Origin of the sequence: Chromobacterium fluminis (assembly GCF_011602385.1) — a bacterium.
Lineage (GTDB): Bacteria > Pseudomonadota > Gammaproteobacteria > Burkholderiales > Chromobacteriaceae > Chromobacterium > Chromobacterium fluminis.
On sequence record NZ_JAAOMA010000012.1, the window covers coordinates 1 to 57671 of the forward strand.

The 57671-nt window shown below is 66.4% G+C and carries 41 protein-coding genes (1 of these 41 running past the window's edge); 11 read left to right on the forward strand and 30 right to left on the reverse strand.

The window, feature by feature from the left end:
- Both HA052_RS10135 and HA052_RS10140 read left to right on the forward strand, forming a co-directional pair.
- On the forward strand, positions 1–1050 hold a 1050-nt coding region (locus HA052_RS10135; RefSeq protein ID WP_166451847.1), incomplete at its 5' end, for a DUF1615 domain-containing protein.
- A 102-nt stretch (positions 1051–1152) separates the two neighbouring features.
- Positions 1153–2187: a DUF475 domain-containing protein gene (locus tag HA052_RS10140; RefSeq protein WP_081547366.1), complete on the forward strand. Its 1035-nt coding sequence runs from the start codon at positions 1153–1155 to the stop codon at positions 2185–2187.
- Positions 2188–2251: 64 nt separating this feature from the next.
- On the opposite strand, the gene coq7 is transcribed toward HA052_RS10140, so the two are convergent.
- On the reverse strand, positions 2252–2872 hold the full coding sequence (gene coq7 / locus HA052_RS10145; protein ID WP_166451848.1) for a 2-polyprenyl-3-methyl-6-methoxy-1,4-benzoquinone monooxygenase: 621 nt from the start codon (positions 2870–2872) through the stop codon (positions 2252–2254).
- 131 nt (positions 2873–3003) lie between these two features.
- On the opposite strand from coq7, the gene ppa reads away from it, so the two are divergent.
- Both ppa and HA052_RS10155 read left to right on the forward strand, forming a co-directional pair.
- Positions 3004–3531: an inorganic diphosphatase gene (gene ppa / locus HA052_RS10150; protein ID WP_081547362.1), complete on the forward strand. Its 528-nt coding sequence runs from the start codon at positions 3004–3006 to the stop codon at positions 3529–3531.
- Between the two features lie 340 nt (positions 3532–3871).
- A complete protein-coding gene (locus tag HA052_RS10155) occupies positions 3872–4600 on the forward strand; it encodes a hypothetical protein (RefSeq protein WP_166451849.1) in 729 nt (242 codons plus the stop codon).
- A 44-nt stretch (positions 4601–4644) separates the two neighbouring features.
- Here the strand turns inward: HA052_RS10155 and HA052_RS10160 are convergent, their stop codons facing one another.
- The gene (locus HA052_RS10160; RefSeq protein ID WP_081547358.1) at positions 4645–5211 is read right to left on the reverse strand and encodes a phasin family protein; all 567 of its coding nucleotides are present in this window, start codon (positions 5209–5211) and stop codon (positions 4645–4647) included.
- 8 nt (positions 5212–5219) lie between these two features.
- On the reverse strand, positions 5220–5561 hold the full coding sequence (locus tag HA052_RS10165) for a hypothetical protein (RefSeq protein ID WP_141111220.1): 342 nt from the start codon (positions 5559–5561) through the stop codon (positions 5220–5222).
- Between the two features lie 17 nt (positions 5562–5578).
- Between HA052_RS10165 and minC the strand changes: the two genes are divergently transcribed.
- The 5 genes from minC to HA052_RS10190 all read left to right on the forward strand — a co-directional run bounded on the left by minC (position 5579) and on the right by HA052_RS10190 (position 8816).
- Entirely contained in the window at positions 5579–6322 is a 744-nt protein-coding gene (gene minC, locus HA052_RS10170) for a septum site-determining protein MinC (protein WP_240937330.1), read from the forward strand.
- A gap of 26 nt (positions 6323–6348) precedes the next feature.
- The gene (gene minD, locus HA052_RS10175) at positions 6349–7161 is read left to right on the forward strand and encodes a septum site-determining protein MinD (RefSeq protein WP_019104115.1); all 813 of its coding nucleotides are present in this window, start codon (positions 6349–6351) and stop codon (positions 7159–7161) included.
- 3 nt (positions 7162–7164) lie between these two features.
- A complete protein-coding gene (minE, locus tag HA052_RS10180) occupies positions 7165–7422 on the forward strand; it encodes a cell division topological specificity factor MinE (protein WP_019104116.1) in 258 nt (85 codons plus the stop codon).
- Between the two features lie 3 nt (positions 7423–7425).
- Positions 7426–8364: a LysR substrate-binding domain-containing protein gene (locus HA052_RS10185; protein ID WP_166451850.1), complete on the forward strand. Its 939-nt coding sequence runs from the start codon at positions 7426–7428 to the stop codon at positions 8362–8364.
- Between the two features lie 86 nt (positions 8365–8450).
- Positions 8451–8816: a VOC family protein gene (locus HA052_RS10190; protein ID WP_166451851.1), complete on the forward strand. Its 366-nt coding sequence runs from the start codon at positions 8451–8453 to the stop codon at positions 8814–8816.
- Between the two features lie 19 nt (positions 8817–8835).
- On the opposite strand, the gene HA052_RS10195 is transcribed toward HA052_RS10190, so the two are convergent.
- The 11 genes from HA052_RS10195 to HA052_RS10245 all read right to left on the reverse strand — a co-directional run bounded on the left by HA052_RS10195 (position 8836) and on the right by HA052_RS10245 (position 39613).
- Positions 8836–9600 carry a thioesterase II family protein gene (locus tag HA052_RS10195; protein ID WP_166451852.1) on the reverse strand — a complete coding sequence of 255 codons (765 nt, stop codon included), beginning with the start codon at positions 9598–9600 and terminating at the stop codon, positions 8836–8838.
- Positions 9597–10511 carry an alpha/beta hydrolase gene (locus HA052_RS10200; RefSeq protein WP_166451853.1) on the reverse strand — a complete coding sequence of 305 codons (915 nt, stop codon included), beginning with the start codon at positions 10509–10511 and terminating at the stop codon, positions 9597–9599. Before HA052_RS10200 ends, HA052_RS10195 begins: the two co-directional genes overlap by 4 nt.
- 55 nt (positions 10512–10566) lie before the next feature.
- Positions 10567–11472, reverse strand: coding sequence for an NAD(P)/FAD-dependent oxidoreductase (locus HA052_RS10205; protein ID WP_166451854.1), 906 nt, complete (start codon positions 11470–11472; stop codon positions 10567–10569).
- Between the two features lie 50 nt (positions 11473–11522).
- Positions 11523–12488 carry a phosphotransferase family protein gene (locus tag HA052_RS10210; RefSeq protein ID WP_166451855.1) on the reverse strand — a complete coding sequence of 322 codons (966 nt, stop codon included), beginning with the start codon at positions 12486–12488 and terminating at the stop codon, positions 11523–11525.
- Entirely contained in the window at positions 12485–13657 is a 1173-nt protein-coding gene (locus HA052_RS10215) for an acyl-CoA dehydrogenase family protein (protein ID WP_166451856.1), read from the reverse strand. The genes HA052_RS10210 and HA052_RS10215 overlap by 4 nt, the downstream gene beginning before the upstream one ends.
- Positions 13654–19374 carry a non-ribosomal peptide synthetase gene (locus tag HA052_RS10220; RefSeq protein ID WP_206118857.1) on the reverse strand — a complete coding sequence of 1907 codons (5721 nt, stop codon included), beginning with the start codon at positions 19372–19374 and terminating at the stop codon, positions 13654–13656. Before HA052_RS10220 ends, HA052_RS10215 begins: the two co-directional genes overlap by 4 nt.
- Positions 19371–24038, reverse strand: coding sequence for a non-ribosomal peptide synthetase (locus HA052_RS10225; protein ID WP_166451857.1), 4668 nt, complete (start codon positions 24036–24038; stop codon positions 19371–19373). The genes HA052_RS10220 and HA052_RS10225 overlap by 4 nt, the downstream gene beginning before the upstream one ends.
- Positions 24039–24052: 14 nt before the next feature.
- Positions 24053–27604 carry a type I polyketide synthase gene (locus HA052_RS10230; RefSeq protein ID WP_166451858.1) on the reverse strand — a complete coding sequence of 1184 codons (3552 nt, stop codon included), beginning with the start codon at positions 27602–27604 and terminating at the stop codon, positions 24053–24055.
- Positions 27601–32262: an SDR family NAD(P)-dependent oxidoreductase gene (locus HA052_RS10235; protein WP_166451859.1), complete on the reverse strand. Its 4662-nt coding sequence runs from the start codon at positions 32260–32262 to the stop codon at positions 27601–27603. Before HA052_RS10235 ends, HA052_RS10230 begins: the two co-directional genes overlap by 4 nt.
- On the reverse strand, positions 32262–37268 hold the full coding sequence (locus HA052_RS10240) for an amino acid adenylation domain-containing protein (RefSeq protein WP_206118858.1): 5007 nt from the start codon (positions 37266–37268) through the stop codon (positions 32262–32264). Before HA052_RS10240 ends, HA052_RS10235 begins: the two co-directional genes overlap by 1 nt.
- 1175 nt (positions 37269–38443) lie before the next feature.
- On the reverse strand, positions 38444–39613 hold the full coding sequence (locus HA052_RS10245; protein WP_240937331.1) for an aminotransferase-like domain-containing protein: 1170 nt from the start codon (positions 39611–39613) through the stop codon (positions 38444–38446).
- A 74-nt stretch (positions 39614–39687) separates the two neighbouring features.
- On the opposite strand from HA052_RS10245, the gene HA052_RS10250 reads away from it, so the two are divergent.
- Entirely contained in the window at positions 39688–40155 is a 468-nt protein-coding gene (locus HA052_RS10250) for a MarR family winged helix-turn-helix transcriptional regulator (RefSeq protein ID WP_206118859.1), read from the forward strand.
- A 97-nt stretch (positions 40156–40252) separates the two neighbouring features.
- Positions 40253–40510: a TFIIB-type zinc ribbon-containing protein gene (locus tag HA052_RS10255; protein ID WP_166451861.1), complete on the forward strand. Its 258-nt coding sequence runs from the start codon at positions 40253–40255 to the stop codon at positions 40508–40510.
- A 72-nt stretch (positions 40511–40582) separates the two neighbouring features.
- On the opposite strand, the gene greB is transcribed toward HA052_RS10255, so the two are convergent.
- The 16 genes from greB to HA052_RS10335 all read right to left on the reverse strand — a co-directional run.
- On the reverse strand, positions 40583–41137 hold the full coding sequence (gene greB / locus HA052_RS10260) for a transcription elongation factor GreB (protein WP_107798531.1): 555 nt from the start codon (positions 41135–41137) through the stop codon (positions 40583–40585).
- A 32-nt stretch (positions 41138–41169) separates the two neighbouring features.
- Positions 41170–41661 (reverse strand): NUDIX domain-containing protein, encoded by a 492-nt coding sequence (locus HA052_RS10265; RefSeq protein ID WP_240937334.1) that lies wholly within the window; start codon positions 41659–41661, stop codon positions 41170–41172.
- 11 nt (positions 41662–41672) lie between these two features.
- Positions 41673–43073 (reverse strand): pseudouridine synthase, encoded by a 1401-nt coding sequence (locus HA052_RS10270; RefSeq protein WP_166451863.1) that lies wholly within the window; start codon positions 43071–43073, stop codon positions 41673–41675.
- A gap of 45 nt (positions 43074–43118) precedes the next feature.
- Positions 43119–43751 carry an SMC-Scp complex subunit ScpB gene (gene scpB / locus HA052_RS10275; protein ID WP_081547324.1) on the reverse strand — a complete coding sequence of 211 codons (633 nt, stop codon included), beginning with the start codon at positions 43749–43751 and terminating at the stop codon, positions 43119–43121.
- A gap of 67 nt (positions 43752–43818) precedes the next feature.
- Complete coding sequence (locus HA052_RS10280; protein WP_081547322.1) at positions 43819–44352, reverse strand: GNAT family N-acetyltransferase; 534 nt, start codon at positions 44350–44352, stop codon at positions 43819–43821.
- Between the two features lie 78 nt (positions 44353–44430).
- On the reverse strand, positions 44431–45279 hold the full coding sequence (locus tag HA052_RS10285) for a segregation and condensation protein A (RefSeq protein WP_166451864.1): 849 nt from the start codon (positions 45277–45279) through the stop codon (positions 44431–44433).
- A 64-nt stretch (positions 45280–45343) separates the two neighbouring features.
- Positions 45344–46846, reverse strand: coding sequence for a cyclic-di-GMP receptor FimW-related protein (locus HA052_RS10290; protein ID WP_166451865.1), 1503 nt, complete (start codon positions 46844–46846; stop codon positions 45344–45346).
- A 127-nt stretch (positions 46847–46973) separates the two neighbouring features.
- The gene (htpG, locus tag HA052_RS10295) at positions 46974–48875 is read right to left on the reverse strand and encodes a molecular chaperone HtpG (protein ID WP_166451866.1); all 1902 of its coding nucleotides are present in this window, start codon (positions 48873–48875) and stop codon (positions 46974–46976) included.
- A 162-nt stretch (positions 48876–49037) separates the two neighbouring features.
- Positions 49038–49979 (reverse strand): 4-hydroxy-3-methylbut-2-enyl diphosphate reductase, encoded by a 942-nt coding sequence (ispH, locus tag HA052_RS10300; RefSeq protein ID WP_166451867.1) that lies wholly within the window; start codon positions 49977–49979, stop codon positions 49038–49040.
- Positions 49980–50006: 27 nt separating this feature from the next.
- Entirely contained in the window at positions 50007–50495 is a 489-nt protein-coding gene (lspA, locus tag HA052_RS10305; protein WP_439823237.1) for a signal peptidase II, read from the reverse strand.
- A 129-nt stretch (positions 50496–50624) separates the two neighbouring features.
- Positions 50625–53402: an isoleucine--tRNA ligase gene (gene ileS / locus HA052_RS10310; RefSeq protein ID WP_166451869.1), complete on the reverse strand. Its 2778-nt coding sequence runs from the start codon at positions 53400–53402 to the stop codon at positions 50625–50627.
- Positions 53399–54334, reverse strand: coding sequence for a bifunctional riboflavin kinase/FAD synthetase (locus tag HA052_RS10315; RefSeq protein ID WP_166451870.1), 936 nt, complete (start codon positions 54332–54334; stop codon positions 53399–53401). Before HA052_RS10315 ends, ileS begins: the two co-directional genes overlap by 4 nt.
- Positions 54335–54507: 173 nt before the next feature.
- A complete protein-coding gene (locus HA052_RS10320; protein WP_081547306.1) occupies positions 54508–55182 on the reverse strand; it encodes an OmpA family protein in 675 nt (224 codons plus the stop codon).
- Between the two features lie 238 nt (positions 55183–55420).
- A complete protein-coding gene (locus tag HA052_RS10325) occupies positions 55421–55933 on the reverse strand; it encodes a DUF934 domain-containing protein (RefSeq protein ID WP_166451871.1) in 513 nt (170 codons plus the stop codon).
- A complete protein-coding gene (locus tag HA052_RS10330) occupies positions 55917–57575 on the reverse strand; it encodes a nitrite/sulfite reductase (protein WP_081547302.1) in 1659 nt (552 codons plus the stop codon). The genes HA052_RS10325 and HA052_RS10330 overlap by 17 nt, the downstream gene beginning before the upstream one ends.
- Positions 57576–57594: 19 nt before the next feature.
- Positions 57595–57671, reverse strand: the final stretch of a protein-coding gene (locus HA052_RS10335) for a phosphoadenylyl-sulfate reductase (protein WP_166451872.1). It continues 628 nt past the right edge of the window; the window shows 77 of its 705 coding nt (coding positions 629–705); the start codon falls outside the window, past its right edge — the gene reads right to left on this strand; it ends in the stop codon at positions 57595–57597.

Genomic DNA, 57671 nt, shown 5'->3' on the forward strand with positions numbered 1-57671 from the left:
CCCGTGACCGCGCCGCCGCTCAGGCCCGCCTACAACGACCCTCAAGCCGGCCGCCTGCTGCTCAATCGCCTGCTGCCGGCCAAGATCCGCGACCGCCAGGGCTGGAGCAACGACATGCTCGCGGCCTTCGCTCATCTGAAGATCCCGTATACCGCGGAGAATTTCTGCGCGCTGGCGGCGGTAATCGAACAAGAATCCAGCTGGCAGGCGGACCCCACCGTGCCCAATCTGCCCGCCATCGTCTGGGACAAAATCGCCGAGCGAGCTCACGGCTACCTGATCCCGCTGCCGGTGGTCAAAGCCGGATTGATGAAGACATCTCCCAACGGAAAAAGCTATAAGGCGCGAATCGATAGCCTGCGCACCGAACGGGAAATGAACGATCTGTTCGAAGACATGGCGCGCGAAGCCAGCAAGCTGGGCCTGCCGATGAGCATGAAGAACCCGATACGCACCGGCGGGCCGATGCAAGTCAGCGTCGAATTCGCCGAAGGGCACGTCAAAGTCTGGCCCTACCCCTACCCGCGCAGCGGCAGCATCCGCCAAGAAGTGTTCACCCGCCGCGGCGGCGTCTACTTCGGCGCGGCCATCCTTCTGCAATACCCTGCGCCATACAGCCAGATGCTGTACCGCTTCGCCGACTTCAACGCCGGCCGCTACAGCAGCCGCAACGCGGCCTTCCAAGCCGTCATGGAAAAACTCAGCGGCAAGGATCTGACGCTGGACGGCGACCTGCTCAGCTACAAGGACGGCAAGGCTTACGCCAGCACCACCCAAAGCGCGGTCGTCAGCCAGGGCGGCAAACTGGGCATGGGCCAGGGCGAGATTCTGCGTGACCTGAAACTGGAGAAAAGCGCGGCCTTCAGCCAAAGCGAGCTCTACCGCAAAACTTACGCGTTGGCGGACCAGCGCTTCGGCAAACCCGCCGCGCGCGAGCGGCTGCCGCAAATCGACCTGAAAAGCCCCAAGATCACCCGCAAGCTAACCACCGAATGGTTCGCCAAGCGCGTCGACGGCCGCTATCAGAGTTGCCTGGCCCGCGCGCGTTGATCTAAAAACCGTCGCGATTATCATCTCGCGTCATCACCCGCCGGCGCCGCTCCCGACGCCGGGCGGATCTGGCTCGTCCGGCACAACAAGGCAAATTCATTCATGCGCACCACGCTCTCCTACTTCACCGGCTCGCTGCTGTTCAGCGTCGTCGTGCTGGCCGCCACCGGCTGGTACGGCTTCCAGCTGGGCGGCCCCGCCATGGCCAGCTCCTTTCTGGTCACCGCCCTGGTACTGGCGATTCTGGAAACCAGCGTGTCCTTCGACAACGCGGTCGTCAACGCCAGCGTGCTACAGGCGATGAGCTCGCTGTGGCGCAAGCTCTTCATGACGGTGGGCATCGCCGTCGCGGTGTTCGGCATGCGCATTCTCTTCCCGCTGCTCATCGTCGCCGTCGCCGGCGACACGCCCCTGCTCGAGGCTTTCGCTATCGCCACCCGCGAACCGTTGCGCTACCAGCAGATCATGCATGACTCCCACCTGATGATCATGGGCTTCGGGGCTACCTTCCTGCTGATGGTGGTGGTGGAATACTTCGTTAAAAAGGAAAAGGACGAACACTGGTTGCCGGCCGTCGAACCGCTGCTGGCGCGGCTGGGCTCGGTTGAAAACGCTCAGTCGCTGATCGCCATTCTGCTGATCGCTCTAGTGGCTGCCGCCATTCCCGCAGGTCAAAAGGTGGAGTTTCTCAGCAGTTGCTTCTGGGGATACGTGGTGTTCATGGCGCTGCACGTGTTCAAGCAGCTGTTCGGCGGCATGGACATTCAAACCGCCGCGGCCAAGAACGGCCTGATCGGTTTCGTCTATCTGGAAACACTGGACGCCAGTTTCTCCATGGACGGCGTGATCGCCGCCTTCGCCATCACCAACAATTTTTGGCTGATCGCCGCCGGGCTCGGCATCGGCGCGATGTTCGTGCGCTCCATGACCATCCTGCTGGTGGAGCGCAACATCATCGGTCAATTCAAATACCTGGAAACGTCGGCTTTCTGGGCCATCGCCGCCCTGGTGGCCATCATGTTCGCCGCCGCGCTCCACGTCGAACTCGGCGAAGTGCTCACCGGCCTGATCAGCGTCGCCATCATCGGCTTGGGCATCGTCACCAGCTTGCCGGGGCGCAAGCGCCGGCGCGACTGAGACGCCCGCGCCGCAATGCGAACAGGCCTGAAATCCAGGCCTGTTCTTTGTAAAGACCGCTCAATCAAAACCGGTAGCTGGCGCCCGTCATCAACTTGGCGGACAACTTCATCGCCCCCTTCACCGGGGCCGGCAATGAGGCGGCGCCCAGATCATGGGCCATGTCCGCATGCTTCAACTCGTCATCGCGCATCTGCTCGACAATCGCGCGGCTCTTGACGTCCGCTGCCGGCAAACGGCTCAGATGGCTGTCCAGATGCGCTCCCACCTGCTGCTCGGTTTCCTCCAGAAAGCCCAGATTCCACTTGTCGCCCAACACCCCCGCGGCCACGCCTATCGCCAGCGAGCCGGTGTACCACAGCGGGTTGAACACGCTGGGCCGGCCGCCCAATTCGCGGATGCGCCTCTCGGTCCAGGCCAGATGCTCCACCTCTTCTTGCGCCGCCTGGCGCAAGGCTTCGCGCGCCTGAGGCTTGCGCGCCGTCAGCGCCTGCCCCTGGTACAAAGCCTGGGCGCACACCTCGCCGCAGTGGTTCACCCTCATCAGCCCCAGCGCGTGTTTCTTTTCCTCCGCCGCCAGCTCCGCCTCGTCCAGCGCAGCATCCGGATGCGGCCTCAGGCTTTGCGCGGAAGCAAACAGGGTGCGTAGCCCCTTGTCGAACTCGACGATCCATTTGTCCAGCATCAATCCATTCTTTCTAGCGCTAATACAATCGTCGGCGATTATACCCGCCCGATACGCAGCACGGCAGCTACTGCTATAATTGCGCGGTTTATCGAAACATTGTGTTCAACACGCTCAACAAGGATTCCCTGATGGATCTCGCTAGCATCGGCCCGGGCAAAGACATGCCGGGCGACTTCAACGTCGTCATCGAAATCTCCGCCAACGCCGCCCCGATCAAGTACGAATTCGACAAAGACTGGAACGCGCTGGTGGTTGACCGCTTCATGGGCACTTCCATGATGTATCCGGCCAACTACGGTTTCGTGCCGCAAACCCTGGCTGGCGACGGCGACCCGGTTGACGTGCTGGTGGTGACGCCGTTCCCGCTGCCGCCGGGCGTGGTGGTGCGCTGTCGCGCGCTGGGCCTGATCAAGATGGAAGACGAATCCGGCGTTGACGCCAAGCTGGTGGCCGTGCCGGTGGAAAAACTGTGCCCGATGTACAAGTCCATCCAAAAGCTGGAAGACCTGCCGGAACTGCTGCGCGGCCAGATGGTTCACTTCTTCGAACACTACAAAGATCTGGAAAAAGGCAAGTGGGTCAAGATTCAAGGCTGGGGCACCCTGGACGACGCCAAGGCCGAACTGGTTGACGGCATCGCCCGCTTCGAAAAATAAGCGCACGGCGCTTGCCCTGACAGACAACCGGCGCGGGTCGCCGGTTTTTTCATGCCCGTCCGTCCCGTCTGCGCACATTCGCCAGCGCTGATATTGCAACGCAATATGCCATCATTATTTGCTACAATCGCTCTTGCTTGGACGCCTTCGCCGCATCCGCTTAGTAAAGCAAGTGATTGTTACTAAATACCATAAATAATTCTTTCACCCGTCGCCGCATTGCAGGTATCGTTCAATAAAGAGCGTCGGGGCGCGCCCAAGACGGCGATGCCTCGCTCGCTCGCCAAATGCCCCGCCGCCCGCAGCCGCCATGGCGTCGGGCAGCCCAACCGGAATCATAGTGACCTATATCGCCCAAGGCTCAGCACCGCAACTCCACTGGCTCCAGCAGCGCCTGGCCAGCCGGGGGTTGTCCGCGTCCGCGGGCGCAAGCGGACTGCCGTCTTGGCTGCCTCGCGACTGGCAAGGGTTTTACCTGTCCTCCTGCTGCTGGATCAATATCGATCCCCTGCATCAAGCCTCCTTGTCGTCCCGGCTGCGGCTCTGTCACGAACAAGGCATCCCCTTTCTGGAGCTGGACGGCGCCTGGCAGCCTCTGGGCACGGACTTCGGCTTCATGCTTTTGCTGGGCGCCGAACCCGCGCCGCCTCCCACCGCCGTGGCCTTGCTGGACGCGCTGGCGCCGCTGCCGGCCGCCTGGCTGCGCTGCGGCCCGGCCGGCAGCGCGCGCTATACCCGCCAGGTCTGGGAGGCCCTGCTGTTCATGCTGAGACGACACGCTCCGCCCAGCCCGGCCACACAGATCACGCCTGACTGGAAAACCGCGCTGCGCGAGCAATGGCAGCTATGGGAACAGCTGGTGCGGCTGTCCCAACGCTATCTGACGGAACGGAACCTGACCGCGGACAGCGCGACGGCGCGTCAGGACTTCGCCGAGCCTCCCCGGCTGCAAGACCACTACGCCGCCAGCCTTGCCAGGCTGATTCTGCAGGCGAACGGCTGCCAGCAAGCCTGGGGGCAGCTGTGGAGCGATTTTGCAACCCAGTCGCCTCTGGGGCCCAAAAACTAAAAAGCCCGCACGAATGCGGGCTTTTTTCACGACAAGAACCGGAATCAGACGGCGCTGGTCGCTTTCTTGCCTCGGGCTACAGCGGCGCTGGCGGCCTTGGCGGAGTTGGTGGCGGCTTCCACGCTGGCTTCGGCGATTTCCGCGCTGACTTTCTTGGCGGTCTTGGACACGCTTTCGAAAGCGGCGTTGGAGGTGTTCACCAAGCTTTTCAGAGCGGACACCGCTGCATCAGAGCCCGCCGGCGCGTTCTTGGACAAACGATCCAGATTGCTCAGCAGGGTCTGGTTGCCTTCGGCGATCTGCTCTTCGACAAAAGCGGTCAGCTCGTTCTGAGTGGCCAGCGCGGCGTCGTACACATTGCGCGCCACGGAGAAAGCCTGGTCGATGGACGGCTGGGCCAGGCTGCTCTGCACTTCGGCGAAAGCCTTGGGATCCTTGACTTCGCTCAGCGCCTTGATTGCCTGCGCATTATCGGCCAGCAGCTTGCGCGACAGATCCAGTTGCAGCGCGGCCAGACGCTCAGCGCCGGCCAGCATGATGGAGGAGAAACGCACGGCCTTGTCAAACTGCGACTGGCCGAGAGCGGAGAATTCTTGAGTAGTGGTAAACATGACGACTCCTAAAAAATATCCAAAATTGACAGCTCAGCAACGACAGCGAACTTAACCTGCGCTCTTGATGTTGCATCGCAACAATTGCCATTGTGGCTGGTCGGCTTTCTCGAGTCAAGAAAATGTTGCAATGCACAAGTCGCTAAATCACTATTTTTCATGGATTTTTGCAATACAAACATTCCAAAGACATTACAAAAAGGCCTTTCCCTTCCTCTTCGCTCAACGATTCCCGCAATTGCAACACTTGCCCGCGCCCAAGTCCTTTGCGCCTGCCGATTTCGGCCTTTTGGCCCCAAGCCGAGCAACGCCATTGAAAGCCCGTCAGCAACCCAGTACACTCGCCCCATAGAATAAATCTATCTACATGAAGCCAAGTACAATGAGCCCTGCGGCCAACGCATTCGACATAAAATCCGCCAGCCTGGATCTGCTGGCGCTCTTGCTGCGCACCGACAACCTGGATGAACTGAGCCAGGCGCTGGATGCGCGCTTCGGCACCGGCCACGACGCGCCGGTAGAAGCTTTCGTCCTCGACGTGGAAGCCTTGCCCGCCCCGGCCGAACTGGATTACGGCCGGCTGCTGCCCATGCTCAGCCGACGCGGCATCCGCGCAGTGGCCCTGCGCCACCCCAGCACCGCGCTGGCCGGCGTCGCCAGCCAGTTCGGCCTCGCTTACACCAGCAGCGCCACCCCGCCGCGCTCAGCGCAGAACACGCCGGAACCCGCCGACAAACCCGCCGCGCCGGAACCGGCCCCGGCCCCGGCCCCGGCCACCGGCGCCATGATCGTGGACCGTCCCGTGCGCGCCGGTCAGCAAATCTACGCCAAGGGTTGCGACCTGATCGTGCTGGCCATGGTCAGCGCCGGCGCTGAAGTCATCGCCGACGGCAACATCCATATCTACGCGCCCTTGCGCGGCCGCGCTCTCGCCGGCGCGCGCGGCAACGCCGGCGCCCGCATTTTCGCCCGCAGCATGGAAGCCGAACTGGTGTCCATCGCCGGGGTCTATCGAACTATCGAACAAGCCTTGCCCGACAGCATTCTGGGCAAGCCAACTCAAATCTATCTCGAGAACGAGCGCCTGGTCATGACCGCGCTCGGCGAGTAACAAGCCATTATTCAAAGGGATCGACTGTGGCAAAAATCATCGTTGTAACGTCCGGCAAGGGTGGCGTCGGTAAAACCACTACCAGTGCCAGCTTCTCCTCCGGCCTGGCGTTGCGCGGTCACAAAACCGTCGTCATCGACTTCGACGTCGGCCTGCGCAACCTGGACCTGATCATGGGTTGCGAACGCCGCGTGGTCTATGACCTGATCAATGTCGTCAACGGCGAAGCCAGCCTGAACCAGGCGCTGATCAAGGACAAGAACTGCGACAACCTCTACATCATCCCCGCCTCGCAAACCCGCGACAAAGACGCGTTGACGCTGGACGGCGTGGAGAAGGTGTTGAAGGACCTGGCCGAAGCCGGCTTCGAATACATCGTCTGCGACTCTCCGGCCGGCATCGAAAAAGGCGCGCTGATGGCGCTGTACTTCGCCGACGAAGCGCTGATCGTCACCAATCCGGAAGTCTCCTCGGTGCGCGACTCAGACCGCATCCTGGGCATTCTGTCCTCCAAGTCCAAGCGCGCGGAAGAAAGCCGCGAGCCGGTCAAGGAACATCTGCTGATCACCCGCTACTCCGCCGGCCGCGTCGACAAGGGCGAAATGCTGTCGGTGGACGATGTGAAGGAGATTCTGCGCGTGCCGCTGCTGGGCGTGATTCCGGAGTCGCAGACCGTTCTGCAAGCCTCCAACTCCGGCACCCCGGCCATCCACCTGAAAGGCTCGGACGTTGCCGATGCCTATTCCGACGTGGTGGCGCGTTTCCTGGGCGAAGAGCGCCCGATGCGTTTCCTCGATGCCCCCAAAGTGGGCATTCTGAAACGCCTCTTTGGAGGTTAAGTCATGTCCCTGATCGAAATGATCTTTGGCAAGCGCCAGAAAACGGCGGCCATTGCCAGAGAACGCCTGCAAATCATCTTGGCCCACGAACGCAACGGCCGCAGCGCGCCCGACTATCTGCCGGCGCTGCAGCGCGAATTGATGGAAGTGATCTCCAAATACGTCGCGGTCAATCTGGACGACATCAAGGTGCAAGTGGAGCGTCAGGACGACTTCGAAGTGCTGGAAGTCAATATCGTGCTGCCGGAGCACCAGCGCTGAGCCATGACGCTGACCGAACTTCGCTATATCGTCGCGGTGGCGCGGGAGCGCCACTTCGGCCGCGCCGCGCAAAGCTGCTTTGTCAGCCAGCCGACGCTGTCCATCGCCATCAAGAAGCTGGAGGACGAGCTGGGCGTCACGCTGTTTGAGCGCGGCGGCCAGGAAGTCAGCGTCACCGAGATCGGCGAGCGCATCATCGAGCAATCGCAGCGCGTGCTGGAAGAAGCCGAAACCGTCAAGCGCCTGGCCGGCGAGCATCAAAACGAGCTGGTGGGCCCGCTGAAGCTGGGGGTGATTTTCACCATCAGCCCCTATCTGCTTCCGCGCCTGATTCCGGCCTTGCGCATCCTGGCGCCTGACATGCCCTTGATCCTGGAGGAGAACTACACCTCCCGGCTCTCGGAAATGCTCAAGCGGGGCGAAGTGGACGCCATCATCGTCGCCGACCCCTTCGATGAAGCCGGCACCGTGGCGAGTCCGCTGTACGACGAACCCTTCGTCGTCGCCACGCCCAAGGGCCATCCCTGGGAAAAGCTGGGCGCCATCGCCGCCAATCAACTGGCAGACGAGAGCGTCTTGCTGCTGACCCAGGGCAATTGCTTCCGCGACCAGGTGCTGCAAGCCTGCAGCGACCTCGCCAGCCGGCAGAGCCATGGCGGCACGCTGGCTGCCAATCTGCAGGGCAGCTCGCTCAACACCATCCGTCACATGGTGGCCAGCGGCATGGGCGTCACGGTGATGCCGTCCACCTCGATTGGCCCGACCGATGAGTCGCTGCTGTCGGTGGTGCCGTTCAAGACGCCGGCGCCGCAGCGCCGCGTGCTGTTGGTGACGCGCAAGCAGTTCTTCCGCAAAAAGGCGATCGAAACCCTGCAACAGGCGGTGTTCCGCTCCGGGCTGGAAGGCGTTTCCATGCTGGAAGGCGAAGCGCCGGCGCAATAAGCCGGCTCCCGCCCCCAAACGAGACAACCGCTGCGCGCCCTGCCGCAGCGGTTTTTTTCCGCCCCACCACCGCAAGGAGTTTCCCCGTGTCTCAATTGCGCAGCATTGAAATCAAAGCCTTCGTGCCCGCCCGCGACTACGCGCTGTCGCAGCGCTTTTACGCCGATCTGGGCTTCGAGCAAAAGTCGGACAGCTACGGCGTCAGCTATTTCGTCCATGGCCAGTGCAGCTTCCTGCTGCAGGACTTCTATCATCCGCAATTGGCGGAAAACCTGGTCTTGCACTTACTGGTCGACGATGTCGACGCCTGGCACCGCCAATGGCTGGCCCAGGGCGTCGCCGAGCGCTATCCGGCCAAGATAGGCCCGCTCGTGGACCAGCCCTGGGGCATGCGCGACTTCTGCCTGCACGATCCCTCCGGCGTGCTGTGGCGCGTCGGCCAGAACCTGTAAGCCGCCGCGGGCCGGGCCCTCACACAGCGCGGCCAAGTTCCTCCTTCAGTATCGCGAACAGGCTTTCCGGTCTCCCGTTCAGGAAGAAGTGATCGCCGGGCAGGATCTCGCTGCGAAAACCGCCGGTGGTGTAGCCGCGCCATGAAGCCGCCGCCTCCGCGCCCCGGACCTCTTCGCTGCCGCCAAGAGCAAGTATCCGGCAGCTCAGCGGAGGGCGCGGCTCGGGATGGTAGGTCTCTATCGCCTCGAAATCAGCATGCAGGACCGGCAGAATGATCTGAACCAGCTCCGGGTGCTCCAGCACTTCCGCCGGCGTGCCGTTCATCCTCATCACCTCGTCCAGAAATTGCTCGTCCGGCAAAGCGTGGATCGGCCGATCCCTCGCGGGAAAGTGCGGCGCGGCGCGCCCGGAAACGATCAGGCATGACGGCGACGGCAGGCCGCGCGCCCGCGCCCGTTGAGCCACTTCGAACGCCAGGCTCGCCCCCATGCTGTGCCCGAACAAGGCGTAAGGCCGGTCCAATAGCGGCGTGATCGCGTCCATCGCCTCGTCGGCCAGTTGATCCAGCCGGTAGCGCAGCGCATCGTGAAACCGCCGCCCCCGCCCCGGCGGATGCATGGGCCGGACATCCACCTCTGCCGGAAGCCGCTCCTCCCAACCCCGGAACACCGCCGCGCCGCCGCCGGCGTAAGGGAAGCAAAACAGGCGCAGCGCCGCATGCCGGCCCGCCGGCGCGGCGTCCACCCACGCGCCGCCCGGCGCCGGCTTCCATTCGCGGTTCATGGCGCCACCTTGCGAACGAAACCGCCGGCCTCTTTGATCGCCGCCCTCGCCTCCGGCAGCATGGGCGCCAAGGTGGCCCATGCGTGCGGCAGCCGCCGCCACACCTTGAACTCCACCGCGACGCCGGCCGCGCTCGCCTTGCGGGCCACGCGCGCGGCGTCGTCCAACAGCACTTCGGTGTCGCTGGCCTGGATGAACAGATCGGGCAGGCCCGCGTACTCGCCGTAGAGCGGCGAGGCGATGGGATGATCGGCGGCGGCGTCGCCAAGGTAGTAGCGCGAGAAATTCCTCACCGCCACCGCGCTCAGCATCACGTCGGACGCATCATTCGCTTCCAGCGAGGCCCCGGTCGCCGCCAAATCCGTCCACGGCGAGAACAAGACCGCGCCGGCCGGCAAGGGCGCGCCCGCGTCGCGCAGCGACAGCAGCAAGGCGAGCGCCAGCCCGCCCCCCGACGAATCGCCGGCGATCACGATCCGGTCCGCCGCCACGCCCTCGTCCAGCAGCGCCCGATACGCCGCCAGCGCGTCGTCGACGGCGGCGGGGAACGGATGTTCCGGCGCCAGCCGGTAATCCAGCGAAAACGCCCGCGCGTCGGCTTCCCGCGCCAGCGCGGCGGCCACGCCCCGGTGCGTGACCGGGGAGCAGAAGCAATAGCCGCCGCCGTGCAGATACAGAATGACCCGCCCGGTCGCCTCACGCCGTTCGGCGGCCTCCGGTTCTATCCACTCGCCTCGCAGCGCCTGCGCGTCCAGCTTGCGCACCCGCCATCCGCGCGGCGGCTTTGCTTCGCCGCGAGCCCATTTCGCGCTGCGCTTGCGCATTTCCTGAGCGGTCAGGCCGGGTTTGCGGGTCAGAGATTTGGCCGTTCTGCGCAACAGCCACGAAAAACATAGGTTTTGCCAACTCATTGATCGATTCCCGGTAGCAAGAAAGAGAAACGCGCCGTCACGCCCCGCGCGCGCCTCACCCGAACACCAGTTTGCGATGCGCGGCGATGCCCGCCAGCGCGCCGTTGCCGATGGCCAGCGCCACGGTGCCTCCCCGATGCGTGATGTCGCCGCAAGCGAACACGCCCGGCGCCGATGTTTCCATCGCGTCGTCGGTCCGCACATAAGGCCCCAGCGGCCCCTCCTCTATCGCGCAGCCCAGCTGCTCCGCCACCGGGCTGGACAAGCGGAAGCGGCTCATCGTGAACAGCCCGTCGAACGCGATCCGGCGTCCATCGGCAAGTTCGACGGTGGCGCGGTCGACAATGCGCGCGATCCGGTCGCGCACGATCTCAACGCCCCGCCGCGCCAGCGCCTCGCGCTGCTCCTCGTCCGGCTCGAAGCCGCCGTCGGTCAGGAAGACAGTCTGGCCCCACTCCGGCATCAACATCGCCGACAAATAGGACAAGGGCCCGCCGCCGAGCACGCCGATGCGGCCCCGATCCAATTCGTAGCCGTGGCAGTAAGGGCAGTGGAACACGCTTTCCCCCCAGCGTTCCTCCAGACCCTCCAGCTCCGGCAGCTCGTCCACCACGCCGAAGGCCAGCACCAGCTGGCGCGCTCGGTAGTCTTGCCCGGATGAGCAGCGGAGCGTATAGCCGGCGTCGTTCCGCTCTGCCCGGACCACGCTGTCCACCCGCCATTGCGCGTTAGGGTAAGCGAGCAGTTGCGCCTTGCCGTCCGCGGCGATCGCGTCCGGCGAACGGCCATCCAGGCCGATCACGCCGTGAGATTGGGCGGCGAAGCGGTTGCGACGCGCGCCGGCATCGATTACCAGCACGCGGCGGCGCGCGCGCGCGATCTGCAGCGCGGCGGATTGTCCGGCGTGACTGCCGCCTATCACGACGACGTCGAACAACATTGAGGAGGTTTCTGAATTCATGGGTCGAGTGTCCTTGATTGGAAATGAATGGGATGGCGCGCGGGCGGCCTTCATAGGCGGCCGCCGCCGCAAGCTTCCGCTGCGCGGTCCAGCAGCCAGCGCACGATCAGCTTGGCGCGCGGCACGCGCTGCCCTTCGTCCCGCCGCCGCAGCGCCAGTTGCTGCGTGATCACCGCCAAACGCAGCAGGCCGTAGGCATACCAGTAGGCGGGTTCCGTCACCTCGCGTCCGGCGGCCGCCGCGTACAAATCGACCAGCGCCTCGCGCGTCGGCGCGCCCGGCGCGCAACTCGGCCCGGGCGCGTCCAGCCGCAGCAGCGACGAGTCCCGGCTCTCTATCCAGTAAGCGAGCGCGGCGCCAAGGTCGGCCAGCGGATGACCGACCGCGGCCAGCTCCCAATCGACGACGCCCACCAGCCGCGCCGGATCGCCCGGGTCGACGAGGATGTTGTCCAGCTTGTAGTCGTTGTGCAGCCAGGCGGAGGGCGCGGTCTGCGGCATCCGCTCGCTCAGCCAGTCGGCCACCGCCCGGAAGTCGGCGTCGGCCGCCGCGCCCGCCTCCTCCGCGTTCCAGCGCCGCCGCCATTCGCTCAGGATGCGGCGCAGATAGTCGGGGGGCCGGTCGGCCGGCGCGACCTCCAGCGCATGCAGGCTCGCCAGCGTCTCGATGAAGTTTTCCGCGAGCCGGCGCACGGTGTCGGGGCCGAGCGCTCCGCAGGCGGCCGGCGCAACGCCGTCCAGCTTTTCAACCAGCAGCAGCGCGGCGTCGCCGTCCTCGTCCACCGCCAGCGGCTTGGGCGCGAGCCGGAACTGGCCAGCCATCCGCTCAAGGAGCGCAAAGCGACGCCGCGCTTCCCGCGCGCCGCCCTCCGGCAGCCAGTAGGCGATGAGTTCGCTGTCGCCGCCCTGCACCAGGAACACCTCGCTGGCCCGGCCGCCGCCCACCCGCGTCGCGCGCGCGCCCACGCCGGAGCGGCCCAGCGCCGCCATCGCGCGCTCCGCGATCCGCGCGCTCATGCCAGCTCCCGCCGGAAGCCGGCCAGCGCATGGCGCGCCACCAGGCTCTTGTGCACCTCGTCCGGGCCGTCGTAAATCCGCCCCGCGCGTTCGTGCCGCCACAGCACATTGAGAATCGTGTCGCCGCTGACGCCCAGCGCGCCCTGCACCTGCAACGCGTGATCGAGCACGGTCTGCGTCACGCCGGCCACGAAGAACTTCGCGATCGAGATGTCGATCTGCGCGCGCTCGTGGCGGTTTTGCAGCCGCGTGGCCGCCTGGGTCACCAGCAGGCGCGCGGCGTCTATCGACGCGCGGCTCTCGGCGATCCAGTTCTGCACCGTCTGGCGCGAGGACAGCAGCTCGCCCGCCGCCAGTTCCCGGCGGCAGGCGCGCCGGCACATGATGGCGAAGGCGCGCTCGCACACGCCTATCCAGCGCGCACAATGGTGCAGCCGTCCGGTGGCGAGCCTGGCCTGCAGCACGACGAAGCCCTCGCCGGGCTTGCCCAGCATCGCGTCCTCGCCCACCCGGCAATCGTCCAGCACCAGTTCGCCGTGGCTGGCCCAGCCGCAGCCCTCGTCCCCCATCACCCGCAGATTGCGGACGTGGCGGAAGCCCGGCGCGTCGGTGGGCACGATGAAGGTGCTGGTGCGCGCGTGCAGCGGCGCGGCCTCGTCGGTGACGGCCAGCACGATGGCGAAGCCCGCGCCGTCGGCGCCGGACGCGAACCATTTGCGGCCGTTCAGATGCCAGGCGCCGTCCCTGTACACCGCCGTCGTTTTCAGCGAGGAGGGGTTGGATCCGGCGGACTCCGGCTCCGTCGCCGCGAAGCAGCTGCGCAGTTCGCCGCGCAATAGCGGCTCCAGCCAGCGCCGGCGCTGCGCGGGAGTCGCGTACTCCAGCAGCACGTCGATATTGCCGGCGTCGGGCGCCTGGTAGTTGACCGCGTAATGGCCCAGCGGCGAGGTGCCCAGCAGCTCGCCCACCTCCACCAGCTCAAGCAGGTTCAGGCCCAGGCCGCCGTCGGCTCGCGGCACCTGCGGCAGCCACAGGCCGTGCGCCCGGTTGGCCGCGCGGATGCCGCTCATCAACTGTTCCACGGTTTCGAAATCGCCGTTGGCGAGCGCCGCCTCCGGTTCCGCCAGCGCCGCCTCGACGGCGGCGAATGCCTTGACTCTGGTGTTCATTGTTCTTCCTCGGTTTCCATGTCTGAAACGGCCCGCCGCGCGGCGGCCTCCACGGCGCGCAAGGCGCCGGCCAGCCCGCTGACGAAGGGGGGGCGCATGATGCCGACGTGATCGCCGGGCAGGCGCAGCGGCGTCGCCGCGGCCGGCGCCGCCGCGCGCCAGCCGTCGATGAGCGCGGCGTCGTCGGGCGCGTCCGCCTCGCCGTCCCTGTCCGCGGCCACAATCAAATGCAGCGCCCCGGCATAAGGCGTCGCCGGCGCGTAATCCGTCAGCGAATGCGCGATGAAGGCGCGCACGCGCGCCGCGAATTCGGGCAGGCCAAGCTCCTCCGGCAGCACGCCCGCCGCTATCAGCCGCTCGCGCAAACGCCCCACTCTCCGCGCATCGTCCAGCGCGTCGAATTCATCGGCGTCGAATAGCCGCTTGGCGTCGGCCAGACGCGCGAAGCTGTTGCCGATCTCCGCCATCCAGCGGCTGTCCCGCCAGTCCCGCTTGTGCGGCCGCGCCGCCGACCCCGGCGGCAGGCTGTCCACGATGGAAACCCAAGCCACCGCCTCGCCCTGGCCGGCCAGTTGCCGCGCAATCTCAAGCGCGACCCAGCCGCCGAAAGAATGGCCGCCCAGGCGATAAGGCCCGTAAGGCCGCACCCGCCGGATGTCGGCGATCAGCGCCGTCGCGATGGCTTCGACGCCGGCCGCGTCGGCCTCGCCGGACCCGGGCAGCTCCATGCCCCATACCGAGAAGTCCTTGGACAGCTCGGCCGCGAGCGCGCGCAGATACGGCACATGCCCGCCCGCGCCCGGCGCGAAGAACAGCGGCGGCGCGTCGCCCGGCGCGGACAGCGCGACGAGCGCGCCGACCCGGACGCCGTCCGCGCCCGCGCCCTCGGTCTCGATGATCCGGGCCTGCTCGGCCACGGTCTGCGCCGTCAACAGACGGGCCACCACCGCCGCGTCCAGGCCAAAGGCCCGGCCGGCGCGGGAGCAGATCCGCAGCATCAGCAAAGAATCTCCGCCCAGCGCGCTGAAATCGCTGTCCTCCGACGGCGGTTCGCGCTTGAGCACGGCCGTCCACAAGGCGCTCAGCTCGCGTCGCAGAGCCGCGCCGCTGGGCCGCGCGGCGGCGGGCGCCTTGGCCGCCGCCGGCGTGGCGGCCGCCGAGGCCAGGCTCCGGCGCTCGCCGCCGTCCGCCCTGCTCGCGCCGCCGGCGGCCGCGTCCCCCGCCGTGGTTTCCCCGAGCAACGCGCGCAAGGCCGCCGCGTACTCCGCGACGAAGCGGACCACGGTCTCCGTCGAGAAATGCCCGCGCGACGGCACCAGGGTGATCCGCAATACGCCTTGCCGGCCGTCGAAGCTGCTTTGCACCACCAGCGGCACATTGGTCGTGTCGCTCGCATAGCCGTCGGACACCTCGATGTCGCGCACCGCGTCCTCCAGCGCGCGGAAGTGCGTGAAGTTGAACAGCGCGTCGAACACCGTGCCCACCTGCCGATGCAGTTCGATCAGCGGATAGCGCCGGCGGCTGAACACCTCCAGCTCGGCCGCCTGCACCGCGCGCACCAGCGCGACCGCGTCGAAGACGCCGGCCGGGAAATCGAAGCCGAGCGGCAGGCTGTTCAGGAACAGGCCCAGCGCCCGGTCGCCGTCCGCGCCCTCGCTGCGGCCGTTGAACACCACGCCGCTCGTCACCGCCGGCCTGCCGCAGATGCGCGACAAGGCGAGCAGATGCGCCGTCAGCAGCACGCTCTTCACCGAGGCGCCCGCGCGCGCGGCGAGCACTTCCAGGCCGGCGGACTCAGCGGCCGAAATCGGCACCTCCGCCGGCGCCGCGTCGCCGTCCGGCTCCCGCGCCAGCCGCGTGGCCGGCAAGGATTGCAGCCGCGCGCGCCACCAATCGCTCAGCGCGTCCGAACGCGCCGCCTCGCGCTCCCCCTCGACGAAATCACGGAACCGGCTCGTGGGCACAGCCAGCGTCAGCGGCCGGCCGGCCAGCCGCGCCGAATAGTCGGAGATCAGCTCGGAGAGCAGCAGATTGAAACTCCAGCCGTCCAGAATCGCGTGGTGCTTGGTCACGCCGATATGCATCGCCTCTTCGCTCAAGCGATGCACGGCGAAGCGGATCAGCGGCGGACGCTCGACGTCGAAGCGCCGGCGCTGCTCGGCTTCGCGCCAATCTCGAATCCGCGCGTCCTGCCGCTCCGGGTCTAGGCCTCGCCAATCGCTGACCGTCAGCGGCAAAGGCACCTGACGATGCACGAACTGCAGCGGCTCCTCGTCGGCCGCGAGGTCGAAGGCGGTGCGCAGCGCCGGATGGCGCTCGAAGGCGCCGCGCAGCGCCGCCTCTAGCGCGGCAGCGTCGAATGGTAGAGCCAGACGCTGGCCGTTGACGTTGTGGTAAGCCGAATCCTGGCCGTGCCGCATTTCATTGGCGAGCATCGCCATCTGCATCGCGCTGAGCGGATAGGCGTCCTCGTGGGCGGCATCCAGCAGCGGTGACGGCGGCGCGCTCGCGGCCGGCGGCGCCGAATCCGCCTGCCGGACGCGCGGCGCGAGCCGCTCTATGGTCAGGGAGCGCATCAAGTCGTCCAGCGAAAAATCGATGTTGACCTTGTGCGCGGCGGACAGGATCTGAATGCTCAGGATGGAGTCACCGCCCAGCTCGAAGAAGTTATCGCTAACGCCGATAGGCGAGCGTTTGAGCACGGACTCGAACACGCCGACCAGCGCCTGCTCCACCGCGTTGCGTGGCGCTACGCGCGGACGCGCCGCGTCGGCGTCCGCCGCCAGCGCGCCGGCCAGCCTGCGGCGATCCAGCTTGCCGTTGCTCGTCAACGGAATCGCGCCCACCTCGACCAGACGCGCCGGCACCGCATGCGGCGGCAGGCGCAGGGCAAGCCAGTCCCGCAGCGCGGAGCCGGACACGCGCGCCGAACCGCGCGCCACCACAAAACCCGCCAACTGGGCGTGGCCGTCTATGGTCGCGTCGTCGACCATGACCGCCGCGGCCGCGACGTCCGGATGCCGGGCCAGCGTCGCCTCGACTTCGCCCAGCTCGATGCGGAAACCACGGATCTTGACCTGGTCGTCGATGCGGCCCAGATAGTCCAGCTCGCCGCGCGCGTCGAAGCGCCCTAGGTCTCCGCTGCGATAAAGCCGCTCGCCGGGCAGGAAGGGGTCCGCGATGAAACGTTCGCGGTTGAGCTCGGGACGATTGTGGTAACCGCGCGCCACGCCCTCCCCGCCCACGTGAATTTCGCCCGGCACGCCCGGCGGCGCCGGATGCCCGGCGGCGTCGAGCAGGTAGACGCGGTAACCCGGCAAGGGCCTACCCACAGGGCTGCGCGACGACTGCGCGTCGCCCGGGCCCAATACGCGCTCGGTGACATGCACCGTGGTCTCGGTGATGCCGTAGAGATTGACCAGCGCAACGCCGCCCGCATCGTTCAGGCAGGCGGCGAACTGGCTGGGAATCGTCGCCTCGCCGCCAAAGAACACATAACGCAAGCCGGCCGGCAAAGGCCGCCGCGCGTCGTCCAGCGCGCGCAGCAGCTGCTTGAAGGCGCTGGGGGTCTGGCTCAGCATCGTGACGCCCTCGCGTTCCAGCAGCGCGAGAAATTCATCCGGCGTGCGCGAGCAGCGGTAAGGCACGATTTCCAGCCGTCCGCCATGCAGCAAGGCGCCCCAGATTTCCCATACCGAGAAGTCGAAGGCATAGGAATGGAACAAGGTCCATACGTCCGACGGTCCGATGCCGTAGCTCCGGCGCGTGGCCGCGAACAAATGGTCCGCGTTGCGGTGCTCCACGCACACGCCTTTAGGCTGCCCGGTCGAACCCGAGGTGTAGATTACGTAGCAAAGGTCCGCGGGCGAAGTGTCGCGCGGCGGCGGCGCGTCTTCGCGCTCGCCGGACGCCGCCGCTTCTCCCATCCCGATCAGAACCCCGCCGAAGTCCCCGAAGCGATCTCGCGCTTCTTCGCCGCAGATCAGCGCGCCGGCGCCGATATCGTCCAGCATCCACGCGAGGCGTTCCGACGGATGGTCGAGATCCAGCGGCACGTAAAAGGCGCCCGCCTTCAGCACGGCCAGAATCGCGACGACGCTGTCCATGCCGCGGCCAAACGCCAGCGCGACAGGCGCGTTGCCGCGCACCTCGGCCGCGTCCAGCCGCCACGCCAGCCGGTTGGCGCGACGATCCAGTTCCGCGTAAGTCAGCGTCTCCCCGTCGCACTTCAGCGCGACGGCGTCCGGCCGCGAGCGCGCTTGCGCCTCAAAACGGCGATGCAGGCACTGGCGCTCCGCATCGTCCGCGCGACGGGCCGCCGCGTTCCAGCGCGCGGCCAGCGCGCCGCCTGCTTCGTCGCCCAACAGCGACACCCGCGCGACGCTCAGCGCCGGGCCGCCGCGTTCGAACTGGCCCAGCACCTCCGCCAGCATCTCGACGACTCGCTCCGCCGACGCCGCCGAGATCCGCTGGCGGTCGAAATGCAGACGCAGGCGCAAGCGCTCGCCGGGAATCGCCACCACGGTCAGCGGGTAATTGGTTTGTTCCACCACCTCGACATCGCTCACGCCCAGTTGCTCTCGATAGCGTTTCGCATCCGCCCGCGCCGGGTAGTTCTCAAACACCACCAGGCTCTCGAACAGGGGCGCGCCGGGAGCGACTCCGCTCCAGCCCGGAATCGCGTGCAGCGGCGTGTACGCATAGGCTTCGGCGTCGACGTGCTGGCGATGCAGCCGCCGCAGCCAGTCGCCCAGCGTCAGTTCAAGATCGACGGACGCCCGCGTCGGCAGCGCGTTGACGAAGAGCCCCACCATCTGCTCGACACCGCGCAGCTCCGCCGGCCGGCCGGACACGGTGGTGCCGAACACCACGTCGTCGCGGCCGCTCGCGCGCGCCAACAACAAGGCCCAGGCGGCCTGGATCACCGTGCTCTGTGTAAGCTCGCACTCTCGCGCCAAACGCTGCAATCCCTCGCTCGCTCGCGCGTCGAGCTCGCGTTCTATCAAACCGTGGCCGGGCGCGCGGTCCGGGCGCGCGTCGTCGGCGAACGGCAGGGGCGTGGCCGAGCGCACATCGCCCAGCCGCGCGCGCCAGAAGGCTTCGGCCGCGGCGCCGTCCTGTTCGTCCAACCAGCGCAGGAAGGCGCTGTACGGCTGGGACGGCGGCAGAGCCGGAACGGAGCCGCGCCGGTAGGCGTCGTAGCAGGCGAGGGCCTCGCCCAGTACGATCTGCACCGACCAACCATCCAGCAGCAGATGGTGATAGCTCCACACGAACTCGTAGCGCTCCTCTCCGGTGCGGAACAAGGCGCAGCGCATCAGCGGCGCGCGGCTCAGGTGAAAACCGGGACGCCGGTCCGCGTCCCGATAGGCGGCGAGACGGCGCTGCTGTTCCTCTTGGTCAAACGCTCGCCAGTCCTCCTCCACCCACGGCAGTTCGACGTCGCGGAAGACCACCTGCACCGGCTTGGACGGGCCGTCCCACAGAAAGCCGGTGCGCAGCACGCCGTGCCGCGCGACCACCGCTTCCAGCGCGCGCCGGTAATCGGCGGCGTTGAGCGCGGCGTGGAAGGAGCAAGCCACCTGCTCGTAATAGACGCCGGACTCCGGCGCCTTCAGCGTATGAAACAGCAGGCCCTGTTGCGTCGGCGTCAACGGCAGCATGGTCTCGACTTTCGAGCGGGCTTGCTGTGCGGTATTCGATAATGTTTGGTTCATAACTGTTCGTTCAGTAGCTGTAACACTTCGTCGATATCGTTCTGGTCCAGATGAGCGAGCGGCAGGTCCGATGGCGTCAGGCCCCCGGACTCCGGCGACTGGCAATGCGCCAGCACCGCGTCCAACTCGGCTCGGAAGCCCTCGGCCAGCGCCGTGATCGCCCCTTCCCGCTGTCGCGCCGCGCTATACAGCCAGTCCACCCGCAAGCGCCCTTCGTGCACCTGCGCCACCACGTCCAGCCCGTAGCGCCGCCTCATCCCCGCCCCGCGCGTCCCGCCCGGCGGCTCGCCCAACCACGTGGAGCGCGGCTCGCCGCCCTCCTCCAGCCGCCATTGGCCCAGGTAGTTGAAACACACCGTGCGCGCGTGGCCGCCCAGCTCCAACCCGCGGCCGCCGTAACGCAGCGCGTGGTAAGCCAGGCCGCCGTCCGGCACGCTCCGCATCCGCTCCTTCACCCGTTTCAGATCCCCTGACAGCTCCCCGCTCAGCGGCAGCCGCAGCGGATACAGGCTGGTGAACCAGCCCACGGTGCGCGACACGTCCACGCCCGCCAGCCCGTCCCGGCCGTGCCCTTCCAGGTCCAGCACGCATTCCTCCGCACCCGTCCATTGGCGCAAGGCGCGCGCCAGCGCGGTCACCAGCAATTCTTCCGGACGCATCCGGTAAGCCTCGCCCGCTTGCCGCAGCCAGCGTTCCGTCGTCTCCGCGTCCCACTGCAGCGACACCCGCGACTCGGCCGCCACCGTATCCTCGGCCGCGCTGAAACCCGGCAGCGACATGCCCGGCGCGTCCATCTCCCGCCAGTAACTCAGCGTTGAGTCCGGCAAGGCTTCCGCCCATTCCCACAGCCGCTGCGACCATGCCTGGTACGACACCGTCTTGGCCGGCCATGTCGCCGCCTCGCCCCGGCTCAGCGCCGCGTAGGCCCGCCATAGGTCTTCCAGCAGAATCCGCCACGACACCCCGTCCACCGAGGCGTGATGCCCCAGCCACAGCAAGCGCCAGCCCTCCTCCAGCCGGTACAGCCGCGCCGCCCACAGGCTCGCGCCGCCCAGACGCAGGCTGGCTTGCAACGCGGCGGCGTCCCGCTCCAGCGCGGCCTCCGCATCGGCCAGGCCGCGCAAGTCCACGGCCTTCACTTCCACCGGTTCGCCCGCGCCGCTGTCCTGAATCCAGCGCTCGCCGTCCCGCCGCCAGCCTATCCGCAGCGCGTCGTGCCGCTGCGCCACCGCCTGCAGCGCGCCGATCAGCGCCTCCGCGTCGACGGACCCGCCCAGGCCCAGATAGGCCCCCTGGTTGAACTGTTCCCAGTCCGTGCCCGGCCAGTCCAGATACCAGGCCTGAATAGGACCGGGCCTCACTTCGCCGATCACCTCGCCCTGCTCCGCCTGCGCGCCGGCGTCTTCCGCCGCGCAGCCTTCCGCCGCCAGTTCCGCAATCGTCGGATAGCGGAACACTTGCTGCGGGCTGAGGCGCAAGCCCCGTTCCGCCGCCCGCGACGCCATCTGTATGCTCAGGATGGAGTCGCCGCCCAGCGCGAAGAAGTTGTCCCTCACCCCCACGCGCTCCAGCCCCAGCAAGCCTTGCCAGATATCCACCAGCGCCGCCTCGGCCTCGGTCTCCGCCGCCGCCGTTCCCGTCTCGACCACCGGCTCCGGCAGACGCTTGCGGTCCACCTTGCCGTTGGCGGACTGCGGCAAGGCGTCCAGCCACACCCAGGCGCGCGGCACCATATAAGCCGGCAGGCGCGCCTCCAGCCACGCCTGCACCGCGGCCGCATCCGCGGCCTCGCCCGAATCCGGCCGCGCCACCAGATAGCCGACCAATTGCTTCTCATCCGCGGCGCTGCGCCGCAGCGCGACGGCGCAGCCGCTCAGCCCAGGGTGGTGGCCCAGCGTCGCCTCGATCTCGCCCAGTTCTATCCGATAACCGCGCAGCTTGATTTGCTCGTCGATCCGGCCCAGGAACTCCAACACCCCGTCGCGCCGCCAGCGCACGCGGTCTCCGGTGCGATACCAGCGTCCGCCGTCCGGCGGCGGAGCGGCGACGAAACGCTCCACCGTCAAGTCGGGGCGCCCCAGATAACCTAGCGCGAGCCCGTCGCCGCCCGCCCACAATTCGCCGGGCACGCCGACAGGCACCAACCGGCCGCCGGCGTCGACCACGCGCACCTCGGTGTTGCCGATAGGCCGCCCAATCGGAATCGAACCGCGTTTCACGTCGCCGGCCGTCACCCGATGGCTGCAAGTAAAGGTGGTGTTTTCCGTCGGGCCGTAGCCGTTGATCAGCGCAACACCGGGGCAGGCCTCGAGGAAAGCCCGGCAGCTCGCCACCGGCAGCGCGTCGCCGCCGGTCAGCAGTTCGCGCAGGCCGCCCAACGCGGCCGGCTCCTCTTCCACCGCCATGCGGAACAGGTCGGCGGTCAACCACATCGTGGTGACGCCGTCGCGCGACGCCGCATCCAGGAAGGGCATGCCGGGCTCGGCCAGCACCAGCCGCCCGCCGTTCAGCCAGCATCCCCATATTTCGAAAGTCGAGGCGTCGAAGCCCAGCGGCGACTGCTGCAACATCACCGTAGACGCGTCCAGCCGCGCATAACCGCCGCCGGTCGCTAGCCTCACCACCGCGCGGTGCGGCACCGCCACGCCCTTGGGCTGACCGGTGGACCCCGAGGTGTACATCACATAGGCCAGGCCCTCCGCCTCCGCGCGCCGCGCTTCGGACAGGAGCGGCCGCGCGGCGCCGGCTTCGCAATCGGCCAGGCTCAACACCGGCCCGGCATAATCGCCGAGCCATCCGGCGTCCAAGCCGTCGGCGACGATCATCAAGGCCGGCGCGGCGTCCACCGTCATCGCGCGCAAACGCGCGGCCGGATAAGTCGGGTCCAGCGGCAGATAGGCGGCGCCCGCCTTCAGCACGGCGAGGAAGGCGGCTAGCAGCCGCGGCGAGCGCTCGCCCGCGACGCCCACCACCGCTCCCGCTTCGACGCCGGCCGCGCGCAGCGCGCCGGCCGCGCGGTCCGACCACTGATCAAGCTCCGCGTAAGTCCAACGCACGCCGCCCTGTTCCAGCGCGACGCGTCCGGGATGGTCCGCCGCGCGCTCGCGAAACAGCCGGTCTATCGAGGCATCGGCGCGATACGGCAGCTCATGCCGCCCCCATCCTCGCAGACGCGCCTCTTCCTCGGCGGATAATATGGGCAAGCCGCGCGCGTCCGCGTCGGGCGAAGCGAGCGCCGCGCGCAGCAGCGCCAGGTAGTGCTCGCCCAACTGGCGGATGGTGGCCGCTTCGTACAGATCGGTGTTGTACTGCCACACCGCGAAAGTGCCTCGCTCGTCGCCCTCGATCGACAGATAGAGATCGAAGCGCGCGAACGGGCTGTCCAGATCGAAGGGCATGGCCGCACCGCTCGCGGTGCGCACCGCCGGCAGGCGGACGTTCTGGAAAGCGAACACCGTCTGCGCGAACTGTTCGTGCCGGGGGCCGCCGCGCGCGCGCAGCCGCTCCACGATGGCGTCCAGCGGCACGCCCTGGCGGGCGAAAGCCCGTGCGCTGGCGTCGCGGGCCCGGTCCACCAGCGCGCCGAAGCTGTCGCCCTCGCCCACCTCGGTGGCCAGCGCCACCAGGTTGACAAAGTAGCCGGCGATCTCCTCAGCGGCCTGGAAAGGCCGGTTGGCCGCCGGCGTCAGCGTCAACGCGCGCGCTTCGCCGGTATAGCGATGTTGAAGCAGCGCGAAGGCGCTAAACAAAGTGGTGAACAGTGTGGTGTTGCGGCTGCGGGAAAACGCGGCCGCCGCGTCCATGCACGCGGCCGGAATCTCGAAGCGCTCGGTGCCGCCGCGCCCGCTCAGCGCCGGCGGACGCGGGCGGTCGCCGCGTATCGCCGGCACCTCGTCCACTTCCGCCAAGTCGTCCACCCAGTCGTCCAGTTGCGCCGCGTAGTCCGGCGACGCCATCCAACGGCGCTGCCAGGCGGAATAGTCTCGATAGCTGAGGCCGGACGCCGAGTCCTCGGCCGCGTCCGGCGACGCGAGATAGGCGCTGAAATCGCGAATCAGCACGCTCATCGACCAGCGGTCGAAGATGGCGTGATGGATGGTCAGCACCAGCACGGCGGCGCGCTCGGGCGTCGAGAACAAATCGACGCGCCACATCGGCGCGCCGGCGGCAAACGGCAGCCGGGCCAAGTCGGCTGCGCGCGCGCGCAAGGCGTCGTCGCCGTCCACCATCCACGCTTGCAGCGCGACGATCGGCTCCGGCAAAACCGTCTGTCGCACCGGCTCGCCGTCGCTAAAGACGGTGCGCAGGATGTCGTGCCGGCGTGCAAGCGTCGCGAAGGCGCGGGCGACAGCCTCCGCGTCCACCGCGTCCGCGAGTTCGATCGCCGCCTGTTCGTTGTACATCGCCGGATCGCCCAGCCGCGTCGCCGCGACCAGCCTAGCCTGTCCCGGCGACAAGACCGCCGCGTCGCCGGCCTCGCCCGGCTGCGCCGGCGCCAGCGGCGCGGCGCGCGCGTCCTCGTCGTCGAGCACGCGCAACAGTTCCGCCTTGGCCTCGCGCAGCCGCGCGACCAGCGCGGCGTCTAGCGCGCCCTGCGGCGCTTGTATCTGAAGCTGATCGCCGCAACGGCGCAGCGTAACGCCCGCGTCGGCAAGATCAGTCATGAGCCGTGCCATGGTCATAGCGTGATTTCCTCCGTGTCGGCGCCGACGGCCGAGTGTTGTTCTGTCACCAGCTTTCGCTCCAGCTGCGCCATGACTTGATCGATCAGTTCGTCCAGCGAGGAGCCGTCGATCAAATGCGTGATGGCGACGGACACGCCCAGCGCGCGCTCCAATTCGTTGCGCAATTCCGCGCCGGTCAGCGAGTCGACGCCCAGGTCCAGCAGCGAGGACTGACGCGGCAAGGCCGCCGGGCTGGACAGCACCGCGCGCAATTCCGCCTCAAGATAATCGGCGACCAGCGCGCGGCGCTCGCCGGCGGGACGGCCGCGCAGTTGGTCGAAAGAGAGGGTCCGCGCGCTCGCGGCAGGCGCGGGGCCGATCAAGCCTTCAATCAGGCGCGGCAGATCGGGCTGCGCCGCGATCCGGTCCAGATCAATCGAGGCGGCCACCAGGTGTGGCTCGCCCGAGAACGCCTGCTCCAGCGCGGCGAAGGCCTCGCCTTCGCTCAGCGGGTTCAGGCCTCCGGCGCGAATCCGTTCCGCCGTCTTCGCGTCGGCCGCGCCCATGCCCGCCGCCCAAGATCCCCAGCCTATGGACAACGCCGGCCGCGCGCGCAAGCGTCGCCGCTGCGCGAGCGCGTCGAGATAGCCGTTGGCGGCGGCGTAGGCGGCCTGCCCGTGACGGCCCACCGCCGCGGAGATGGATGAATACAGCAGGAAGAAGTCGAGCGGTTCGCCCTCGGTCAGGCGGTCCAGCAAGACCGCGCCGCCGGCCTTGGCGCTCAGGGTCGCGGCGAAGGCCGCGGCGTCCAGCGCGTCCAGCGTCGCGTCCCGCACAATGCCCGCACAGTGCGCGACGCCGCGTATCGGCCTGCCGGCCATGGCGAGCGCGCCGCGCAAGGCGACCTCGTCGGCGACGTCGGCCGCCGCCACGCGGACCTCGACCCCGTCGCCGCGCAGACGGGCGCAAACGGCCTTTGCGGCGTCGCCGGTTTCGCCGCCGCGGCTGATCAACAGCAGATGGCGCGCGCCGCGGCGGGCCAGCCAGCGCGCGGTCGCGAGGCCCAAGGCGCCGGTGCCGCCGGTCACCACATAGGCGGCGTCGGCGTCCAGCGCTGGCAGCGCGGCCGCCGCGCCGGCGCCTGCGCGCCGCAGCCGTGGCGCCAGCACGGTGGCGCCGCGCACCGCCAGTTGTTCCTCGATGGCTTCATCGGCGAGCAGCGCCGCCAGTGTGTCGAAGGAGGCCGGCGAGCCGTCGATATCGATCGTGCCTCGCCAGGCTCGACCCTGTTCGCGCCGCGCGACGCGCACCGCCGCGTTCAAAGCGGCGAGGACGGGATCGACGTCCTCCGCCGGCCCGGTCGCCGCCCCGCCGCGCGTAACCACGGCAATGGACGCCGACGGCGTCGCGGCGCGCTCGCGCGCCAGCGCGCTCAGCAAGGCGCCGCGACGCGCGACGGCCTCCACCGCGTCTTCGCTCCCGGACGCGCGGTCGAAAGCAAGCACCAGGCTGGCGGCGCCCGCGCAGCGGATCGCGTCGATCTCAGCAGCCGCGATCACGCAGCGTTCGCCGGCGGCTTCCAGCGCGCGCGCCACTTCCGCGCACAAAGCCGGATCGCCGGCGACAATCCGCTCGCCCGATCGGCGCGCGCCGGCCGGCGATTCCACCGGCTGCCAGGCGATGCAGTAAAGCGGCGACTCCGCGGTCGCAGGCCCTTCGTCAACCCAGTAAGACTGACGGTCAAAGGCATAGGCCGGCAGCCGCGCGACGCGGCGGCCGGCGCTGGCCGGCGCTGGCCAGTCAACCGGCAGGCCAGCCACATAGCGCCGCGCCAACGTGTCCAGCCGCTCGGCCGGGTCACCGCCCGCCTCGGTCTCAGGCGGCGCCGCGTCGCGGCCGAACGGCATCCCGCCGCACACGCCGCTGTGGACGGCGGCGTGCTCGCCGCGCGCGAAGCGGCTCAACTCGCGCGCCATCTCCTCCGCGCTGGCGGCCGTCAGCGCGAGCCGATGCGGAAAATGCGAACGCGCAACGCGCGACGCGTGGCAGGCTGCCGCCCACGCCGAGGCGTCGAGTCCGGCCAGATGGTCCGCAAGCCGCGCCGCGTTGCCGCGCAGCGAGGCGTCGGATTTCGCGGAAACGACCAGCAACTGCGCGCCTTCGCCCGCGCTCGCGGCCGTTTCGCCGGCGGCCTCGCGCGGCGGCGCGACTAGCACCGCGTGCGCATTGGTGCCGCTGAAGCCGAAGGAGCTGACGCCCGCGACGCAGGGCGCGTCTCCGCCGTCTATGCGTTCCGCGCCGAGCGCGAGGCGCAACGGCAGGGTGTCCCATTCAATGCCGCGGTTGGGCGTGCGCACATGCAGCGTGGCGGGCACCACGCCATGGCGCACCGTCAACGCCGCCTTGATCAGCCCGGCTATCCCCGCCGCGCCTTCAAGGTGGCCGAAATTGCTCTTGATCGAACCCAACAGCACGCGATCCGCGCGATCGCGGCCGGCAAACACGGAGGCCAGCGCCGCCGCTTCTATCGGGTCGCCCAACGCGGTGCCGGTGCCGTGCGCCTCCACATAGTTCACCTGGGACGCGTCGATGCGCGCCGCGCGCAGAGCAGCCCGCACCAGCTCGCGCTGCGCGTGCTCATTAGGCACCGTCAGGCCCGCGCTGCGGCCGTCGTGATTAACGGCCGAGCCGGCGATCAGCGCGTCTATCGTGCGCCCGGCGGCCTCGGCATCGGCCTGCCGCTGCAACACCACCACGCCGCAGCCCTCCCCGCGCACGAAACCGTCCGCGCCGTCGTCGAAGGAACGGCAACGGCCGCTGGGCGACAACATATGCGCCCGGCACTCGGCGGCGGTGGACAGCGGCGACAGCACCACATTGACGCCGCCGACGATGGCGATATCGCACTCGCCGGCGCGCAGCGCATTGCACGCCAGGTGCACGGCGACCAGCGACGAGGAGCACGCGGTGTCTATCGTCAGCGTCGGCCCGTGCAGGCCCAGCGCGTGCGACACGCGGCCCGCCAGCACGCTGGGCGCGTTGCCCGAGGCGGTGTAGAGATCGACATCATCGGCCCGACGGAAGCGGTGCGCGTAGTCCTGATGCATGACGCCGGCGAACACCCCGGTGGCCGAGCCTTTCAGTTCCGCCGCCGTCATGCCGGCACGCTCCACCGCTTCCCAAGTCACTTCAAGCAGCATGCGCTGCTGCGGATCCAGCATCGCCGCCTCGCGCGCCGAAATCCCGAAAAAGCCGGCGTCGAAGGAAGCGATATCGTCCAGAAAACTGCCGGTGCGGCAATAGATGCGGCCCTTCGCATCCGGGTCTGCGTCGAAGTAGCGCTCGGCGTCCCAACGCTGGGCCGGCACCTCGCTCACGCCGTCCGCGCCGTCAAGCAGCCCCCCCCACAGCGCCTCCGGCGAATCAACGCCGGCGAAGCGGCAAGCCATGCCGACCACGGCGATGGGCGCGTGCCACCGCTGCTCTGCGCCGTCCAGCTCGCGCTGCAAGCGCTCTATCTCGCGCAGCGCGTTCCGCATCAGCATCGTCGTGTCGATTTGGCTCATCGCGCGCCCTTTCTATTCAGTTCGTTCAATTTCGCGGACAGCATTTCCACGATCTCCTCCTGCGACATCGGGGCGGCGTCCGTCCGCTCGTCGATCTCGGCCGCGGGCGCGGCGGCTGTCGCCTCCGCGTCGGCCATGCCGAATACCGTCTGCGTCAGATGGTCCGCCAGCGCGGCTATGGTCGGATTCGAGAAAATCACCGTGGTCGGGATGGCGCGGCCGAAACGCTTTTCCAGCAGTACGCGCAGATCGGTGATCAGCAAGGAATCCAGGTCGTAGTCGAACAAGGAGCGCTCGGGGTCCAGCGAGGCCAGCGGCGTGCCCGTCACCAAGGCCGCATCCTCCGCCAGCAGTTGGAACAAGCGGTGTCGCCGTTCGTCCGCGGGCAACGCCAGCAGTTCGCTGACCGAGGAAGTGGAGCCCGCGCCCGGCTGCGCGGTGGCGATGCCGGCGAAGCGGCTGGCCGGCACATGCGGCGGCCATTGTTCGATCAAGCGCCCCCAATCGATGGGCAGCAGCACGAGATGGGCTGGTAGATCCGCCCCCAGCGCGATCTCGAAAGTGGCGCGGCCGCATTCGGCCTCGATCTGGCCGATGCCCAGCTGCGCGAGACGCCGCTTGGCGTTGGCGCTGGAGCGGGCCAGCATGCCCACGTCCTGCCACGGTCCCCAGGCGATGGACAGCGCGGGCAGCCCCTGCTCGCGGCGGCGCGCCGCCAGCGCGTCGAGGTAGGCGTTCGCCATCGCATAGGTGGATTGCCCCGGCGCGCCGAAGGCGGCGGCGGCGGAGGAGAACAGCACAAAGTGTTCCAGCGGGTAAGCCAGGGTGCGCTCATGCAGCAGCCAGGCGCCGCGGGCCTTGCCGGCCAGAGTGGCGGCCAGCGACGCCAGCGTGACGTCGCCGACCAGGCAGTCCTCCACCACGCCCGCCAGATGGCAGATGCCGCGCAGCGGCGGCATGGTCGCGTCGATCTCGGCCAGCAACACGTCGACGTCCGCCTCCACCGCCACATCCGCCTGCCACACCTTCACCTCCACGCCGTCGCGGCGCAGCGCGGCCAGCGCCGCCTCGGCCGCGGCGTCGGCCGGCCGGCGGCCGGTCAGCACCAAGGCGCGCGCGCCCAGCGCGGCCAGCCAGCCCGCGACGCGCAGGCCGAGTTCGCCCAGCCCCCCCGTGATCAGCCAAGTGGCGTCGGCCGAGAGCGCGAGATCGGCCCGAAGCGGCAGCGGGCGTTCCTCGAAGCGCGGCGCGGTGACCGCCTCGCCCTTGACCGCGACTTCGGTCTCGCGCTCGAAGTAATCCAGGCCGCGGCGGATCGCCCGCGCGTCGCCCGCGTGCAGCGCCAGCGTCTGCAGATGTGGCGTTTCCATCGCCACCGCGCGCGACAGCGCCTGCAGCGGCGCCGAGGCCGGCGCGTCCGGCGCCAGCGCCAAGGCGATGCGGCAAGGCCGCTCGCGCCGCGCGGCCGTGGCGAACAGTTCCAGCGCCCCGGCGTAAACCGCCGGTGCCGGCGCGTCGCCGCGCGTCTCCAGCCCGCGGCAATCGACGATCAGGCCCGCCTTGTCGAAGGGAATATCGTTCACCGCCGCCACCACGACGGCCTCCTTGCCTTCGTCGCGCAGCATCGCCGCCAGCCCTGCCGCCGTATCCCCCGCTCCGCTCAGGATGGCGATGGACGGCGGCAGCGCGGCGGCGTCCCCGCCCGCCGCGTCGCGCCATTCCACCGCATAGCCCTCGCGCAGCGGTTCGACGCGCAGCAATTCATTGCGGGTCACCTCGCGCGACTCCAGACCGGTCATTTCGAGCAGCACCTTGCCGGCGTCGAACAGACTGGCCTGCCCCCGCTCGGCCGACGCGTGACAGCGCATCCCGGCGCCGGTCCGCCCGTGCAGCGCCAGCCGCGCGATGCGCGTCGGCACAAAAGCCTTGCTGCCCTCGGGCCGCGCGGCGGCCGCCACCAGCTGCAACACCGAATCCAGAATCCCGGGATGCAACAACCAACCCGCGTCGTCGGCGTCGGCCCGCATATCGCAAGACGCGTCGCCGTCCCCGACGACGATGTCCGACAAGCGCCGGAAGGTCGGCCCCATCACCACGCTGCGCGCGCGCAGCCAGCTATCCATCAGCTCGGTGGAGATCGCTTCTCCGCGCACCGGCTCCGCTGGCGCGGCGCCCGGCGCCTCGCCGGCGTCCACCCTGGCCGTCGCGTGGACGTCGGCGGACTCCAGCGTCAAGACCGTGGCTTCGAAGCCGTCGCCGTCGCGCACCAGCTGCAACTGGACTTTGCGCGCCGCGTCCGGCGGAATCACCAAGGCGGCAGGGAAACGCAAATCGCTCAGCACGCAGGCGTCCGATCCAGTCAGCTCGCGCGCGCCGTCGGCGATCATCACCGCCAGCGCCGCACCGGACACCACCACTTTGTCGTAGATCACATGGTCCTGCAGGAAGGGCAAGACGGCCACGCTCCACTCCGCGTCGAAGATGGTCGCGTCCAAGGCGGGCGCGTCGGTGCGCCGTCCGAGGAAGGGCGTCGCGCCCGCCGCCAGGAAACGCGGCGCGCGGTCTATCCAGTGACGCTGGCGCTGGAAGGGATAAGTCGGCAACGCCACCCGGTTGCCGTCGCGGTAGTGCTGCGCGAGATCCAAGGCCACGCCCGCAGTCCACAGCCGCGCCAGCGCGTCCGGAGAGGCAGGATCCAGCGACGCCATGCCGGCGCCCGTGCCCAACGCCGTGTCGCCGAAGTCCAACACCCGTTCCGCGCCGGCGGCCTCCAGCGCCTCGGCGGCGTCGGCGGCGCTAAGCGCCATCCCCGCGCGCGCCAGTTCTTCCCGTACCGCCTCCTCACTGTCCAGCGGCAGGCCCGAGGCCGCGCTGATCCACAACAAGGACGGCGCGACGACGCGCTCCGCGCGGCGCTGCCGCGCATCGTCAAGGCTCAGCGCACCCGCCGCGAAAGCCGCGGCGAACACACCGTCGCCCGTCGCGCACACACTGGCCGGAACGACGCCGCTCGCTTGCCACAGCTGCACGCGGGCGAGCACCGCGTCCAGATCGCCCGCGCCGCCGAAGGCGAAGCTGACTTCCGGCGCGCGCGCCGGCGTTTCCGCCGCGATCACGCCCGCATCCGGCTCGCCGGCGGCGAAGGCGCGCAGCGCGCGTATCAGCGCTTCCCGGGATTCGGCGCGAAACGCCGCGCGCTTCTCCCAATGACGCCGTCCCAGAGCCGCCGTCAAGCAAACGTCCTCTATCCTCAGCTCGGGATGGCCGTCGAGGAAGTCCGCGTAATCCGCGCACAGCGTGGGCAAGGCTTCGCCGCGCGCCGACAACAGCAAGAGCGGCGCGACGTCCGCCGTGCGCGGCGCGCGCGGCGGCGCCGCTTCTATGATCACGTGGGCGTTGGTGCCGCCGATGCCGAAGGAGCTGACCCCCGCGCGCCGCTGCGGCGCGTCCCAGCGCGCGGTTTCCGTCGGCAGGTAAAACGCGGCGTCGCCTCGCAACGCGTCTATCGCGCGCTCCGCGCCGACGGCGGCCGGAATCCGCCCATGCTCCACCGCCAGCGCGGCCTTGATCAGCCCGCAAGCGCCCGCCGCCGCGTTCAAATGCCCGACGTTCGCCTTCAGCGTACCTAGCGCGCAGCGCGCGCCGGAGCGCTCGCCCAAAGCCACGCCCAGCGCCGCCAATTCGACCTCGACTCCGATCGCCGTGCCCGTGCCGTGCGTCTCGACATAGCCGATCGACGCGCCGTCCACCTCGCTGAACGCCAGCGCCTGGCGGATCACCTCCTGCTGTCCTCGCCCGCCGGGCGCGGTGAAACCCACCTTGGCCGCGCCGTCGTTGTTGACCGCCCCGCCGCGAATCACCGCCATGATGGGATCGCCGTCGGCCAGCGCGTCCTCCAGGCGGCGCAGCACCACCACGCCGGCGCCGTTGCCGAAGACCGTGCCGCTGCTGTCCGTGGTGAACGGACGGCAGGCACCGTCCGCGGACAAGATGCTGCCCTCCTCGTACACATATCCCTGCCGCTGCGGCAAAGCGACGCTGACCCCGCCCGCCACCGCGAAATCGCATTGGAAGCTCAACAGCCCCTGCATCGCCTGGACCACGGCGACGAGCGAAGTCGAACACGCGGTCTGCAAGCTGATGGCCGGGCCGCCGAAGTCGAGCCGGTACGCAACCTGGGTGGCCAGATAGTCCTTGTCCACGCCCACCCATTGCTGCAGATAGCGGTTGGGCGACGCGCGGTCCAGCCGGTCGCGCACATGGTCGACGAGATAATCCACGCTGGCCGAACCGGCCCAGACGCCGACGCGCGCGCCGCGCGCCGCGCCGTGACCGGCGCGCTCCAGCGCCTCGTGCACGCATTCCAGGAAAATCCGCTGCTGCGGGTCCATCGCCGCCGCCTGCGACGGCGGAATGCCGAAATAGGCGGCGTCAAACTGGTCGACGCCGTCCAGCGGACCGCCGGCGCCGACGAAGCCGGGCTGGGCCAGCACCGTCTCCGGCACGCCCTCGCGGCGCGCCGCGTCCGCGCCGAAGCGTTCGATCGCGACCCGGCCGTCGGCTATCATCGACCAGAACTGTTCCAGGGTGCTGACGCCGGGCAAACGGCAACTGGCGCCGATGATCGCTACGGCGTCCACGGGTGTTGAATGAGTCATTACAAAGCCTCCTTGCGTGCGCGTACGCGCTGTCGATAGGCGCGCGCGCCGTCGACGTCAATCATTGGGGAAAGGTCCGCGTCGCCCGAATCGGCGCGCTCGGCGAGCGCCCGTATCGTGGCTAGCGAAAAGAAATCGACCAGCGGGGGAACCGCGACGCCGCGCGACGCCAACAGCGCGCGCAGCCGCACCACGTGCATCGACGTGGCCCCCGCGTCGAAGAAACCCTGCTGCGGGTCTATCTCGACGCCGACCACCTCGGCGAAGGCGGCCAGCATCGTCGCCTCCAGCGAATCGTCGCGCCGCGCGGCGGCGGCGGGCTTCGCCGGCGCGGGAGCCGGGGCCGCCAGCTCGGCGAGACGCGCGCGGTCCACCTTGCCGTTCGCCGTTAGCGGCAAGGCGTCCAGCACCATCACGTGATGCGGCTGCATATAGGCGGGCAGATGCAGCACCAGTTGAGTGCGCACGGCCGCGACCACGTCTCCTTGATGATCCGGCAGCGCCACCACGTGCAGCTGGATCACCGTCGCGTCCTTGCGCCGGGCCACCGAGGCCACGGCGCGCGCCAGGCAGCCGGCGCGCATCGCGGCCGCTTCGATCTCGCCCAGCTCGATCCGATAGCCCTGCACCTTGACCTGCCCGTCCATTCGTCCGAGCAGCTCAAGCTCGCCGTCGGGCTGCCAGCGCGCAAGATCGCCGGTGCGGTAGAGCCTGCGGCCCTCGGCGTCGATGAAGAAACGACGCTTGGTTTCCGCCTCGTTGTCCAGATAGGCGAGCGCGAGGCCGCGACCGCCCAGCAGCAGTTCGCCCACCACGCCGTCCGGGCGCTCCCGACCGTCGGGCGCGCGCACGAAGCATTGCTGGTTGGACAGCGGCCGGCCATAGGGAATCGACGCCAGCGCCGCGTCCTCGGGAGCGATCGGATGCACCACCGACCAGATCGACACCTCCGTCGCCCCACCCAGGCTGATGGGCTGCAACGCCGGAAACGCGTCGCGCAGCCTCCCGGCCAGGCCGGGCGCGATCCAGTCGCCGCTCATCAGCGCCAGGCGCAGATGCGGCGAACGCGGCGCGGACACTTCCAGCATCAGTTCCAGCACGGCCGGCACGGAATTCCAGATGGTGACCCCGCCGTCGCAGAGCGCCTGGGCCATCGCGTCGGGGTCCCGAGCCCGCTCGGGGAAAACCACCTCGCCGCCGACCGCGAGCAGACCGAAGATGTCGTAGACCGATAAGTCGAAAGCCAGCGAGGACACGCACAGCGTGCGATCCGCCGGGCCGACGGCGAAACGCTCGTTGATGTCGTCTATCGTGTTCGCCGCGGCCTCGTGCGCAATCAACACCCCCTTCGGCCGCCCAGTAGAACCGGAAGTGAAAATCACGTAGGCCGCGTCCCCGGCCTCAAGGGCCTGGGCCGGACCCGCGTCGCCGCGCGGCAGCGGCAAATCAAGACGCAACGCTTGCACCGGCAGCGTCCAGCCGCCCTCGCTCACCACCGCGTGGCGGGCGCCGGCTTCGCCGAGCAGTTCCTCGATGCGCGCGGCCGGCCAAGACGGCTCTATCGGCAGATAGACCGCGCCCGCCATCACGATGCCCAACAGCGCCGCCACCGCCCGCGGCCCCGGCGCGACGATGGCCGCCACCACGTCGCCGCGGGCCACGCCGTTTTGCCGCAGCGCGCCGGCGATGTCCTCCGCCTGGCGCAGCAGCTCGCCGTAGCTCAGCGTCGCCGCGCCCTGCCTGACCGCGACGGTCTCCGGCGCGGTCCGCGCCTGCCGGACGATGGGCGTTTCCAGCCGGCGCGGCGCGCGCTCCGCCTCGGTGGCGTTGACGGCCGCGCGCCGCGCCGCCTGCTGCGGCGCGAGCCGGGTCACCGTCGGCCGCTCAAGGGCAGCGGCTTCGGTCGCCATCGTTTCCAGCGCGCCGAGGAAGGCGTCGAACATCGCGTCTATCATGCCCTCGGGGAACAACTGGGCGACGAACTCCCACATCACCAGCAGCCTATCGCCGCGACGGCCGAGAACAGCGTGCAAGGACACCTGCGGCGTCGGATTGGCCATATCGACCACGCTGCCGATGCCGTCCAGGATGGCCAGATCGTCCGCCGGGTCGCCGGACAACAAGCTGGTCAGCACTACCGGCATCAATACGGGCGCGCCGTTGCGGCGGCTCAACTCGCGCAGGATAGACACCCCGGAGCACCAGGGCGCGTCCAGATCCGCCCACACTTGCCGCTGCACCTCCTGCGCGAACGCGGCAAACGACTCATGGCGCTCGCTCAGCGACAGCAAGGCGTTGCTGGTGTAATCGCCTATCGCCTGCCCGGCCTGCTCCGCCCGCGTGTTGCAGGTCACATTGAGCGTGAACGCGTGCGCCGCCGTCCACAGCCGCAAGGTATCGGCGAAGGCGGCGATGCACAGCGAAGTCAACGTAACGCCCAGCGCCTGAGCGCGCGCCGCCAAGGCGGCGGACAGGGCGGCGGGCAATTCACGGCGGCGGTCGGTGAAGCGCGGTTCGGCCACATCGGCCAGCGCCATTTTCATCGGCAATTCAGGCGCGGGCGCGATGGCTTCAACCCGACGCAACCAAGCCTCGCGCTGCTCGCCGGTCGGTGCCGCCGGCGTCATCGGCGTAATGAGTTGCGCCGGAACATCGCCGGCCGCTCCGCGCGCCAGTTCGGCCATCAGTTGCAGAAAGCTGCGCAGATCTCCAGCCAACAAGCTGAGCCGCATGTGCAGGATGGCCGTGCTGTCCGTCAGACGGGTCACCGCCGCGACCACGGGCGGTCCGTCGCGCTCGGCCAGGCTCGCGCGCGTCGCGTCCAGGCGTTCGGCCGCCTCCGCCGCGTCGAGTCCGCGCAAATCCTGCGGCGGCAGCAAAGGATCGTAAGCGAGCGCGTCGAACACGCCGCGGCCGTCCGCGCCCACCGTCATCCGCAAAGACGGATGACGCGCAACCAGGCTCGCGAGACGCCGGCCCAATTCCGGCGCGCGCGCGGCGTCGATCTCGAAGTCCACTCGGATGTGCGGCGACACGCTGCCCAGCGGCACGCCGCCCTGCTGGCCTATCCAATAAGCTTGCTGCATCTCGGACAGCTCGAACGGCTCACCCGCCGCGTAGCCGCGAACCGAAACGGGCGCGGCGGTCCCGGCAAGCCGGACTCCGGCGGCGGCGATCTCGCGCCTCAGTTGCTCTGCCGAGAGCGCGAACAGCGTCGCAAACGACAATTCCACGCCGTGGCGCGCCCGCGCCATGGCGGCAAGCCGCGCGGCCGACAGCGAATCCAGCCCCAGATCAATCAGCCTGGCGTCGGGCGTCGCCGCCGCGCCTGGCACAAAACTCGAGATCTCGGCGAGAATCGCGTCGTCGCTCATGTCGGCCGCGTCGTCGGCGACGATGCTCAGCTCGCCGTTCAGCAGCGCGTCGCGGGTGGCGCTGCGCCGGGTTTTGCCGCTGGACGTACGCAGAATGCTGCCGCGCCGCAGCAGCGCGACGCGCGCCGGCGCCACGCCGTGTTCCCGCGCAAGCGCCGCGCGAATCACCGACAGGATCTCGCGGGCATCCGCCTCCTCGCAGCCGCTGCGCACCTCCGCGCCGATCAAAACCCCTTCGCCCTCCTCGCCGTCGACGGCGGCGGCGAATACGCGCCCCATTCGAATGGACGGGTGGCAGGCCGACACGGTGTCTTCGAGATCGTGGCTGTAAAAATTCCGCCCGCCGACGATGATCAAATCCTTCAGCCGGCTGGTCACGAACAGATCGCCGTCGTACAGGAAACCAAGATCGCCGGTTCGCAACCAGGCGCCGTCGTCATCGGCCAGCCTCGCGCCGAAGATCTCGCGCGATTCCTCAGGACGGCGCCAGTAGCTGTCGGCAACCGTGCTTCCCGCCACCCAGATTTCGCCGACGACATCCGCCGCGCACGGTTCCCTCGTTTCCGGATCGACAATCCGGACGCGCGTATCGATCAGACTCGAGCCGCAGGCCGCCAATTCAACCCCGTCCGCCTCCGGCGACACCCGGCCTCGCGCCAGCGCGTCTCGTCCGAAGCGCACGCCCCGCGTGCCCTCCCCGCAACGACCGGCGGTCACTTTCAGCGTCGCCTCGGCCAGGCCGTAGCCCGGCGCCACCACGGACGGTTTCAGTCCAAACGGCGCGAAGGCCGCCTCGAAGCGGCGCACCGTGTCGCAGCGCACGGGTTCCGCGCCATTCAGCGCGTAACGCAGCGACGACAGATCGGTCCCGGGCGCGAGATCCGCCGCGCGGTCCGCGCACAAGGCATAAGCGAAATTCGGCGCGGCGGTGTGGGTGCCCCGCCTCGCCTCTATGGCGCGCAACCAGGACATGGGCTGGGCGACGAATTTCTCCGGCGCCATCAAATAGGCGGGAAAACCGCATTGCAAGGGGGTGAGAATGCCGTACACCAGACCCATGTCGTGAAAGTACGGCAGCCAGCTGATCATCACGCTGTCCGCGTCGTGCATCGCGCCGCGATCAAGATCGTCTATCGTCGCCCACAGCCCGGTCTGCGTGACCACGACACCCTGCGGCGTGCGCGTAGAGCCCGAGGTGTACTGCAGCAAAACCGGACTGCCTTCGTCCGCGGCGCGCAGGAAAGGCGCGGCGCCCTCGGTCTCATCCGTGCGCATCCAGCGCAGGCCAGGCAAGGCGTCGCGCGCCTCGGCCGTCAGCGCGATGGCCGCACCGCAGTCCTCTGCGATCGCAAGCATCATGTCCCGGCTGTGACGCGGCGCCACCGGCACGGGAATCACGCCGGCCAGGCAGCAGCCGAAGAAGGCCGGAAGGAAATCGAGAGGTTCCTGATAGACCAGCATCACGCGATCGCCGGTCTCGGTCGCTTGCGCCAGACGCGCGGCGATGCCGGATGCCCGTTCGCACAGCGCCGCATAGCTCAGCGCGACGTTTTTCACCGGATCGGCCGACGCGTAGGCGAGGCGATCGGGACTCGCCTCCGCCCGCCACAGCAACTGCCGGGCGATGCTCAACGCTTCGCGATGCGGAAAAGCATGATGAACTCCGAACTTGTCAGCGGCGGATCTCCGCCGCGATGCGACCTCGGATGAGGAATACATTGCCTGACCTCCATGTATCGACAACTGCTCCGGAAAGACGGGGCGAGCGCCCATCGAAACAAGGCCGTACGGCCTAAATCGAGTCGTCGCGTCCCCCTCGCTGGGCCGACTTGCGCCGTCGCCCGGTCACGCTCTCAGCCGCGACGAATGCCGCGACGAGCACGAGGACCTTAAATACAGGCCGGGCCTTAGCCCGCCCCATTCAAGAAGCAGCCTTGCTGTTTTGATATATTCCGCCCTGTCGAAACCGTTTCTTCGACAGGCTGGAGAGGATCATCCCTTCGTTTTCACGTCAGGATGCGTGACGCGTGCGCGGCGATTTGCCTAAGCAGCGTTTGAATCAAGAGAATAGGATTTACAGTGTGTCTCATGCGCCGTAATCGGACTTTCTTTTGAGATGATTCGATATCATTTCAGCGATCAAACCATTGCGAATCAGCATTGCTTTACGCTTTGCACATCTATTTCCCCGTGTCGTCCAAAACCAGGAAAACGCAATGAATATTGACGCTCAAATTGTTTTCGTATAGATTTAATTGATCGCATCAATTCAAAAAATCCCATACGGGAAGAATTAAGCGTCAGCACTATACTGAAAGACCTCTAGGAAAAGCATCCCCCGAACTGCCAGTTACCACTTCAGCCGATTTACGGCTTATATTTTTTGAGTACGGATTTTCGCGGCGACATCAAAGATTTAAGCACCGCGGATGGGCCTATAAAAATAGCGCCGAGGTCGATCAATTAAATCTCAATCGGCCTGACAATTACGGCATAAACCACCAGTGGTTGTTCAATTAATTGATCCAATATCGGCAAATCTTTTATTAAAGAAAATAAATATAAGAATGACGTCCGATAGCGAAACAGCCGGCGCAGGCATAATCGTCATAATGTTCGGATCTCGACGAATGCCTATGACATATTGAATTTTCTTAATGATGCAGGTAGGACGGACAGACGGAAGGATAGAAGGGGAAAGCGAACCGAGGCCGGATGGCGGGAAGAGAGTGTGAAGCGCCGCCTCATGAGCGAGGCGGCGCGGTTCCGCTTAAGGCGCGGAGTGCGCGGAGACCTGAAGCGGCGGCTTACTCCTCGACGGCCTGAGAGCGCAGCAAAGCCGCTAGTCTGGCGATACCTATCTCGATGCGCTCCGGCGAGGCGTGGCTGAAATTCAGGCGCACATAGCCGAGATTCTGTTCCGGCTCGGGAAAGAAGGCTTCGCCCGGCATGAAGGCGACATTCTGCTGCAAAGCCAACGGCAGCAACTTGCGGGTATCCCTAAGCTGCTTCAGTTTGAGCCAGAAAAACAGCCCGCCTTGCGGCAGCTGCCAATCGGCCAAATCTGCGAAATGCCGCTGCAGAGACGCCTGCATCGCATCGCGTCCTACGCGATACACCTCGCGCAGATCCAACAAACGCTGCTCATGGCCGGGATCCCGCAACTGACGGGCGATGAACCACTGCGCCGGACGGTTGGTGTGCAGATCGGTCGCCTGCTTCAGGCGCATCAAATAGGGGTACAGCTCCGGCGAAGCGATCAGGAAACCAACGCGCAACCCGGGCGCCAGGGTTTTGGAAAAGGAGCCGGAGTAAATCCACGGCGCGTTCTTCAAATGGCTGACCAGCGGCGCCGGCGCTTCGCCGTCGTAACTGAGCGCGCGGTAAGGATCGTCTTCGATCAAGGGCACGCCTGCGGCGTCGATGGCGGCCGCCAGCGCTTGTCGGTCTTCAGCGCTGTAACAGCTGCCCGCCGGGTTCTGAAAACTGGGTATCAGGTAACAGCAGCGCGGCCGCGCCTGTTCCAACGCTGCGGCCAAGGCCTGCGGCTCCAGCCTGCCGTCCCGTTGCCCCACCGCATGAACGCGGGCGCCGAACAGCTTGAAAGCCTGCAAGGCCGCGAGATAAGTCGGCCCTTCGGTCACAACCGGCGTGCCGGGGTCGATGAACAGCTTGGCGCACAAATCGATGCTCTGCTGCGAACCGGACAGCACCAACACCTGCTCAGCCTCGCAGCTTATACCCATATGCCGCGCTTGCTCCGCGATCAGCTCGCGCAACTCCGGCTCCCCTTCGCTGGCCCCGTACTGCGCCATGGCCGCCGGCATCCCGGTAAAATCCAAGGTCGGCAAGCACTGGCTGGCCGGCAGGCCGCCGGCGAAAGAGATCATCTGCGGCTGTTGCGCCGCCGCCAGTATTTCCCGGATCAGCGAGCCGCTGAGCCGTTCGATGCGCTCTGAAAACATGGTACTCTGCATAAGCTTGTCCGCAGCTTTCTTACTAATGTCAATAATATTGACTCAATCTACCGACCACAGCAGGTTCCGTCAACATGGCTGACCTATCTCCGTCCGATGACATGCGCGCCGCCATGGAAGCCTTCTTCCATGCCTACAAAGCTTTCACCGATAAACCGGATGAAATGCTGGCCAAACGAGGCCTGGCTCGCGTGCACCACCGCATCCTGTTCTTCGTCGCCCGCTACCCCGGTTTGTCGGTCAAGGATCTGCTGGCTGCGCTGGGCGTGACCAAGCAGGCCATCAATATGCCGCTGCGCCAACTGCTGGAAATGGCGCTGGTGCAAAGCGTGGCCGCGCAGCACGACAAGCGGGTCAAGCAGCTGACGCTGACCCTAGAAGGACGCAAACTGGAGGAAGCCCTTCACCGCGAGCAACTGAAATTGCTGCAAGCGGCGTTTGAGCAAACCGGCAAGCCGGCCACCGCCGGCTGGATGCAGATCAACCGCACCCTGGCCGCGCAATCGCATCCCGACGACGCGCCGCCGCGCGGCAAAACTTGACCCTGTAGCCGCTTCATGGTTTGCAATACGCTGGCGAGGCCCTGCCTGCGCATTTCCCAGACCCACCGCGCCGCTCCGGCGCGCCGAGGAGCACGCCATGAATTGTCCCAGTTGCCAAGTCACCCTGCTGATGGGCGAGCGTCTGTCCGTCGCCATCGATTACTGCCCGCAATGCCGCGGAGTCTGGCTGGCCCCCGGCCAGCTTGAGCGCTTATTGCAAACTCAGGCCCCGGCATCCTCGGCGCCCCCCGCCGCCTACGCGCCGTCCGCGCATGGTCGCGGCCATGACGACGAGCGCCGCCGCGGGGGCCACCACGGCGGCAAACACGGCTGGCTGCGCAAGCTGTTGGACTGATTCCGCTCCGCCAAATAAGAAAACGGCCCGGACTGATGTCCGGGCCGTTCTCCCTAGCGTCTGCGAAAAACCTTAGTCTATGCGTTCGTAACGCACTTCCAGCACCTCGATGTCTTCGTCGCCGTCCGGCCCGCGAAACAGCACCGAATCGCCCTCGCGCGCCTTCAACAGCGTCCGCGCGATAGGCGAGATCCAGCTGATGCGGCCGCGCGCCAGATCGATCTCGTCCACGCCGACGATGCGCAGCAATTGCTCGCTGCCGTCGCCGCGCTCTATCAGCACAGTGGCGGAGAAGAACACCTGATCGGTCGCTTCCCGGGTTTCCGGGTCCACCACCTCGGCGATTTCCAAGCGCTTGGTCAGGAAACGGATGCGGCGATCGATCTCGCGCAAACGGCGCTTGCCGTACAGATAGTCGCCGTTCTCGGAGCGGTCGCCGTTGCTGGCCGCCCAGTTCACGACCTGCACCATTTCCGGCCGCTCGCGGTTGACCAGATGATAAAGCTCGTCCTTCAGCCGCTGCCAGCCGCCGGGCGTAATGTAGTTCTTGGTGGAAGCGGGCAGACGCCGCTCAACCGGAAGATCCTCTTCCGCCTCGTCGTTTTCCCTGGTAAACGCTTTGCTCATCTTCGTCCATCCATCCATGAAAAACGCCAGCCTCAACGGCCGGCGGCGGGTTCCAACAAGGCCAGGCAATGCGGCAGCAAGCCCTTGGGCTTCAGCTTGATCCGCTGCAACTGCTCGCGATCCAGCCATTCCAGCGCGTAATGATTGTCCGGCCCCATCTTGGCCAGCTCCGGCCCGCCCAGCCTGAGCTCCCCGGCGTGGCTGGCCGCCAGGAACACGTGCTCGACCCTGTCCTTGGCGTCCAACACGCACAGGCTGCCGCCCAGACGGACGTTGAGCCCGGTTTCCTCGCGCGTCTCGCGCACGCAGGCGATGGCCGCCGTCTCGCGCCGCTTGATGCCGCCGCCCGGCAACACATAATAGTCCTTGCCGGGTTTGAGGCGATGCATCAGCAGGATGCGCCCGCCGTCGACGATGGCGATGGAAGCGCGCTCGCGTTTGCCGCTCGCAAGCGGAGCCGGCGCGGAGACCGGCGCCGCGCCGCGCAAACGCGACCAGGCGCGGGCAGCCAGGCTCCACAACATGGCGCGCACGCTCAGCGGTGCGCCTTGGCCGAGGCCTTCTTGACCGGCGCCGCCTTCTTGCCGCCGGTGACGGTCAGATTGGACCACTTCATCACCGCGGCCACTTCAGCGGAGTTCAGTTCGTAAAACTGACCGCGCTTCAAGCGCGGGGGCAAGCCGATATTGCCGAAACGCACCCGGATCAGGCGGCTGACCGTCAAGCCGAAATGCTCGAACATGCGGCGCACTTCGCGATTGCGGCCTTCCTTGATCACCACGTTGAACCATTGGTTGGCCGCCTCTTCCGGGCCGCCTTTCTGGAAGACGCGGTCAAAACGCGCTTCGCCGTCTTCCAGCTCCACGCCGACCGTCATCTGCTTCATGATTTCCGGGGTCAACTCGCCCAGCACGCGCACCGAATACTCCCGCTCCACCTCGAAGCTGGGGTGCATCATGCGGTTGGCCAGTTCGCCGCTGGTGGTGATCAGCAACAGACCCGAAGTATTGACGTCCAGGCGGCCTATCGCCACCCAACGGCTGGATTTGGCCTGCGGCAGACGGTCGAACACCGTGACGCGGCCTTCCGGATCGTCGCGGCTGACGATTTCGCCTTCTTCCTTGTGATACATGATCACGCGCGGCAGGCGGTCCGGCCATTTCAGCTTGATCTGGTCGCCCTTCACCATTACGCGGTCGCGCGGGCCGACTCGGTCGCCCAGGCTGGCTTTCTTGCCATTGACCGTGACCTGGCCGGCCTCAATCCACTCTTCCATTTCGCGGCGCGAGCCGACGCCGGACGCCGCCAGCGCTTTTTGCAGTCGCACCGGTTCGATATCGTCCAGATCCACGCGGACTTCGCGCAGGCGCTTGGCCTTGTCCTTGATGTCCTGATTGGGGCTGCGCAAGCGCAGCTTCTTGGCCTTCTGCACCAATTGCGGCCTGCCGCCCTCCGGCTTGCCCTGACGCGGCGGCGCGCCGTTCTTGCCCGCGGCCGGCTGGCCGGCCGGCGCGGCGGCGTTTTTGTTGCCGAAGCGGCGCTCGTGATCCAGGGCCACATTGCCGTTGACGTCGCCGTTGCTGTCGCGCTGGTAGGTCGGCTTGTTGCGGCCTTGCGCCTGCTGCATCTGCTGCTGTTCCTGCTCGCGGCGGCTCAGCTTGAACAGCGGCGTGCCTTCGTGCATCAGCGGGTTGCCGTAAGCGTCGCGCGCGGCGCGGCCGTTCTGCGGCGCGCGGCCCTTGCCGCCGTTGGCGCGGGCTTGGCCTTGCCGGGCGTTGGCCTCGGCCGGCTGGCCGTTGCGGTTCTTGATCATGCCGCCCTGGGTCTTGCCGCGCGGCTGAACGCCGCCGGTGCCCGGCTGGCGCGCTTGGGATGTTTCGCGACCTTTGACACGCGCCACCGGCTGGCGGGCGTGATTGCGTTGTCCTTTAGACATATGTGCTTTGCTCTTTCCGTGCGAGCAACCGGCAGAATGTCGATGTTATTCTGCGATGGGCTCGAAATTATCCGCCTCATCGTCGAGGGGGATGTCGTCTGTGGCCGCTGCCGGGCCTTGATCCCTAGGCGCCGCCTCGGGCACTACCAGGCTTCCCAGCTCCGCCAATGGCGGCAGATCCTTGAGCGAGACAAAGCCCAAGTCGTCCAGGAATTTTCGGGTAGTGGCATACAAGCCCGGCCTGCCGGGTACGTCCTTGTGGCCGATGACTTCGATCCAGCCGCGTTCCAGCAGAGTCTGGATCACGCCGGTGGACACCGATACGCCGCGTATCGCTTCGATATCGCCACGGGTCACAGGTTGTTTGTAGGCGATGATCGCCAAGGTTTCCATTACCGCGCGCGAGTAACGCGGCGGCTTTTCCGGGTTCAAGCGGTTCAAGTATGGCGTGAACTCCGCTCGGGCGCGAAAGCGCCATCCCGACGCCAATTTGACCAGTTCGACGCCCTTGCCTCTCCAGTCGCTCTGGATATCGTCGAGGATGTCGTTGATCAACGCGGCTTTCACCTCTTCGGTGAACAGCTTTTTGAGCATGGCAACCGACAGAGGTTCCTGCGCGGTCAGTAACGCCGTCTCCAGCACGATCTTCAGATATTTTAGGTCGGTGATGGTGGACATTGAGCCGTGAAGCCGAAACACGTTTGCGCAGGAAACCGGACATTCTACATGAACTCTCCGTCCGGAGCTAAATTAATCCTTCCGCCATGTCGTCCCAAGCCGCCAGCGCGGTCAGGCTGTAACGCCGGAACGCTCGCCCTCCGTGCTCCATCGTTTCCAGCAACTGGCCTCCGCAGGCTTCCACCGTGCGCACCGCGGCAGGCCGGTCCGCCGGACAGACCAAGACCCAATTGCCGTGCGCGGGCTTCTCGCCCAGGGTCTGCACGTATTGCAACAGCACCCGGCCGTAGCCATGGCCTCGCCAAGCCGGCAGCACTTCGAAAGCGATATGGCCGATGCGCTCCACAATCAACGCGCTGTCGGCCAGCCGCTGGCGAATCGCGCCGATGATCTCGGTGCGGCCGTTGATCAGAAACCAGGTGCGGCAAGGCACCCAGCCTTCGGGCAGCGCCCGCCCTTCGGCGTGCTGCAGCAATTGCCCGAGCCAGGCGTCCGGGTCCGCTCCGGCTCGACGGTAATAATCCAGCCCTTCCTCATGACAGGCCAGGAAAAAAGGGCGATAGGCTGGCAGATGTTTCTGGTCGGCCGCTTCAATGTGCATGGCATGCTCTCGCAATGGATACCTGTATCCTAATCGCTGCCGCGCCAACATCAAGTGCAAATCGGCGCGCCTTCTCTTTCAGACCAGCGCTATCCTCACGTAAATGGGCTGATACGGCGCTTCCTGGCTCACCTTGACCAAGCCCTCCTTAACCAGCTCCAGCACCGCGATAAAGTTGACCACCAAGTGGGCGACGCCCTTGTCCGCGTCGAACAGCTCCTCGAAGGGCACGTACTCGCGGCCGTCCAGGTAGCGCAGAATCCAGCTCATCTGCTCGCGCACCGACAATTCGTCCTTCTCCACCTTGTGGTGGCGATGGTGGCGCGCGCGCGACAGAATCGCCATCCACGCTTGGCGCAGATCAGCCGGGCTGACGTCGGGCAGCCGCTGCTCGGCCGACTGCTCGATCAAGACCGCCAGCCAGGCGAAGTCGCGGTCGGCCTGCGGCAACTTGTCCAGCTCCAACCCCGCCAGCTTCATCTGTTCGTACTCCAGCAAGCGACGCACCAGTTCGGCGCGCGGATCGTCCGGCTCGCCCTCTTCGTCCAACTGCGGCCGAGGCAGCAGCAAGCGCGACTTGATCTCGATCAGCAGCGCCGCCATCAGCAGATACTCGGCGGCCAGTTCCAAACGCCCGTCGCTCATGGCGTCGATATAGGCCATGTACTGGACCGTGATGTCCGCCATTGGAATATTCAGCACATCCAGGTTCTGTTTGCGGATCAGATAAAGCAGCAGGTCCAGCGGTCCTTCGAAACTATCCAGGATCACTTGCAGCGCGTCCGGCGGGATGAACAAATCCTGCGGCACTTCCAGCACAGGCTGGCCGAACACGTGCGCAATCGGCACGCTGGCCGGCAATTCCGGCGCGGTCAGCTGAAAATCGTCGGCCGAAGATCCGGCTTCGGGAAGGGGGGGGTTGCTCATGGCGGCAAGGATACCAGCACTGGCAGGCTGCGTGGCGGAACTTGTCCGCCGCCCTGCCTTCCGTTCAAGCCTGCGCGTCGGCGGGCAGCAGCTCGTCTATCTTGATCTCCACGAATTGATAATGCGCGGTCTGCTGCAATAAGCGCACCGCGCGCACCCGGCATTCGCCATCGGCGCCCCGCAGATGAAACGGCCGCAAAGCCTGATACAAGCGCCCCGGCAACACCAGAATGCCGGAATGGCGGAAATGGCGCTCGGCCTGCATGCGCAACGCCGGCTCGAAGCCCCCCGCCGCATGGCTGGTGACCGCGGCGACTTCAACCGCCTGCGGCCGCTTTCCGATGAACTCTATCCCGCACTCGGTCTGCATGTCCTCGCCGCCGAAGCTGACCCAGCGCACCAAGCCCAATTGCCAGCCGAAGCCGCGGCGACGCAGCATCACCACCTCGCCGGCGCGCAAGGGTTGTTGCAAGGACTCTCCCTGCAGCAACAGGCCGGAAGCGCTGAGATTGCTGATCTGCAAACGGCAGGGCTCCAACTCTCCGTCGGCCGGCTCGCCGGCGGCCAGCCGCCAGCAACGCGGCAACAGGCTGACCAGCTCTACGGTTTCGGCGCCGAGCCGGCGCAGCCTGACGTGCCGCCGGCGGGGCGGCGCGCCCCACTCCTGACGCAGACGCGCCAGCAACCAGGCTTCGTGGCCGTCGTCCAAGCCCTGTCGCTGACGCTGGCGGCCCAATGCGTCCAGGCGTTCCAGCAAGCGACCGGCGTCCAGCCGCCACCACACGCCGTCGCCGTCCAGATCCAGCTCGGCGCAGAAGCGCGCCGGCCGGTCGGCGTCGGCGCGAAAAGCCAGCGCGCCGTCGTCCCCCAGCGGCTGATCCAACTGCTCCACGCGCAGCAAGCCGGCATGCTGCTCCAGCCATTGCAGCAGCAAGGCGATCTTGGCCGTCTCCAGCCGGTTGCTGGCGGTCAAACCCAACAACATCAGCCGGCGGTAGCTAAGCCCCGCCGCCGCGCCCACCGACGCCTGCCGCCCTTCCCAGCCCTGGGCCAGCGCGTAGGCGTACAAACGGTGGCAATCGCGCCAGAAGCCCTTGTGCAACGGCGCGTAGCTGCGCGCGTGCAGCGCCAGCAAATCGTAGCCGCTCGCCAGCGCCAGTTGCAGGGCTTCCAAACGCGGACGAGAGCTGGAAAAACGGCCGGCCTCCTGCGCGCTGAACGCCTGAGCCAGCAGCTTGCACTGCTCATGCCATTGCCGCAGCAATTGGCGGGCCGATTGCAATGCCGCGCGCGCTTCCGGGGTGCAGGACAGCTCCTGCCGCGCCGATGCGCGCTCCAGCCTGGCAGCCAGCGCGGCCAACGGCGCACGCAGCGCCTGCAGCAGTTGCAGGCGTTCCGCCGGCGCCACAGCAGAGCGCAGCCATTGCCCCAGCCACTGACTCGCCTTGTCCGCGGCGAGGGCGGCCGGCTGCGCCGCCAGCGTCTCCAATTGCGCCTGGATCGCCTTGAAGTCCAGTGCCGGCCAGGGGCCTTCCGGCAGGGCGTGAATCAGCGACAGTTCCATCATGACCAAGTCATAGCGAGAGAGAAGCCGCCGATGATACGCCCAGCCATGATTTTCGGCGCGGCATTATTGCCAGCGCAAAAAAATGCCCCGCGCGCGGCGGGGCATTCCGATGGGAGCGGCGTTCAGCTTAAGCCGACAGCTCCAACATCAGCTTGTTGATGCGCTTGACGAAGGCTGCCGGATCTTCCAGCTTGCCGCCTTCGGCCAGCAGGGCCTGGTCGTACAGCACTTGGGCCAGATCGCCCGCGCGCGCCTCGTCGGCCTCCTCGGCCAGCCGTTTCACCAACACATGCTCGGGGTTGATCTCCAAAGTCGGCTTGCTGGCCTCCACTTGCTGGCCCGCCGCCTTCAGCATGCGTTCCAGGTGGGCACTCATATCGTGCTCGCCGGCCACCAGGCAGGCCGGGCTCTCGGTCAGGCGGGCAGTGGCGCGCACCTCCTTGACCCGGTCGGCCAAGGCTTTCTGCACTTTCTCCACCACCGGCTTGGCGCTTTCCTCCACCTGCTTTTGCGCTTCCTTGTCGGCTTCGTCTTCCAGCGCGCCCAGATCCAGAGCGCCCTTGGCCACGGATTGCAGCGCCTTGCCGTCGAACTCGAACAGCGAGCCCACCACCCACTCATCGACGCGATCGGTCAGCAGCAGCACCTCGACGCCCTTCTTCTTGAACACTTCAAGGTGCGGGCTGTTCTTGGCCGCGGCCAGGGTATCGGCGGTGATGTAGTAGATCTTGTCCTGGCCTTCCTTCATCCGGGCGACGTAGTCTCCCAGCGTCACCGCCGGCTCGACGCCTTCGGACGCGGTGGAGACGAAACGCAGCAGCTTGGCGATGCGTTCCTTGTTGGCCATATCCTCGCCGACGCCCTCTTTCAGCACCTGGCCGAACTCTTGCCAGAACTCCGCGTATTTTTCCGGCTGATTGGCTGCCAGGTCCTCCAGCAGACCCAGCACTTTCTTGACGCAGCCGTTGCGGATGGCGTCGATGTCCTTGCTTTCTTGCAGGATCTCGCGCGACACGTTCAGCGGCAGGTCGTTGCTGTCTATCACCCCGCGCACGAAGCGCAGGTAGTGCGGCATCAGCTTCTCGGTGTCTTCCATGATGAAGACGCGGCGCACATAGAGCTTGACGCCCTGTTTGCGCTCGCGATCGAACAAGTCGAAGGGCGCGCGCGACGGGATGTACAACAACTCGGTGTATTCCTGTCGGCCCTCTACGCGAGCGTGGCTCCAGGCCAGCGGGTCGGTGAAGTCGTGAGCGACGTGCTTGTAGAATTCCTTGTACTGCTCTTCGCTGATCTCGCTCTTGCCGCGGGTCCACAGCGCGGAAGCGGAGTTCACAGCCTCCATCTCGTCGCTGACGATGACTTCGCCGTTTTCGCCGTAGCTGTTGCCCTTTTTCATCTCGATAGGGATCGAGATGTGATCGGAGTACTTGCGAACGATGCCTTTCAGCTTCCAGTCGTTCAGCAGCTCGTCCTCGCCCTCTTTCAGGTGCAGCACGATTTCCGTGCCGCGGCCGGCCTTCTCCACTTGCTCCAGCGTGTATTCGCCGGCGCCCTGGGATTCCCAGCGAGTGGCGGAGTCGGCGGCGTCGCCGGCGCGGCGGGTGGTCAGCGTGACTTTATCGGCCACGATAAAGGCGGAATAGAAACCGACACCGAACTGACCGATCAGGTTGGCGTCTTTCTTGGCGTCGCCGGACAACTGCTCGAAAAAGGCCTTGGTGCCGGACTTGGCGATGGTGCCGATATTGGCGATGACTTCGTCGCGGCTCATGCCGATGCCGTTGTCGGCGATGGTCAACGTGCGCGCCTCGGCGTCGTAGCCGATGGTGATCTTCAGCTCCGCCTCGTTTTCGAACAGCTCGGGCTTAGCCAGGCCTTCGAAACGCAGCTTGTCGGCGGCGTCGGAAGCGTTGGAAATCAGTTCACGCAGGAAGATTTCCTTGTTGGAATACAAGGAGTGGATCATCAGCTGCAGCAGCTGCTTGACTTCGGTCTGAAAACCCAGGGTTTCTTTCAATGCGCTCATGGTGACTTATCACAAGAGTTGGTCAACGATGCGCATCAGATAAGGGCTGTCCCCGACTTTTCAATACCCCTGCCCGTAACACAGGATCGCCGCCGCGCGAACATGAAAAAGCCCCGCGGCGAGACCGCGGGGCCGGTTTGGCGTCGAAACCGCCTGGCGGGCTCAGACGCGCTTGTCCTCGCGCAGCGCCGGCGGCAACGCGAATACCGTGTTCTCCTCCACGCCGTCCAGCTCGCTGACGCTGTCCGCGCCGAAAGCCTTGATCTGGTCTATCACCGCCTGCACCAGCACTTCCGGCGCGCTGGCTCCGGCGGTGACGCCTACGCGCCGCTTGCCGGCGAACCAGGCTTCCACCAATTGGCCGGCATTGTCCACCATATAGGCGTCCACGCCCTTGAGCGCGGCCACTTCGCGCAAGCGGTTGGAGTTGGAGCTATTGGGCGACCCCACCACCACCACGATGTCGCATTCGTCGGCCAGCACCTTTACCGCGTCCTGCCGGTTTTGCGTGGCGTAGCAGATATCGTCTTTTTTCGGGCTGAAGATCTCCGGGAAACGCGCCTTCAACGCCGTGATGATGTCGCGGGTCTCGTCCACCGACAGCGTGGTCTGGCTGACGTAGGACAGTGCCGCCGGGTTGCGCACTTGCAGCTTGGCGACGTCGGCGACGTTTTCCACCAGATACATGCCGCCGTCCACCTGGCCCATGGTGCCCTCCACCTCGGGGTGGCCGGCGTGGCCTATCATGACGATCTCCATGCCCGCCTTGTTCATGCGCTTGACTTCGACATGCACCTTGGTGACCAGCGGACAGGTGGCGTCGAACACCTGCAGGCCCAGCAGCGCCGCCTCTTCGCGCACCGACAGCGGCACGCCGTGAGCGGAATACACCAGGGTGCTGCCGCTGGGCACATCCTTCAATTCCTCGATGAACACCGCGCCCTTGGCGCGCAGGTTCTCGACGACGAAACGGTTGTGCACCACTTCATGACGCACATAGATCGGCGCGCCGTACAGTTCAATCGCCCGCTCGACGATGGCGATGGCCCGGTCCACGCCTGCGCAGAAACCGCGCGGGTTGGCCAGCATAATGGTCTTCGTCATCACAAATCCTTGCTCAAGCCGCGGCGCTCAGGCGCGCGGCTTTCTGAAACTGTCCAACACCATCAAGGCGGCTCCCACGCAGATGAAGGAGTCCGCCAGATTGAAGGCCGGGTACGACCAGCTGCTGTAGTAATGCACCTGGATGAAATCGATCACATGGCCGTGAACGATGCGATCGATCACATTGCCAAGCGCGCCGCCCATGATGAAGGCCGCAGCCAGGTTCATCAGCCCGCTGAAGCGACCCTTGACGATGTTCCAGCCCAGCCAGCCGGACACGGCGAAGGCCAGCCCGGAAAAAAGATACTTCTGCCAGCCGCCGGCGTCGTGCAGGAAGCTGAACGCCGCGCCCGGATTGTACAGCAGGGTGAATCCGAAAAAGCCGGGAATGACTTCCCGGACTTCGCCGTACTGGTAATTGCCGTTGAAATAGGTCTTGGACAATTGATCCAGCAGCACGATCACCGCCGCCAGCGCAAACCACTTCGGCCATTGCTTGGCCTTGGGCATAGTCATTGCAGATTCCATCGGACCTTTCCACCGTGCGGAGCAAAGCTCCGCACACTCTATATCAAAGCGCCGAAAGTCCGGAACGCTCAGCGTTTCCATCCTTCCGGCCCGGCCGTGCCGCCGCGTCGACGCGGATCAGGCGAAACGGCGCGTCTCGCCCTTGCCGTCGATATTGTCCACGCAACGGCCGCACACCGCGCCGTGACCGGCATGGCTGCCGACGTCGGCGCGGTAGTGCCAGCAACGCTCGCACTTCTGCTGCGTCGACGACGCCACGCTGACGCGGGTTTGCTCTCCTTGCTTGACGCTGGCTTTAGAGACAATCAGCACGAACTTGAGTTCATCGCCCAAGGCGTTCAGCCACTGCGACAGCTCGCCGTCGGCTTCGATCTCGATCTCCGCCTGCAACGAAGAACCCAGCTGATCGGCGCTGCGCAGCGCTTCGATCTGTTTGTTGACCTGGGCGCGCAGTTCGCGAATGGCCTGCCACTTGGCGGACAAGGCCGCTTCGCGCTCGGCGGACTGGGCCGGGAACTCATGCCAGACGTGATACAGCGGCGACTCTTCCTCGCTGTCCACCAGCACGTTCCACGCTTCGTCGGCGGTGAAGCACAGGATGGGCGCCACCAGCAACAGCAAGCTGCGGGTGATGTGGTACAGCGCGGTCTGGGCGCTGCGACGCGCGTGGCTGTCCGCCTGGGTGGTGTACAAACGGTCCTTGATCACATCCAGGTAGAAGGCGCCCAGATCCTCGGAGCAATAGCCCACCACTTCCTGCACCACATGGTGGAAGGCGTAGCGCGAGTACAGCTCGCCCGCCGCCTTCTCCTGCACTTCCCGCGCGCGCAGCAGCGCGTACTGGTCCAGTTCCACCATATTGGCCAACGGCACGGCGTGTTCCAGCGGATCGAAATCAGACAGATTGGACAGCAGGAAGCGGATGGTGTTGCGCAAGCGACGATAGCTTTCCGTCGTGCGCTTCAGGATTTCCTGCGACAGCGACATATCGCCGGAATAGTCGGCGCTAGCCACCCACAGGCGCAGGATGTCGGCGCCCAAGGTGCCGCAGATCTCTTCCGGCGCAATGCCGTTGCCGCGCGACTTGGACATCTTGTAGCCCTTGTCGTCCACGGTGAAGCCGTGGGTCAAGAGCTGCTTGTACGGCGCGCGGCCTATGGTGGCGCAACCGGTTTTCAGCGAGGACTGGAACCAGCCGCGATGCTGGTCCGAGCCTTCCAGGTACAGGTCCGCCGGCCAGGCCAACTCCGGACGCTGCTTCAACACCGCGAAGTGGGTGGAGCCAGAATCGAACCACACGTCCAGAGTGTCGGAGAGCTTGCGGTATTGCTCGGCCTCTTCGCCCAGCAATTCCTTGGCGTCCAGGCTGAACCAGGCTTCGATGCCCTGCTGTTCGATGCGCAGCGCCACTTCTTCCAGCAGCTGGGCGGAACGCGGATGCAGCTCGCCCGACTCCTTGTGGATGAAGAAAGTCATCGGCACGCCCCAATTGCGCTGGCGCGACACGCACCAGTCGGGGCTGTTCTTGATCATCGCGTCCAGACGCGCGCGGCCCCAGGCCGGGAAGAACTCGGTGGCATCGACGGCGCGCTGGCTGATCTCGCGCAGCGTTTCGCCGCCATTGACCTGGCGGTCCATGCTGATGAACCACTGCGGCGTGGCGCGGAAGATAATCGGCGTCTTGTGGCGCCAGCAGTGCGGATAGCTGTGCTCCAGCTTGGCCTTGTGCACCAGCGTGCCGTGTTCTTCCAGCGTTTCGATCACGCGCGGGTTGGCGTCCCATACCAGCATGCCGGCGAACAGTTCGGTGGTGCTCTTGTAGCGGCCGTCGTCGGCCACCGGGTTGGCCACCGGCAGCTTGTACTGCAAACCGGCCTGGAAATCTTCCAGGCCATGGGCCGGCGCGGTGTGCACCAGGCCGGTACCCGCGTCGGTGGTGACGTGATCGCCCAGGATCACCGGCACTTGGCGGTCGTAGAACGGGTGGCTCAACTGGATCAGCTCCAGTGCTTCGCCCTTGGCTTCGCCCAGCACGCGGTACTCTTCAACACCGTAGCGCTTCATTGCCGACTCGACCAGATCCTTGCCCAGAATCAGCTTGCCCTTGGGGGTGTCGATCAACTGGTAATCCAGATTGGCGCCGGCGGCGACGGCCTGGTTGGCCGGCAGCGTCCACGGCGTGGTGGTCCAGATTACGGCCATCGCGCCGGAGGCGTCGGCGTCGAAGGCGGCCGAAGCCTTGTCGGCGTCAAGCACCTTGAAGCCGACATCAATCGCCGGCGACACTTTGTCTTCGTATTCCACTTCGGCTTCAGCCAGCGACGAGCCGCACTCGATGCACCAGTGCACCGGCTTCTCGCCCTTGCTCAGATAGCCGTTCTCGAAGATCTTGCCGAGAGTGCGCACGATGTCGGCCTCGGTCTTGAAATCCATGGTCAGATAGGGATTGTCCCAATCGCCCAGCACGCCCAAGCGAATGAAGCCCTTTTTCTGGCGCGCCACCTGCTCTTTCGCGTATTCGCGGCACAGTTCGCGAAACTTGGCGGCGGGAATGTCCTTGCCGTGCAGCTTCTCCACCATCAGTTCGATGGGCAGGCCGTGGCAGTCCCAGCCCGGCACGTAAGGGGCGTCGAAACCAGCCAGCGTCTTGGAGCGGACGATGATGTCCTTCAACACCTTGTTGACCGCGTGGCCCAGGTGGATATCGTTGTTGGCGTACGGAGGGCCGTCGTGCAGTATGAACTTGGGCCGGCCGGCGGAGAGCTTGCGCAGCTTGTCATAGCGCTTCTCTTCCTGCCAGCGCTTGACCCAGGCCGGTTCGCGTTTGGCCAGATCCCCGCGCATGGCGAAGGGTGTATCCAGCAGGTTTACGGTTTTACGATAATCGATGCTCATGCCTGCTCTCGCTGCAAACTTGTCAAATAGGTCTTGGCGCTGGCCGCGTCTTTTTCAATCTGAGCGATCAGCGCCGATAAATCATCATACCGCGCCTCGTCGCGCAGTTTCTTCAGGAATCGCACCGTCAGCCGCTGGCCATACAGATCGCCGGCGAAATCGAACAGATGCACTTCCAGTTTGTAGTCCGGAGTGTCGCTGACCGTCGGGTTCAGACCCAGGCTGGCTACGCCGCCCAACACCCCGTCGGCAGTTTCCGCCTGCACCACGAACACGCCTTGCAAGGCCGGACGCAAATGCGGCAAATGGATGTTGGCCGTGGGGAAACCTATGGTACGGCCCAGCTTCTTGCCGTGCACCACGCGTCCGGAAATCTGATACTCGCGCCCTAGCAGGCTTTCCGCACCGCCCAGGTCGCCGGCGGCCAGCCGCTCGCGCACCAAGGTGCTGGAAGCGCGTTCGCCCATGGCCAGCACCGTCGGCATCGCCTCGGTGACGAAATGGGGACAGGAGCTCAGCATCTCAAAATGGCCCTGCCGCTTGGCGCCGAACTGGAAGTCGTCGCCGATCAGCAAATACTTGGTCTGCAGACCCTGGACCAGAACCTTGTCGATAAAGTCCAGCGCCGACATGCCGGCGAAGCCGCGGTTGAAGCGATAGACGAACACATAATCGACCAAACCCAGCCGCTGCAGAAACACCAGTTTGTCGCGCAAGGTGGACAAACGGCCAGGCGGATTGTCGCGCGCGAAGAATTCCCGCGGATGGGGCTCAAAGGTCAACAGGGCCGTCGGCAAGCCTCGGGCGTCGGCTTCCAGCCGCAGACGTTGCAGCATTTTCTGATGGCCAAGGTGCACGCCATCGAAATTGCCTATGGTCAAGGCGCAGGCTGGCAGCGGATAACGCCGCGGATCTCCAAAAAATACCTGCATGTGCTGGTCTTATTGCGTCCTGAAAACCTTCGATTGTATCTGCCAGCCACGGATAGCGTCCAGCCATGAAACGCAATTGGGCCGGCAACGGCGGACAGAGCCGGCCATCCGCCGCCCAATGCAAAAAGCCCCGCAAGACTGCGGGGCTTTTTGAGCAGAGCAACTAATCGAGATTACTTCTTCTCAACCAGGGACTCTTTAACCGCGTCGATGGTCAGCTCAACGCGACGATCAGACTCGATGCATTCCTTGATAGCCAGGTTCTGCTTGGAACCTTTCTTCTGGTATTTCGGGAATTTGGCCTTGCACTCGGCAGTCATCTTGGCTTCGGCAGCGCCGCGACCTACGGAGGTCACTTTTTCAGCCGGAACGCCAGCAGCGATGAAGTAGCCTTTAACAGCGTCGGCGCGCTCTTGCGACAGACGGTTGTTGTAAGCGGCGGAACCCATGAAGTCGGTGTAGCCAGCAACTTCAACGGACTTCAGGTAGCCTTTGCCAGCGTTGGCTTTCAGCTTTTCAACCAGCGGGTCCAGTTCGTTCTTGGCGTCAGCGCGCAGCTTGGCCTTGTCGAAGTCGAACAGCACTTTAGCGGACAGGGTGACTTTTTCTTTTTCGGAAACCAGCACCGGCTTCGGAGCTTCAGCTACCTTGGTAGCTTCGCGGTCGCCACATTCAACCAGGCCGTCTTTGGCCTTGTCGAAGAAGTTGGTTCTCCAGCACTCGCCGTAGTTGTTGCGAGTCACGGATTCGGTGGACTGGTCAACGGCATAGCCAGGTTTAGCAGCAAAAGCGCTAGCGGAAACCAACAGAGCAGCAACCAGGGCGCTCAGTTTCAGCTGTTTAGTCATGTTATTCCCTCTTTAATCTATAAAATGGGTAGCAATGCGGGCTGACGCAAAGACCACACGAACAATTTTACTGCAAACAACAGGGTGATCTGCAAACTGTGTTTATGCAGTTAACCCGCACTATAGAAACGCTGCAACCCCATGTCAACTTAGGGCGCCACAGATTGCGAGCAATCCGTTGCAAAAAAACGTCAAAAAAAGCGTTTTTTTGCGGCCTTTGTCTCGCATAAACCACACATTACGGCGATGTGACGCGCCTACGAAACAGTGGCAGCGGGTTCAGCACGGTAGCCTGATAGTTTTCGCTAAAAGTATTGAAACCATCCAGCGAAGATTCCAGCGCCTTGCCGTCCTTGATGGCGAATGCATCAAAACCAACTTGCGCCATGGAGTGCAGTAAGTCTTGCCAGACATCCCCAATCGCCCGCAGTTCCCCACGATAGCCGTAACGCTCGCGCAGCAAGCGGGCGTGACTGTAGCCGCGACCATCAGTAAAGGCCGGAAAATCGACGGCGATCAGCTCCAACTCTGGCAAATCGGCCAGTAGCCGCGCCGGATCGTCGTCCGGCCCCAGCCAGACCCCCACCCGCGCCGCGTGGCTGCGCCAGAACACGCGCCGCTCCAGCCAATCGGATAGCGGCACGATCACATTGCCGCCCGCCGCGGTTTCCGGCAACTGGCCGTTTTCATCCTGGCGCAGCAGATTCCAATCGTCCGGCCGGACTTGCCCCTGTTTAATGATGTTTGGCATATACCCGCTCCTTGAAGGGTTCGATGCCGATGCGGCGCACGGTTTCAATGAAGCGCTCACCCGAACCGCGTTGTTCCAAATAAACGCTCATGATGGTGGTGAAGGCCTTGGGCACGTCGGCCTGAGCAAACGAGGGCCCTATCACCTTTCCAATGCTGGTGGCGCTTCCCTGGCTGCCGCCCAGCGTGATCTGGTACCACTCCTCCCCGTTCTTGTCGACGCCGAGTATGCCGATATTGCCGATGTGGTGATGGCCGCAGGCGTTCATGCAGCCGGAGAAATTGCAGTCAATGTCGCCGAGGTCGTACAGATAGTCCATGTCCTCGAAGGTTTGCTGAATGGCCTCCGCCACCGGAATCGAACGCGCGTTGGCCAGCGAGCAGAAGTCGCCGCCCGGACAGCAGATGATGTCGGTGAGCAGGCCGATATTGGGCGTGGCGAAGCCATGCTCTCGCGCCAGTAGCCACAGCGCGTGCAAGTCCTTCTCCCGAACGTCCGGCAACACCAGGTTTTGCTCATGAGCGACGCGCAGCTCGCCAAAGCCAAAGCGGTCGGCCAAATCCGCCGCCGCGTCCATCTGCTCCGCGCTGATGTCGCCGGGCGGCACGCCGGCGCGCTTCAGCGACAGCACCACTGAGCGATAACCCGGCCGCTTGTGGGCGCGGGTATTGCGCTCCGCCCAGCGAGCGAAACCTTTGTCCTCTTCCAGCGAAGCCTGCAGTTCGGTTGGGTTGGCCTGCAGCGTCTGATACGGCGGATCAGTGAAAAAGCTGGCGTAATGCGCGACGTCCTCGTCACGCAAGGTGGCAGGGCCGCCCTTGATATGCAGCCATTCGTCCTCGACTTTGGCTGCGAAGCCCTCCACCGTCATCGCCTTGACCAGAATCTTGATGCGCGCCTTGTACTTGTTGTCGCGGCGGCCAAAGCGGTTGTAGACCCGTAACACCGCGTCCAGATAGGTCAGCAGATGCGGCGTGGGCAAAAAATCCTTGACCACGTCGCCGACGATGGGAGTACGTCCCAGGCCGCCGCCCACCATCACGCGGAAGCCCACTTCGCCGGCCTCGTTGCGCACCACGTGCAGGCCGATGTCGTGCACGCGGGTGGCGGCGCGGTCTTCCACGCTGCCGGACACCGCTATCTTGAATTTGCGCGGCAGGAAGGTGAACTCGGGGTGCAGCGTGCTCCACTGGCGGATGATCTCGCACCAAGGCCGCGGGTCCAGCAGTTCGTCGCCGGCCACGCCGGCGAAGGCGTCGGTGGTGGTGTTGCGCACGCAGTTGCCCGAAGTCTGGATCGCATGCATCTCCACCGTGGACAGCTCTTCCAGGATATCCGGCACCCGCGCCAACTCCGGCCAGTTGAACTGAATGTTCTGGCGGGTGGTGAAATGGCCGTAGCCCTTATCGTAGCGGCGGGCGATGTCGGCCAACTTGCGTAGCTGACCACTACGCAGATGGCCGTAGGGAATGGCGACGCGCAGCATCGGCGCGTGGCGCTGCACGTACAGGCCGTTCATCAGGCGCAGCGGGCGAAACTCGTCCTCGCTCAGCTCACCGGCCAGATAGCGCCGGGTCTGATCGCGAAACTGAACCACGCGCTCGCGAACGATGCGGTGATCGACTTCATCATATTGATACATGGTGCTCTTTCAGACGGCGCTATGCCGGACGTTTCAACGGGCTGGCCTTGACGTGCAGGCCGCACTCCTTGGAATCGGGGTTTTCCCACCACCAGC

Coding starts and splice junctions, on each gene's coding strand:
- HA052_RS10325 (WP_166451871.1), bottom strand. CDS start 55,933: ATGCCAAACATCATTAAACAGGGGCAAGTCCGGCCGGACGATTGGAAT.
- HA052_RS10245 (WP_240937331.1), bottom strand. CDS start 39,613: ATGCAGAGTACCATGTTTTCAGAGCGCATCGAACGGCTCAGCGGCTCG.
- HA052_RS10225 (WP_166451857.1), bottom strand. CDS start 24,038: ATGACTGATCTTGCCGACGCGGGCGTTACGCTGCGCCGTTGCGGCGAT.
- HA052_RS10235 (WP_166451859.1), bottom strand. CDS start 32,262: ATGACTCATTCAACACCCGTGGACGCCGTAGCGATCATCGGCGCCAGT.
- HA052_RS10165 (WP_141111220.1), bottom strand. CDS start 5,561: ATGGGGCGAGTGTACTGGGTTGCTGACGGGCTTTCAATGGCGTTGCTC.
- HA052_RS10140 (WP_081547366.1), top strand. CDS start 1,153: ATGCGCACCACGCTCTCCTACTTCACCGGCTCGCTGCTGTTCAGCGTC.
- ileS (WP_166451869.1), bottom strand. CDS start 53,402: ATGAGCATCGATTATCGTAAAACCGTAAACCTGCTGGATACACCCTTC.
- HA052_RS10205 (WP_166451854.1), bottom strand. CDS start 11,472: ATGAATTCAGAAACCTCCTCAATGTTGTTCGACGTCGTCGTGATAGGC.
- ppa (WP_081547362.1), top strand. CDS start 3,004: ATGGATCTCGCTAGCATCGGCCCGGGCAAAGACATGCCGGGCGACTTC.
- HA052_RS10215 (WP_166451856.1), bottom strand. CDS start 13,657: ATGAACACCAGAGTCAAGGCATTCGCCGCCGTCGAGGCGGCGCTGGCG.
- ispH (WP_166451867.1), bottom strand. CDS start 49,979: ATGACGAAGACCATTATGCTGGCCAACCCGCGCGGTTTCTGCGCAGGC.
- HA052_RS10285 (WP_166451864.1), bottom strand. CDS start 45,279: ATGAGCAACCCCCCCCTTCCCGAAGCCGGATCTTCGGCCGACGATTTT.
- HA052_RS10160 (WP_081547358.1), bottom strand. CDS start 5,211: ATGTTTACCACTACTCAAGAATTCTCCGCTCTCGGCCAGTCGCAGTTT.
- HA052_RS10330 (WP_081547302.1), bottom strand. CDS start 57,575: ATGTATCAATATGATGAAGTCGATCACCGCATCGTTCGCGAGCGCGTG.
- HA052_RS10200 (WP_166451853.1), bottom strand. CDS start 10,511: ATGAGTTGGCAAAACCTATGTTTTTCGTGGCTGTTGCGCAGAACGGCC.
- coq7 (WP_166451848.1), bottom strand. CDS start 2,872: ATGCTGGACAAATGGATCGTCGAGTTCGACAAGGGGCTACGCACCCTG.
- HA052_RS10270 (WP_166451863.1), bottom strand. CDS start 43,073: ATGTCTAAAGGACAACGCAATCACGCCCGCCAGCCGGTGGCGCGTGTC.
- HA052_RS10280 (WP_081547322.1), bottom strand. CDS start 44,352: ATGCACATTGAAGCGGCCGACCAGAAACATCTGCCAGCCTATCGCCCT.
- HA052_RS10185 (WP_166451850.1), top strand. CDS start 7,426: ATGACGCTGACCGAACTTCGCTATATCGTCGCGGTGGCGCGGGAGCGC.
- HA052_RS10250 (WP_206118859.1), top strand. CDS start 39,688: ATGGCTGACCTATCTCCGTCCGATGACATGCGCGCCGCCATGGAAGCC.
- HA052_RS10290 (WP_166451865.1), bottom strand. CDS start 46,846: ATGATGGAACTGTCGCTGATTCACGCCCTGCCGGAAGGCCCCTGGCCG.
- HA052_RS10195 (WP_166451852.1), bottom strand. CDS start 9,600: ATGAACCGCGAATGGAAGCCGGCGCCGGGCGGCGCGTGGGTGGACGCC.
- HA052_RS10255 (WP_166451861.1), top strand. CDS start 40,253: ATGAATTGTCCCAGTTGCCAAGTCACCCTGCTGATGGGCGAGCGTCTG.
- minC (WP_240937330.1), top strand. CDS start 5,579: ATGAAGCCAAGTACAATGAGCCCTGCGGCCAACGCATTCGACATAAAA.
- HA052_RS10210 (WP_166451855.1), bottom strand. CDS start 12,488: ATGAGCGCGCGGATCGCGGAGCGCGCGATGGCGGCGCTGGGCCGCTCC.
- htpG (WP_166451866.1), bottom strand. CDS start 48,875: ATGAGCGCATTGAAAGAAACCCTGGGTTTTCAGACCGAAGTCAAGCAG.
- HA052_RS10230 (WP_166451858.1), bottom strand. CDS start 27,604: ATGAGCCAAATCGACACGACGATGCTGATGCGGAACGCGCTGCGCGAG.
- HA052_RS10265 (WP_240937334.1), bottom strand. CDS start 41,661: ATGTTGTGGAGCCTGGCTGCCCGCGCCTGGTCGCGTTTGCGCGGCGCG.
- HA052_RS10315 (WP_166451870.1), bottom strand. CDS start 54,334: ATGCAGGTATTTTTTGGAGATCCGCGGCGTTATCCGCTGCCAGCCTGC.
- scpB (WP_081547324.1), bottom strand. CDS start 43,751: ATGTCCACCATCACCGACCTAAAATATCTGAAGATCGTGCTGGAGACG.
- HA052_RS10320 (WP_081547306.1), bottom strand. CDS start 55,182: ATGACTAAACAGCTGAAACTGAGCGCCCTGGTTGCTGCTCTGTTGGTT.
- minE (WP_019104116.1), top strand. CDS start 7,165: ATGTCCCTGATCGAAATGATCTTTGGCAAGCGCCAGAAAACGGCGGCC.
- greB (WP_107798531.1), bottom strand. CDS start 41,137: ATGAGCAAAGCGTTTACCAGGGAAAACGACGAGGCGGAAGAGGATCTT.
- lspA (WP_439823237.1), bottom strand. CDS start 50,495: ATGACTATGCCCAAGGCCAAGCAATGGCCGAAGTGGTTTGCGCTGGCG.
- HA052_RS10220 (WP_206118857.1), bottom strand. CDS start 19,374: ATGAACCAAACATTATCGAATACCGCACAGCAAGCCCGCTCGAAAGTC.